This window comes from Streptomyces sp. NPDC048297 (assembly GCF_043201585.1).
GTDB lineage: Bacteria > Actinomycetota > Actinomycetes > Streptomycetales > Streptomycetaceae > Streptomyces.
Map to the genome: position 1 here is coordinate 1 of NZ_JBICZA010000017.1, position 57671 is coordinate 57671.

Below are 57671 nucleotides of genomic sequence, written 5' to 3' on the forward strand. Positions count from 1 at the left end.
GCCCTACCAGCCCGACCGGCACGGCGGACTTCAACGTCTCACAACCCCACAACCGCTCGCTCAAGCGGTGTGAGGTTGACACAGGGGGTGTCATGCGCCTACCGTGGCCCGCGCGCGGGGACTCGGCAACCCCTCGACCCTTCTGCCCAACGTCACATGGCGCGCGGTAAGTTCACCGTTTCGGCGGCCTTTCACGCGATGGTGTGATCATGTCCCGCCGGGCGGATGGCGGTCCCGGGCCACGGGTAGGGCCGGGCCATGACGCAGCCGTTCGAACTCCCGCACTTCTACATGCCGTATCCCGCGCGGCTCAACCCCCACGTCGACGAGGCCCGTGCCCACTCGACCGCGTGGGCACGCGAGATGGGCATGCTCGAGGGCTCCGGGATCTGGGACCAGGCCGACCTGGAGGCGCACGACTACGGGCTCCTGTGCGCCTACACCCACCCCGACTGCGACGGCCCCGCCCTCTCGCTCATCACCGACTGGTACGTCTGGGTGTTCTTCTTCGACGACCACTTCCTCGACATGTTCAAACGCACCCAGGACCGCGCCGCCGGCAAGGCCCACCTGGACCGCCTGCCGCTCTTCATGCCGCTGGACCCCACCGCGCCGATGCCCGAGCCGGAGAACCCGGTGGAGGCGGGCCTCGCCGACCTCTGGCGGCGCACGGTCCCGTCGATGTCCGCAGACTGGCGCCGGCGCTTCTCCGTGGCGACCGAGCACCTGCTCAACGAGTCGCTGTGGGAGCTGTCCAACATCAACGAAGGGCGCATCGCCAACCCGGTCGAGTACATCGAGATGCGCCGCAAGGTGGGCGGCGCCCCCTGGTCGGCGGGGCTCGTGGAGTACGCGACCGCCGAGGTGCCCGCCGCCGTCTCCGGGAGCCGGCCGCTCAGGGTCCTCATGGAGACCTTCTCCGACGCCGTCCACCTGCGCAACGACCTCTTCTCCTACCAGCGGGAGGTGGAGGAGGAGGGCGAGAACAGCAACGGCGTGCTCGTCCTGGAGACCTTCTTCGGCTGCACCACCCAGGAGGCCGCCGACACGGTCAACGACGTCCTCACCTCGCGCCTGCACCAATTCGAGCACACCGCGCTCACCGAAGTCCCGGCCCTCGCCCTGGACAAGGGGCTCAGGCCCGACGAGGTCGCCGCGGTCGCCGCCTACACCAAGGGACTCCAGGACTGGCAGTCCGGTGGCCACGAATGGCATCTGCGCTCCAGCCGCTACATGAACAAGGGGGCCCGGTCCGACTCGCCCTGGCAACTCGGCAACGGCCCCGGCATGTCGGCCGCCGACGTCGGCGCGCTGCTGGCCTCGGCGGCGAACGAAAGGCTGCGCGCCTACTCCCACGTGCCGTTCCAGAAGGTCGGGCCCTCACTTCTGCCCGACTTCCACATGCCGTTCCCGCTCACCCTGAGCCCGCACCTCGACGCCGCCCGCCACCACCTCGTCGAGTGGTCATGGCGCACGGGCATCCTCCAGGAGGGCGTCTGGGACGAGGACAAGCTCGCGGCCGGCGACCTCGCCCTCTGCGCCGCCGGTATCGATCCGGACGCCACCCCCGAGGCCCTCGACCTCAGCGCGCAGTGGCTCGCCTGGGGGACGTACGGCGACGACTACTACCCGCTGGTGTTCGGCCACCGCCGCGACCTGGTCGCCGCCCGGCTGACCACGGTCCGGCTCTCCGCGTGCATGCCGCTGGAGGGCGCGCCCACCGTGGCCCCGGTCAACGCCATGGAGCGCGGGCTGATCGACCTGTGGGCGCGTACGACGGCGGAGATGACCGCCGACCAGCGGCGCACCCTGAAGACGGCCGTGGACAGCATGACCGAGAGCTGGGTCTGGGAGCTGTCCAACCAGTTGCAGAACCGCGTCCCCGACCCCGTCGACTACCTGGAGATGCGCCGCGCCACCTTCGGCTCGGACCTCACCCTGAGCCTGTGCCGGATGGGCCACGGCCCCGCGATCCCGCCCGAGGTGTACCGCAGCGGCCCCGTGCGCTCCCTGGAGAACGCGGCCGTCGACTACGCCTGCCTGATCAACGACGTCTTCTCCTACCAGAAGGAGATCGAGCATGAGGGCGAGATCCACAACGCGATCCTCGTCGTGCAGAACTTCTTCGGCGTCGACTACCCCGCCGCGCTCGCCGTGGTCCACGACCTGATGACCCAGCGCATGGAGCAGTTCGAGCACGTCGTCGCACACGAACTGCCCGTCCTCCACGAGGACTTCCAGCTCTCCGGGCAGGCGCGCACGGCGATGGACGCCTACGTCCTGGACCTGCGGAACTGGCTCGCGGGCATCCTGCACTGGCACCGGAGCGTGGACCGCTACAAGGCGGAGTGGCTCGGCCGCCGCACCCACGGCTTCCTGCCCGACCGGGCCCCGGCCCCCGTCCAACTGGTCGGCTGACGGCGGGTCGGCTCACGTCGGGTCGGCTGACGCCGGGCTCGGCTGAGGTCGGGCTCGGCCGGCGTCGGGTCGGCTCAGCTCACGTCCGGTCGGCTGACGTCGCCGATCCGCTCCGCCACCTCCGCCGCGAGGCCGTCCAGCCCCTGGGCGGCGGCTCCGCGCAGCTCGGCGCGGATCGCGTCCGCTCCCGCCAGGACGGCGCGGGCCTCCTCGACGAGGTCCGCGCCGGCCAGGGCACGGGCCAGCGCGTAGTGCTCCCGCGCGACGAACCGGCCGAGGTTCACCTCCCGCCAGTGCGCCAGGGAAGTGTCCCCGGGGACATCCAGGCCGGGTATTTCCAGGGTGCCGTCGTCCGGGACGCCCAGGATGCCGCGGAGCGCGGCGAGGGTGCGCGAGGCCGGGACGAGCCGGCCCGTCTCCCGCTCCAGACGGGCCAGGTCCCGCCGGGCCGACACGCGGTCCCAGGCGGTCTCCTGGAGCGCGCTGTACAGACGCTGTACGCGCAGGGCCTGCTCAAAGTCGCCCAGGCGCTCCAGGTCGTAGGCCAGCCCGTGCAACTGGGCCGGATCGAGCCGGGTGGGGTCGTCGGGGCGCCGCAGCAGGGACTGGTTCACGGTGAGGGCGTCCAGCCGGCGGATCAGCGTGACCCGGGCGAGTTCGGTCAGGCCCTGGGCCTCGGCCAGGTCGGTCCACGTCGACTCCGGCTCGTCGGCCGGATCCGCGCCGAACAGGGACGCGTCCAGGTCCCTTGCCCAGCGGCGCAGTTCCGCCCCGTCCGCGCCGGGCTCCGGTATCCCGCCCAGGCCGCAGTGGGTGTCGAAGTCCGTGTCCCGCACCTCGTGCAGCAGCGGCAGGTCCGCCGGGTCCCCGTGCAGGCCCACCAGGACGGCGGCCAGACGCAGTTCGTCGGTCATCGACGACTCCGCCTCCCGGGGCAGCAGCTCCCGGAGCAGGGCGAGATCGCCGTCCGAGCGGTCGAACTGGGCGGCGCGCAGCACCAGTCGGCGCCGTACCGGATCACCGGCCACCTCCGCGCGCGCCGCCGCGTCCCCGGCACGCAGCAGCGCGAGGTCGGCACGGCCGCGCTCCAGCACCGGCTCCCACAGCGGCGGGCGGGGATGCCCGTCGAGCAGGCGGTAGGCCATGCCCTCCTCGTCGTTGAGCAGCACGTGGTCCGGTTCCGTGCGCAGCAGGGCGCAGTGGAGCAGGCCGATCAGCTCGACCGGGGACCGCTCGGGCAGGCCCAGCGCGGCGCGCAGTTCCGCACGCTCGGCGTCGATGTCGTAGGACTCCCGGATCTCCTCCTCGGTCTCGGCCACGCACGCGAGGACCGCCTCCTCGCCGTCCGCCGGCGGCAGACCCAGGTAGTCGTGCCAGCCGGGCAGACCGATCAGGATCTCCAGCGCCGCGTCGACACTCGTCCCTATGATCCCGGCCGAACCCTCCGAGTCGGCGTACAACACCGAACCGTCCGCACACCGGAAGTACGTGCCTCCCGTGTCGTCCCCCGCGAGCACCTCCAGCGGGCCACCGGAGGCCAGCCGTACGTCTTCGACGTGGCCGTGGGCGGCACGGTCCAGGTCGAAATCGAAGGGGAACGCGGCCAGTACGGCGAGGTCCCGGTGCTGTCGCAGCGTCCGCAGCGCGTGATCCGTCATGTCACCGAACGTAACAGCCGCCACTGACAGCGAGGATGGCGCCGGGGGCTGAGGGGCCCGCCTGAGCCTGAGGAGGTCCGCCCGAGTCTGAGGGGATCGCCCGAGTCTGAGGGGCCCGCCTGAGTCTGAGGGGATCGCCCGAGTCTGAGGGGCCCGCCTGAGTCTGAGGGGGTCCGCCCTGAGGGAGCCCTCTGTGCGGACCTTGCATGGCTACCCTCCGCCACCCTCTCGTCAGTCTCACTCGTTCGTGTCTCGTCGCGGCCCGGTGCCCCGGGTAGAGCACAGCCGGAGGCGAGCGAACCATGGAACAGACTGTGTTGCGTCCCAAGCCGATGCCCGGTCAGGAGCGGAGGGACAGGGGGACGGGCGAGGGCACGGCCGCTCCCGTCAGGCACCCGCATGCGGCGCGGCGTCGCGGCCGGCGGATCAGGGCTCTGCTGTTCTGCCTGTTCGTCGGCACCGCCCTGGTGCTCTGCGGGGTCGGACTCGGCACCGTCGGTGCCACGGTGATCGGCATGAGCAAGCTGGCCGAGCTGCAGCGGCAGGTGCCACCGGGCGCCGTCCCGCCCGATTCGGCGCACCCCGGGCCCGGCACACCCGCGGTGTCCACGGCTCCCACGGCTTCCGCCACGCCCGGGAGCCCCGCCGAAGCCCGGCCCGGCGCCACCCTGGGCGTGGAGGTCGTCGACGCCGAGAAGCCGGGGGCGCTGGTGACGGCCGTGCACGTCCCCGGCCCCGGCTACACGGCGGGCCTGGTCCGCGGTGACGTGCTGCTCCAGTTCGGCGGCACCCGTGTCGACACCGCCGCCGACCTCGCCCGAGCCGTCACCAGGGCCCGTCCGGGCACGCAGGTGACCCTCACCGTGCGCCACCACAGCGGGGGCTTCCAGCAGTTGACGGTGCTCCCGGGCGTGGTGACCTGACCGACGCGGGGCCGACCGCCGCCCGGACACCGGAGCATCCGGCCGACCGCGGGGCCGTGTATCCGGCGAGATCGCCCACATTCCCGGTCGTCGGGCGCCTTGCCCGAACGCACTCCGGTATTCGCGGGTGTCTTCCGCAGTCCGCGACCACCCCCCGGTCTCTCCGACCGGACCGACCTGCCCGCCCGCGCCCTGACCTGCCCACGCCCCGACCGGACCGACACGCCCGCGCCCCGACCGGACCGACATCCGCGGGCCCCGACCGGACGCCCCCGGAAACCCGCTGGTCACCCCACGCCCCGCGCGTCATCATGGCCCCATGGCGATCGCAGGCCCCACGGACCCTGGCCGCGGAACCTCGCGATCCGCTCGCGGCGCCCTGTCCGGCCGGGCAGGATGCTGCCCGGGACCGCTTCGTTCCCGTCAGCTCGACCGCGCTCGGAGGCCCGGATGACCAGTACGACGCCCGCGCCCTTCACCGCCGGCGACTACCGGGCCCGCATGGAACGCGCCGCGCGTGCCGCGGCCGACGCCGGTCTCGCGGGACTCCTGGTGGCGCCGGGACCGGACATGGTGTGGCTGACCGGGTACACGCCCACCGCGATCACCGAACGGCTCACCTTGCTGGTCCTCGCCCCCGGCCACGACCCCGTGCTCGTCGTGCCCACGCTGGAGGCCCCGGACGCGGAGGCGGCGGCCGGCGCGACCGCACTGACCCTGCGTGACTGGACCGACGGCAAGGACCCCTACGCGGTCACCGCCGGCCTCCTCGACGAGCGAGGACGCTTCGGCATCAGCGACAACACCTGGGCGATGCACCTGCTCGGCCTGCAGCGCACGCTGCCCGACAGCTCCTACGCCTCCCTCACCGACGCCCTGCCCATGCTGCGCGCGGTCAAGGACGCGGCCGAACTGGACCTCCTGGCAGCCGCGGGAGCGGCTGCCGACGCGACGTTCGAGGAGATCCGGAAGGTTCCCTTCGCCGGCCGCCGCGAGTCCGACGTCGGCCGTGACCTCGCCGACCTGCTGCGCCGCTTCGGCCATTCCCAGGTCGACTTCACCATCGTCGGCTCCGGCCCCAACGGCGCCAACCCGCACCACGAGGTGGGCGACCGCGTCATCCAGCACGGGGACATGGTGGTCCTCGACTTCGGCGGCCTCAAGGACGGCTACGGATCCGACACCACGCGCACGGTCCACGTCGGCGAGCCGACGCAGGAGGAGCGCCGGGTCCACGACATCGTGCGCGCCGCCCAGGAAGCGGGCTTCAGGGCCGTGCGTCCCGGGGTGGCCTGCCAGGAGGTCGACCGCGCCGCGCGCGCGGTGATCACCGACGCCGGGTACGGCGAGTACTTCATCCACCGCACCGGGCACGGTATCGGCGTCACCACGCACGAGCCGCCGTACATGATCGAGGGCGAGGAGCAGGCCCTCGTGCCCGGCATGTGCTTCTCCGTCGAGCCCGGCATCTACCTGCCCGGCCGCTTCGGGGTACGCATCGAGGACATCGTCACGGTGACGCAGGACGGCGGCCGGCGTCTCAACGACACCACCCGTGAGATGGTCATAGTGGATTGAGTGGACTGACAGACCCAGGAGAGACACCAGGACGACATCCCGGGACGGCGACGACGCGACCATGACCCAGGCACCGACACCCACCGCGGACACCGTGCGCAGACTGGTCCGTTCGCTGCTCAAGGAGAGCGACGGGAGCAAGGGGAGCGCGAACGGCGCCGCGGGCCCCGACGTCCGCCCGGTCATGGAGAGCCGGGAGCACACCTGGTGGGTCGGCACCCGCCATGTGCTGCGGCTCGCACCCGACCAGGAGGCCTCCGCGCGCCGCCGCCGCGAACTGCGGCTGCGCGACCTGGTGCGCCCGCACGTGCCGGTCGCCGTGCCGACGAGCGTCGCGCACGGCGACTGGGCGCCCGGCCTCGCCTACACGCTCGACACCAAGCTGCCCGGCGGCACCGCCGACGAGCACGACGTCTCCGCCGTCGGCGAGGCCGACCTCGCGGGGCTGCTCACCGGCCTGCGCGCGGTGCCCGTACGGCAGGCCGAGACGCTCGGCGTGCCGCGGGTCGCCCCGCGCTCCCTGGAGGCGCTGCGCCGCATGGCCGTGCACGCGGCGCAGCGGCTCGCCGCCGCCGAGGAGTTCGACGCCGCGCGGTTGCACCAGCTGACCCCGCCCGGCGCCGCGCAGCTCGCCGCACAGCAGGCGGTCGCCGTGCTCACCCATCACGGACTGATCGGCGAGCACGTGGTGGTCAGCGCCGACGGGCGGGTCCGCGGCATCCTGGACTGGACCGAGGCGGCGGTCGGCGATCCGGCCGAGGACATCGCCGGGCTGGCCGTCGCCGTCGGCTCCCCGGCGGCCGTCCGCGCCGCCACCCTCGCCGGCTACGGCGCGCGCCCCTGCCTGCGCGGTCTGTGGCTCGCCCGCTGCGACACCGTCATCCACCTGACCGACCACATCGAGGGCCGCGCCCCGGGCGACCTGCCGCTGCTCAGGACCCGGCTGCGCCGCGCCTGGGAGCCGATCATGCTGGAGTGGGTCAGCGACCTCAAGGACGACGAGGCGGAACCCTAGAGAGCGCATGGAGTGCACGGAGCGCACGCAGTCCACGGAGTTCACGCGGTCCATGGACTCCACGCGGTCCACTTCCGGGCGCCCCGCCCGCTCGTCCGGGGCGCCCGGCACACCCGCTCAGGGCTGTTTCAGCACCACGCAGGACTCGCCCGGCACCTGGAGCAGCCCGTCCGGGCCCGGGGCCTCCACCGGGTCCCAGGCCGCGAGGACCCGCACGCGGCCGGTGCCCAGGGGGATCGCCGCCGGGTCCTTGCCGAGGTTCACCGCGACCCGGACGTCGCCGCGGCGGAACGCCAGCCAGCGCCGCTCCTCGTCGTACGCGACCTTCGTGTCCGCGAGGTCGGGGTCGGTGAGGTCCGGCTCGTCGTGGCGCAGCGCGATCAGCCGCCGGTACCAGGACAGCACGCGCGCGTGGGGCTCACGTGCGGGCTCCGACCAGTCGAGGCAGGACCGTTCCCGGGTCTCCGGGTCCTGCGGGTCGGGCACGTCCTCCTCGGCCCAGCCGTGCGCCGCGAACTCGCGCCGCCTGCCCCGCCGTACCGCCTCTGCCAGCTCGGGGTCCGTGTGGTCGGTGAAGAACTGCCAGGGCGTGCCCGCCGCCCATTCCTCGCCCATGAACAGCATCGGGGTGAACGGCGCGGTCAGCGTGAGCGTGGCCGCGCAGGCCAGCAGGCCGGGGGAGAGGTGGGCCGAGAGCCGGTCCCCCTGGGCGCGGTTGCCGATCTGGTCGTGGGTCTGGCTGTAGCCCAGCAGCCGGTGGGCGGCCACGCGCGCGCGGTCCAGCGGCCGGCCGTGGCCGCGGCCCCGGAAGGCGGAGTAGGTGCCGTCGTGGAAGTAGCCGCCGGTGAGCGTCTTGGTCAGCGCGGCGAGCGGGGCGCGCGCGAAGTCCGCGTAGTAGCCCTGGGACTCGCCGGTCAGCGCGGTGTGCAGACAGTGGTGGAAGTCGTCGTTCCACTGCGCGTGCACCCCGAGGCCGTGCTCCGCGCGCGCGGTGATGACCCGCGGGTCGTTCAGGTCGGACTCGGCGATCAGGAACAGCGGCCGGCCCACCTCGTCGGCGAGGCCGTCGACCGCCGCCGACAGGTCCTCCAGGAAGTGGCACGCGCGCGTGTCGTGCAGCGCGTGCACGGCGTCCAGGCGCAGCCCGTCGAGCCGGTAGTCCCTGAGCCAGGCCAGCGCGCTGCCCAGGAAGTACGCGCGCACCTCGTCGGAGCCGGGCGCGTCCAGGTTCACCGCCGAGCCCCAGGGGGTGTGGTGCGTGTCCGTGAAGTACGGGCCGAACGCGGGCAGATGGTTGCCGGAGGGGCCCAAGTGGTTGTGGACGACGTCCAGGACGACTCCGAGGCCCAGCTCGTGCGCCCGGTCCACGAACCGTTTCAGCGCCTCGGGACCGCCGTACGGCTCGTGCACCGCCCACGGCGACACCCCCTCGTACCCCCAGCCGTGCCGCCCGGGGAAGGGACACAGCGGCATCAACTCGACGTGCGTGATCCCGAGTTCCGCGAGGTGTTCGAGACGGCCGGCGGCGGCGTCGAGCGTGCCCTCGGGGGTGTACGTCCCCACGTGCAGCTCGTACAGCACCGCGCCCGGCAGCCCGCGCCCCGTCCACGGGGCACGCCACGCGTACCGCCCGTGGTCCACGACGGCGCTCGGTCCGTCCGGTCCGTCCGGCTGGCGGCGCGAGCGCGGATCGGGCAGTACGGGGCCGTCGTCCAGCGCGAAGCCGTAGCGCGTGCCGTCCTCGGCCGCCGCCTGTCCGGCCCACCATCCCGCCCGTTCGGGATCGCGTTCCAACGCGTGCGTGGCGTCGCCGCAGTGGAGCGTCACGCGGTCTGCTTTCGGTGCCCACACCTCGAACTGCACGGACGGTCCCCTTCGTCTGCTCACCGTGATGTAGCGAGTCCATCGTGCCGCGAAAACGATCAATCCGCCCTCGAAACCGGCCTTTCCGGGCGGGTGTCGCGGAAGTACCCGCGCGTGGCCGCCGTTTCCCCCTTTCCTGGACACCCGGGGTTCACTGGCCGACAATCACGAACGTGACGTCGTCCTCCTTCGAGTTCCCCACATACGCGGCCCGGCTCTCCGACGCGGAGCGCGACAAGGTGCTGCAGGTGCTGCGAGACGGCGTCGCGATGGGCCGGCTGTCGCAGGACACGTTCATCCGCCGCATGGAGCTGGCCCTGGCCGCGCGCCGCGCCGACGAACTCGCCGTGCTCACCGCCGACCTGCCCCGCGAGAACCGTTTCACCCGCGCGGTGCTCGGCACCGTCGCGGCCGTCTCCGGTTTCGGCGTACGGCTGCGCCGCGCGTGGCAGGCCGAGCGGCTGCCCAAGCTGCTGCTGCCGCATCCGGAGCAGGGATACCCGCTGCGCATCGGCCGCGACCCCGCGAACGGGCTGCGCCTCAACCACGACACGGTCTCCCGGGTGCACGCCGAGCTGCGCCGCCAGGGCGGCATGTGGGTCCTCAGGGACCTCGGCTCCACCAACGGCACCACGGTCAACGGCCGCCGCGTGGTCGGTGCCGTCGTCGTGTCCGAGGGCGACATGGTCGGCTTCGGACAGATGGCCTTCCGGCTGTCGACCCACTGACACCTTGTCGCTGTCGCTGTCGCTGCGGCTGCCCCGCCACGTGCGCGTGGGATCCCGTTCGGGTGAGCCGGGGTGGGGAAGGCGGGCGACCGTGCCGATGCATCGGGGATGACGTACCTCACCCGAGCGACAGCGGCCGTCGGCGCCCTGCTGGCCGCGACCGGCCTCTTCACCGCGGGCCCCGCCCAGGCGGCGTCCCACCACGCGCGCGCCGGTAACTGGCTCCACCTGACCGTCACCCGCGGCGAGGCGCCGGCCGGCGGCACCCAGGGAACCCCGCAGGGCACCCTGCTGCTGTGCGACCCGCCCCTGGGCCACGCGCACGCGGCCGAGGCGTGCGCCGAACTCGCCGTAGCCGACGGCGACATCGCGCGTATTCCGCCGAAGAAGGTCTTCTGCACGATGATCTACGCCCCCGTGACCGCCCACGCGCGCGGGCAGTGGAACGGGCGGCCGGTCGACTTCCAGCAGACGTACACGAGCCGGTGCGTCATGAACGCGCGGACGGGATCGGTGTTCGACCTGGACGACTGAGCGCCGCCGACCGAGCGAGAGCGGGTGGCGTACGACCCCCGCGCCCCCCTCACGGGCCTCACGCCACCCGCTCACGCACGCGTCGCCTGCTCACGCACGCGTCGCCTGCTCACGCACGCGTCGCCTGCTCACGCACGCGTCGCCTGCTCACGCACGCGTCGCCTGCTCACGGCCCTCACGCCACCCCCTCACGGGCCTGCTGTGCCGCCACCAGCACCGTCCTGGCCTGATGCTCCACCTGGTGCTCCAACGGCACCCAGCGGGCCCGGAAGCGCACCGCGAAGGCCTCGCACCAGGAGGCGACGAGATTTTCGAGCCGGGGCGCCGTACGGTCGTCCGTCTCCCGCAGCACCCGCAGCAGCATCGCCGCCGCCCGCAGCGGCAGCCGTCGTCCGAAGGCGTCCACGCTGCCGACGTACGCCATCGTCGTCCCGGCCGGCTGGGTCTGGATCCAGTCCTGCGCCAGGCCCGGGATCAGCTCCAGCGCCCAGCGGGCGGCCCGCAGCAGCGGCCCGTCCGCGCCGTCGAGGCGGGGCAGCGCCTCGGTCAGCACACCCTCCACCTCCACGGCGTCCCGCAGCAGGCGCGCGGCCAGCCGCCGCAGCGCCGCCTCAGGCGCCGGGTGCGGCGCCGGGTCGTCCACCAGGTCGCTGGCCCACATCGGCACCTCCACCACCGCGGTCAGACCGCCGTAGCGGTGCACGTGGTACCAGGTGCTGTGCCGTGCGTCGTCGGGCATGCTCGGGTAGGCGGTGCGCGAGTCGGGGCTCGGCATGACGTGCACGCCAGGCCCGGAGGCCGGCCAGCCCGCCGCGTCCGCGGCGCCCGTCTCCACCGGAATGTGCAGCTGCGCCGCCGACTTGGCGAACGGCTCGGCGAGCCCCGGCACGTCCTTCGTCAACTGCACCCAGCTGCCGCCCAGATCGGTGCCGTGCAGGGTCACCTGGAGGTAGGGGCGCAGCTCGTCGATCACGCCGGTCAGCGCGCGGGTCTCGGGCGGCAACCGGTCCGGTGGCAGCACCGACGGCGCCCACTCGGGCTGTTCGGCGCCGGTCGGCCGGTAGAAGCCGAGGTGGTAGTCGAGCAGGCTGCTCGGCGCCGGCGTCACATGCAGACTCGCGCCGTCCGGATCGGCGCACAGCAGGAAGTGCCAGGACGTACCGGTCCGCAACTCCCGCTCCGCCAGCACCTGTTCGGCCAGCTTGCGCAGGGTGGATCCCCCGGTCGGCTCGTTGGCGTGGGCACCCGCCACGACCAGCACCGACCGGCGGGCGTGGCCAACCGACAGCAGGTGCAGGGGCCGGCCGGCCCGCGAGAGGCCCACCTGTCGCAGCGCGCACAGCCCGGGCTCCTGAGCCGCCAACGCTGCTGCGAAGGCGACCAGTTCGGGAACGCTGGGGTAGCGCAGCACCGGCAGGAGACTCACCCCCGACTCGTTTCCGCCCGGCTTCGCCCTCCCAGTGCCGCACGGCGTGGGTGAACTGTCAAGGACACGGTGGGGGAGGCTCCAGGGGGCGCCCGGATACGTGGCTCACCGCCGGCGCCGGCCGCTGCCCGCGATCGTCGGGGACGCTTCACCCACCCCCATGGGCACCCCCTTCGGCACCCCCTTCGGCCCCCCATCGGCACCGCCACCGACAGCGCCCCCGACCGCGCCGAGCGATGCCCACGAAGCGGAACCCCGCGCCCGCCTGCACGCCCGCCGGGAGCACCACGTGGCCCGCCCCCGGGCGTCACCGTCGAGCCCGCCCCCCCCGGGCGTCACCGTCGATCCTCCCCGCGCGAACGCCACCGTCGCGCCTGCCCGTGCCAACGCCGATCGTGAGCCGCGCACGGAGCGGGAGGGCCGCCCCCGCTCAGCCGGCCGGGCGGGCCCCGCCGTCCTCCCCGACCCGGGTCAGTCGTCCTCCCCGGCCCGCTCAAGCAGTGCCACCGGAACCCCCTCGAAAAGGTCCGCCACGCGCGCGTGCCCCGTGAACTCCCGTCCTGGTGTCAGCAGGTCCGCCCACCGTCCCGGCGGCAGCGCCAGCCTCGTCTCCCGCCAGCCGCCCGCCTCCGCCAGCCGCAGCGACAGCCGGGTCACCGCCGTCACCACCTCACCGGAGCGCGCGAAGGCCAGGCAGTGACCGGCGGCCGGGCCCTCGGCGGTCAGGGGGGCGTACGACGCCGTCGCACCGAAGGCGCCGGGCCGCCGGGCCCGCAGCCGCAGCGCCGCTGCCGTCAGCGCGTCCTTCTCGCCCGGCGCCGCCGCCGGGAACGGCACCGGCCGCCGGTTGTCGGGGTCCACCAGCGCCCGGTACTCGCTCTCCGTGCCCTGGTACACGTCCGGCACGCCCGGCATCGTCAGATGGACCAGGGCGGTGCCGAGCACGTTGGCCCGGATGTGCGGCTCCAGGGTCTTGCGGAAGGCGGCCACGCGCTCGCCGGGCGGCCCGCACGGTCCGGCCGCGACGAAGGCGGCCACCGTCTCCTCGTACGGCGGTTCCTGCTCGGTCCAGCTGGTGTACAGGCCCGCCTCGCGCACGTGCTTGAGCAGTGCCCGCTGGACCCGTTCCTCCTCGGCGGGCCCCAGCCCGAACACCGTCTGCCAGGCCGCCCAGGCCAGTTGCCCGTCCGGGACGGCCTCCTCGTCGCGGGACACCTCGGCGAGCAGCCTGGCCCAGCGGCCGGGGCACTCGGTGAGCACGGCCAGCGCCGCCCGTACGTCCGCGCTGCGCTTGGTGTCGTGCGTCGTGACGACCGTGCCGGTGAGCGGCCAGTCGTGCTGCACGCGCGCGCAGTACGCGTGGAACTCCTCCGGGGACACACCTGGACGGCCCGGATCGCCGCCCACCTCGGTCGCCGACAGCAGCGGCACGTACCGGTAGAACGCCGTGTCCTCCACGGACTTGGCGCGCAGCGCCGACGCGGTCTGCGCGAACCGCGCGTACAGCTCCGCCCGGCCGGCGCGGTCTTCGGCGGGCCCGTCGCCGAGGGGCTCGACCAGCAGCCGCCGTACGACGTCGACGGCTCCGGCCTCCTCGGGCATCAGGAAGGCCGGGCGCGCCTCCCCGGCGGCCCGCTCGGTGACCACGGAGGCCGCGTCCCCGGAGGCGTACGGCCGGTACACCCGCATCCGCACCAGCAGTTCCTCCAGGGCGGTGCGCAGCGCCCAGGGAGCCCGGTCGCGCAGCGAGAGGTCCGGCGAGGAGGCGCACAGCCGGGCGGCCACCCGGGTGAGCCGGTCGGTCTCGGCGGCCAGCTCGTGCGTGAGCACCAGGTAGGCCGCCCGCCGCACCGTGGCGGCCCAGTCGCCGCCCCGGTCCGTCTGGGGGGCGGCGAACGCCCGGTAGCGGTCGAGGAGTTCACCGGCCCCGGACCGGTCCGTGAACAGGCCGTCGACGTGGCGCAGGGCGTCGTAGCCGGTGGTGCCGGCGACGGGCCAGGAGGCCGGCAGGTGCTCGCCGTCGGCGAGGATCTTCTCCACCACCGTCCAGCGGCCGCCGGTCGCCTCGTGCAGCCGCTCCAGGTAGCCGTCGGGGTCGGCGAGCCCGTCCGGGTGATCGACGCGCAGTCCGTCGATCACGCCCTCCGCCAGCAGCTGGAGGATCTTGCCGTGGGTGGCCTCGAACACCTCCGGGTCCTCCACGCGGACCCCGATCAGCTCCGAGATGCTGAAGAACCGCCGGTAGTTCAGCTCGGTACGGGCCAGCCGCCACCACACCGGCCGGTACCACTGCGCGTCCAGCAACTGGGGCAGCGGCAGCCCCTCGGTGCCCGCGCGCAGCGGCAGGACGTGGTCGTGGTAGCGCAGGACGCCGCCGTCGGCCACCAGGTGCTCCCGTTCACCCCCGACCGGCCCGCCGAGCACAGGCAGCAGTACCTGCCCGCCCTGCGCCTCCCAGTCGATGTCGAACCAGCGCGCGTACGGCGAGCCGGGGCCCTCGCGCAGCATCTCCCACAGGGCGTGGTTGTGCCGGGGCGCCATCGCCATGTGGTTCGGGACGATGTCCACGACCAGGCCGAGGCCGTGCTCCCGCGCGGTGCGCGCCAGCGCGCGCAGGCCGTCCTCGCCGCCGAGTTCCTCGCGCACGCGCGCGTGGTCCACGACGTCGTACCCGTGCGTGGAGCCCGGTACGGCCTCCAGGACGGGGGACAGGTGCAGGTGCGAGACGCCGAGGGACGCCAGGTACGGGACGGCCGCCGCGGCGGCGGCGAACGGGAACGCGGGCTGGAGCTGCAGCCGGTAGGTGGCCGTGGGCACCGCCGGACCGGGTCGCAGAGAAGTCATGCAACCCTACGTACCCAGCCCGGCCCCTTTCGTGTCATCGTCCTCGCACGACTCCCTGAACGAGGGCGCGCGCAGCGAGTGCAGGGGCCGCCCGCCGTCCCTCCCGTACCCGCCGAGCGAGATCCCGTACCCCCTGAACGGGATCCCGCACCCCCTGAACTCGATCCCGCACCCCCTGAACGGGATCCCGCGCCCGCCGAGCGGGATCCCGTATCCGCCCCTTGAACGGGCCGGTCACGCGGGCCGTTGCAACACCGTCAGGCTGCGGTCCGGCAGGGTGATGCGGTCGCCGGCCGCGACCTTCGCGCCCGCTCCCGACGGCACCCCGTCCGGGTCGGCCGTGTCGACGACCACCTGCCACTGCCGGCCGTGGTCGACGGGCACGACGAAGTCCAGCGGGCCCGGCGAGGCGTTGAACATCAGCAGGAAGGAGTCGTCGGCGATGCGCTCCCCGCGCGGTCCGGGCTCGGAGATGGCGTTGCCGTTCAGGAAGACCGTCAGCGCGGACGCCTGCGCCGAGTTCCAGTCCCGCTGGGTCATCTCCTCGCCCTCCGGTGTGAACCACGCGATGTCGGACAGGTCGTCGTGCGTGCCCTCCACCGGGCGTCCGTGGAAGAAGCGCCGGCGCCGGAGCACCGGGTGGTCCCGGCGCAGCCACACCATCGCGCGCGTGAACTCCAGCAGGTCGCCGCTCTCCTCGGACCAGTCCAGCCAGGTCAGTTCGTTGTCCTGGCAGTAGGCGTTGTTGTTGCCGCGCTGGGTGCGGGCGAACTCGTCGCCGTGACTGATCATCGGCACGCCCTGGGACAGCATCAGCGTGGCGACGAAGTTGCGCATCTGACGGGCGCGCAGCCCGAGCACGTCCGGGTCCTCGGTCTCGCCCTCGGCGCCGCAGTTCCAGGACCGGTTGTGGCTCTCGCCGTCGCGGCCGTCCTCGCCGTTGGCCTCGTTGTGCTTCTGGTCGTACGACACCAGGTCGTGCAGCGTGAAACCGTCGTGGCAGGTCACGAAGTTGATGGAGGCCAGCGGGCGGCGCCCGTCGTCCTGGTAGAGGTCGGAGGAGCCGGTCAGCCGGGAGGCGAACTCGGCGAGCGCCCGCGGCTCGCCCCGCCACAGGTCGCGCACGGTGTCGCGGTACTTGCCGTTCCACTCGGTCCACAGCGGCGGGAAGTTGCCCACCTGATAGCCGCCCTCGCCCACGTCCCACGGTTCCGCGATCAGCTTCACCTGCGAGACGACCGGGTCCTGCTGCACCAGGTCGAAGAACGACGACAGCCGGTCCACCTCGTGGAACTGCCGGGCCAGGGTCGCCGCGAGGTCGAAGCGGAACCCGTCGACATGCATCTCGGTCACCCAGTACCGCAGCGAGTCCATGATCATCTGGAGGACGTGCGGGGACCGCATGAGCAGCGAGTTGCCGGTGCCCGTGGTGTCCGTGTAGTAGCGGCGGTCCTCCGCCAGCCGGTAGTACGACGGGTTGTCGATGCCCTTGAAGGAGAGCGTCGGACCCAGATGGTTGCCCTCGGCGGTGTGGTTGTAGACGACGTCGAGGATGACCTCGATCCCGGCCTCGTGCAGCGCCCGGACCGCCGACTTGAACTCCAGGACCTGCTGGCCGCGGTCGCCCCAGGAGGCGTACGCGTTGTGCGGGGCGAAGAAGCCGATGGTGTTGTAGCCCCAGTAGTTGTTCAGGCCCATGTCGACGAGCCGGTGGTCGTTCACGAACTGGTGCACGGGCATCAGTTCGAGCGCCGTCACGCCGAGCTTGGTCAGGTGGTCGATGACCGCCGGGTGGGCGAGCGCCGCATACGTGCCGCGCAGTTCCTCCGGCAGCCCCGGATGGCGCATGGTCAGGCCCTTGACGTGCGCCTCGTAGATCACCGTGTGGTGGTACTCGGTGCGCGGGAGCCGGTCGTCGCCCCAGTCGAAGTACGGGTTGATCACGACCGACGTCATGGTGTGCGGCGCCGAGTCCAGGTCGTTGCGCCGCTCGGGCGCGCCGAAGTGGTAGCCGTACACCTCCTCGCCCCACCGGACGGCGCCGCTGACCGCCTTCGCGTACGGGTCGAGCAGCAGCTTCGCGGAGTTGCAGCGCAGCCCGCGACCGGGGTCGTACGGGCCGTGCACCCGGAACCCGTACCGCTGTCCCGGCATCACGCCCGGCACGTACGCGTGCCGGACGAACGCGTCGCTCTCGCGCAGTTCCACCGCCGTCTCCGAGCCGTCGTCGTGCAGCAGACACAGCTCTACTCGGTCCGCGGCCTCTGTGAAGACCGCGAAATTGGTTCCCGCGCCGTCGTACGTGGCGCCGAGCGGATATGCCTCTCCAGGCCAGACCTGCATGGGGACGACTCTTCCAGGTGTGCCGCCCGCCGGTGCGGCCTTCGGCACCGAGTCCGCCCGAATTCTTCGGCCCCGAGACTGTCCGAAAGTGACGGAACCTCCCATCACTTGCATTCCTCTTACCGGCCGACCCGTGCGCACGGCGGCCTGACTACCCGCCCGTGCGCCGAACCAGTGGGGCAGACACGTACTCCCGGGACGTCCGGGGAGCAGGGGGAAGATGTGCGTGAGACAGTGCACCGCCATCTGGGCAAGGTGGTGGCGGGGGCGGCCCTGGCGTTGGCCGGGACCGCGGTGATGGTCGGGATCACCCTGCCGGGCACGGCGGGGGCGGACGAGGCCGGCGGCGGACGCGGCGGAACCCGGGCCGTGCAGCAGGCCGGAGAGGGTGTGCAGGCCGCGGACGGTGCGCGGTCCGGAGACGGTGCGCAGGCGGTACGGCCGGGCGTGGTGGAGCGGGCGCCCGCCGAGGGGAAGAACGGCACCGGCCGCGACCCGCTGACCGACGACGAGATCCGGCGGGTCGAGAAGATCGCCCTGGACCGGCAGATGCTGGGCGCGGCCGAGAACGTCGACGGCCGACGCGGGCCCGAGCGCCTCACCGTCGACCTCGCCGACCCGGCCACGGCGGACGAACTGGACGACCCGGACGCGCCGCGCCGGGCCGACGTGACCTTCTACGACTACCGGAACGACGAGCTGGTCACCCGGACGGTGAACCTCCGGACCGGCAAGGTCGAGCAGACCACCCGCAGGCACGGCGTCCAGCCGCCGCTGAGCCGGGCCGAGAACACCGAGGCGGCGAAGCTGCTGATCGCCGACCCGCTGGGCGCGGGTCTCAGGGCCGACTACAAGGATGCCACCGGCCGCGAGTTGACGTCACCGGACCAGCTGCTGCTGAACGGCGCGGTCTACCGGGCCGTTCCGGGCGGCCGGCCCGCCGCGCTCGACACGTGCGGTGAACACCGTTGCGTCCGGCTGTTCCCGAAGGTCGTGAACGGCCCTTGGATCGACGCCCGGTGGTTCGTCGTCGACCTGAGCGCGCGCAAGGTCGCAAGGCTCGACCACCACTGAGCCGGCAGCCCGTCCACTCATCCGACTTGCGTCTTGTGCAAGGGAGCTACTTCGCCATGCGTGACCACACGATCCGCCGTGCCCGCACGCGCGCGGGCGTCGGCCTCACCGTCGCCGCCCTGGCCGTCGGCGCGACCGCCGGCGCCGGCCCGGCCGTCGCCCGGACCGCCACCGCCACCACATCCGCTACCACCTCCACATCCACATCCGCCACGTCGGCCGTGGCCGCCACCTCCACGGCGGCAGCCGACTGCAGCTCCGCCTACCGCATCGAGCAGAAGCTCTCCAGCGGCACCACCTGGCGGATGTGCTGGCGCTACGACAGCAAGGCCGGACTCGTCCTGGAGAACATCTCCTACCAGCCCAAGGGCGAGCCCAAGCCGATCAAGGTCCTCAACAGCGCCCGCCTCGCCCAGATCGACGTCCCCTACGACGACGGCAGCGTCGAGTACGACGACCTCACCGGATTCGGCTTCGCCCAGGGCCTGGTGAACCTGGCGCCCGGCGAGTGCCCCGGCGGCACCATCAAGACCGTCAAGGTCCCGGACGCCTGGGACCCGCGGCACCCGGACGTCAACGGCCTGTGCACGACCACGCGTTCGCGCGGCCACGCCTACCGCATGCAGGGCGACAGCGCGAACAAGGTCTTCCAGGCGCAGGGCAAGGACCTGCTCGTCTACACCGTCAACCAGGTCGGCTGGTACGAGTACATGACCGAGTGGCGCTTCCAGGACGACGGCACGGTCACCATGAACGTCGGCGCCACCGGTAGCCTCTCCTACGACGACTACGACGCCGGCGACGGCCGCGGCTGGCCCCTCGGCAAGGGCGCCGAGGCCTACGCCACCAGCCACAGCCACAACGTGTTCTGGCGGCTGGACTTCGGCCTCGACGGCTCGTCGAAGTCGAGGGTCGAGCAGTACGACTCGGCCGTCACCCCGCCCGCCCGCGGCGGCCAGGCGCCCACCAACAAGACCACCCGCACCAAGGTCACCAGGGAACTCGCCGGGGACTACAAGACCTACCGCTGGTGGCGGGTCGTCAGCGAGACCGGCAAGAACAAGGACGGGCACGCCCGTTCGTACGAGATCGTCCCCGGGGCCACCACCAAGTACCCGGGCCGCAGCTTCACCAGGCACGACCTGTACGTCACCGAGTACAACAAGTGCGAGCAGTTCGCCAGCAACAACCCGGGCGCCTGCCCGGCCGGGGCGGGCAAGTCCGTCGACACATGGGTCAACGGGCAGAGCCTCACCCACCCCGTCGTCTGGATGAACGTCGGCTTCCACCACATCGCCCGGGACGAGGACCAGCAGCCCATGCCGATCCACTGGCAGGGCTTCGCCATCGCTCCCAGGGACGTCACCGCTATGAATCCGCTCACTCCCGACGAGCTCGGCTGGCAGAACGGCCATTGGCGACCGCGCAGTTGAGAAACCGACCTGCCCATCCGGCTGCACCGCCTACCGCTCCCGGAGTACCCTTCCTTGATCGTCGGGACGGGGAACGAACGGGGACGGAAGGCGGTAGGCGGTGGGGTCGGGAGGGCTGGAGCTGCCCCCTGGTGACGAGGGTCACGAGGGGAACTCCACAGACGTCCCGCCCGGCGCGGTGTCCCTCGCCCGTCCGATGGACGCGGGCTCCATCGGGCCGGAACTGGACTGGGGCGCCGACGCATGGCGTGAGGTGCGCACCCGCGCCCAGCGGGCCGGCCGGGCCTACATCTGGCTGAACCTCGTCGAACAGCGGCTGCGCGCGGTCGTGGCCGCTGTCCTGCGGCCCATCTACGAGCCCGTGCACGGCGACGAGTGGGTGGTGGCCGCGGCCGGTCCGGCCGGGCAGGAGTGGGTGCAGCGGGCGGTCGCCGTCCGTGAAGTCAGCCGCCGCAAGGGCTACTTGCTCGACCCGGCCGACGACAACGTGCTCAGCTTCCTCACGCTGCCCCAGTTGCGCGAGCTGGTGGTGCAGCACTGGCCCTGCTTCGAGCCGTACTTCGACGAGCGCCGGGACCTCGAACTCGCCCTGGACGAGCTGGAGGTGACCCGTAACGTCGTCTCCCGCAACCGTGCCCTGTCCGAGGCCGTGCTCGGGCAGGCCGAACGGGCCTCGGCCCGGCTGCTGGAGCTGCTCGGCGCGGGCGGCGACGTGCCCTCCGCGCGCCGGCTGCCCGTCGACGCGGTCGAGGACCTGGTCGGCGAGCGGTACGCGGACGTCGTGGCGGTCCATCCGGACCGAGTGCGGCTCATGCGGCAGTTCCCGGCCGAGGACCTCTTCGGCGGTGCCCGCCGCCTCGACGCCATCGGCATCGGCCTCAACCTGCTGGTGCAGAACTTCTCCGGCCGCCGGCTGGTCCGGCTCGCCGAGACCGGCTGCCGGGTGCGGCTGCTCTTCCTCAATCCGGCCTCCAGCGCGGTCAAGCGCCGCGAGCGCGAGCTCGGCATGAAGAGGGGCGAACTGAGCCGCTCCGTCGAGATGAACATCCTGCACATGCGCCGGGTGCGGTCCCGGCTGCGCGACCCGGACGCCTTCCAGATCCAGGTGTACGACGAGACGCCCCGGTTCACCGCCTACCTCGTGGACGGCGACGGCACGGACGGCATCGGCGTCGTGCAGTCCTATCTGCGCGGGGCGCGCGGGATGGAGTCGCCGGTGCTGGTGCTGCGGGGCGGCAGCCGTGTGGTCAAGTCCGACGAGGTGGGAGAATCCGGACTCTTCCCGATATACCGCGAGGAATTCGAGCTGGCCTGGGCGGATTCGCGCCCGGTGTCCTGAACTGTCCATCCGGTAAGCGGAACGCGCCCCTCGGATTGTCAGTGCCCCGTGCGAAGGTGGAGATCACTGGGGGAACGCACCATCGAGAAGGGGGGCCTGCCCATGGGCCGGCACCAGGAGCTGCTGATCGGCTTCGACCTGGAGACGACCGGGACCGATCCGCACGAGGCGCGCATCGTCACCGGCTCGGTGATCGAGGTCAGGGCCGAAGAACCCGTGGGGCGCCGGGAACGGCTGGCGGATCCGGGCATGGAGATCCCGGCCGACGCGATGGCGGTGCACGGCATCGGTAACGAACGCGCGGCGGCCGAGGGCCGCCCGGCCGACGAGGTGGCCGACACCATCGCGGAATCGCCGGCCTCCTACTGGCAGACGGGCGTGCCGGTCGCCGCCCGCGACGCGGCCTTTTATCCGCTCACTTCAGTGGCGTCTCAGGCGTCCCAGGCGTCTCATCCGGTAGCAGAGTGCCGGGTTCCGGCTCACGTCGGAGCGGGGGACGAGCGATGAGCTGGATCACGGAGGCCTTGGTGGCCTTCGACCTGGAGACCACGGGTACGGACGTCGAGACCGATCGCATCGTCACCGCGGCGGTCGTGCGACTGGAGCCGGACGGGGCTGTCTCGGCGGAGCGGACCTGGCTGCTCGATCCCGGGGTGGTGATACCCGAACAGGCTTCGGCGATCCATGGCATCTCGACGGGCCATGCCCGCGCGCACGGGGTCTCGGCTTCGTCCGCGATCGAGGAAATCGCCGAGTCTGTCGCCGAAGTCCTGCGCTCAGGGACCCCTCTGGTCGTGATGAACGCGCGCTACGACCTGTCGCTGCTGGACCGTGAGTGCCGGCGGTACGGGCTGGAGTCGATCAGTGAGCGATTGGGCGTCGTGCCTTCGCCGGTCATCGATCCCTTGGTGATCGACAAGCATGTCGACAAGTATCGAAAGGGGACGCGCGCCTTGCACGCGTTGTGCGCGCACTACGGTGTGTCGCTCGAAGACGCGCATGATGCGAGGGCGGACGCGGTGGCTGCCGCCCGTGTGGTGCGACGCATGGCGGAGAAGCATCAGCCCGTCGGGGCCATGTCCTTGGCGAACCTGCACGACCTCCAGGTTCGTGCGGCGGCCGAGCAGTCCGCCTCGCTGCAGGCTTACCTGCGGCGGACGTCGAACCCGACGGCGGTCGTCGAGGCGGCTTGGCCGGTCATCCCGCGCAGCCGATGACCGACCCGGTCGGCCAGTTCCTGACGCGTGAACTGCTCTTGGCTCCGATGGTGCGGATCGCTTGTCAGTGTCGCCCGTGGGGACGAGTTGTCAGTGGGGGCTGAGATCGTGCATCCGTGAGCGAACTGGTTGAGCATGTCGATGAGTACGACCGCGTGCTGGGGGTCGTCGAGCGGGATGAGGCGGTGCGTGAGAACTGGCTGCATCGCATTGCGGCGACGATCTGTCGTGATCGCGAAGGCCGGATCTTGGTGCTGCGGCGGGCCGAGACGTTGTCCCGGTTTCCGGGCCACTACGACGCGATGGTCGGCGGGGCCGTGGACGTGGGCGAGTCGTATGAGGAGGCGGCAGTCCGCGAGCTGGCTGAAGAACTGGGCATTCGTGTGCCCGTGCGTTTCCTGTTCAAGTTCCTTTTCCGAAAGGGGATCAGCCCCATCTGGCTCGGCGTGCACGAGGCCGTCGTGTCGGAGAACCTGGTCCCGGATTCGGGCGAGATCGACTGGTGCGACTGGCTGACGGTGGCCGAACTGCGCGAAGTCCTTGATGAACGGTGCTTCGTTCCGGGAGGGCGGGAAGCTCTGCGCCAGTATTTGGGGTCCGGATCCGGCGGCGGCGGTGCGAGCGAGCCGGCAGCCGGGTGACCGGCGATGTGCGTTCCCTCGGTGCAGGGGGCATTTCAGCCGCAGGACCCGATGACGGTGGTTCGCGCGGTGCTGGGAGGCGGATGACTCTGGCTTTTCCGGAGGCGGCTTTGCGGAGCCGGACGATGTGAGCCTCGCGTGGGTCGGGTTCTCACCTCGAAGAAGCCGGTCCGCCGCGTCGGCACCCGTCATCGACGGGACGTGGCCGGTGCGGGAGTTGTCCGAGGGGCAGCCGGCGTAGTTCTTCGTCTGCGGTCCGGTGGGGGTTGGTCGCGCAGTTCCTCGCCCCCCAACGGTGCTGCGGGGCGGCCCGCCGGAATGGTGCCGTACGCAGGTGCGGGCCGTCGTCAGCGCTCCGGCTCTCTCAGAGCGGATACCATCGCACCGTCTCGTCACCGTTGCGCAGTGACGCCACGCGGCGCTCGAACTCGGCCTGTGCCTTCGGGTTGGTCGGTGCGTGCTGGGCGACCCATGCGCAGCTGGCCGTCTCGCGGGCCCCGCGGAGCACCCCGCAGCCCTCCCACTCGCGCACGTCCCAGCCGTAGGCCTCGGTGAAGGAGCCGTACGCCTCGGCGGGCAGGCCGTAGCGGTCGCGGGAGAGGGCCATGACCACCAGGTCGTGCTCGCGCAGGTCGGCGGAGAAGGTCTCCAGATCGACCAGGACCGGACCCTCGGGGCCGACGTGCACATTGCGGGGCAGCGCGTCGCCGTGGATGGGGCCCGGCGTCAGACGGGGTGTCAGCGCGGCCGAGGCGCTCGCGAAGCCGTCCCGGCGTTCGCGCAGATATGTCGCGTCCGCTGGGTCGATCGCGTCGCCCGCGAGCCGCAGCCAGCGCTCCACGCCGCCCAGCAGGTCGCGGGGCGGCAGGGCGAAGGGGGGAGCGGGGAGCGCGTGCACGATCCGGAGGAGCCGGGCGAGGTCCCCGGGCCCGGCGGGACGCACCGGCTCGGGCAGCCGGTGCCACACGGTCACCGGGTGTCCGTCGACCAGCAGCGGCTTCGGCTCCGCGGCCCGCACCGCCGGTACGTCCGCCCGCTCCAGCCAGCCGGCGATCTCCAGCTCCCGGCGGGCCCGGTCCAGCAGCTCGGCGTCGCGGCCCACCTTGACGACGAGGTCGCCCGAGGCGAACACCGCGTTCTCGCCGAGGGTGAGGAGCCGCGCGTCCCGTGCCGTGCCCGGCAGCACCTGTGCCGCGGCCAGTACGTCCCGCGCCCGTGCCTCGTCCATCGTCCGCCTCCGTGCCGTTCTTGCCGTTCGTCCCGTGCCGTGCGTGCCCGGTTCCCGGCCAGTCTCGCATTCGCACAGGTGGGGCCCCGTGTGCGGGCCCTTGACGAGGTCCCGCGCCTTTACGACCATGACCATGCCAACCAGATCTGGCAAAGGGGCTGATTCCGTGGCATCAGTGGCCGAAGCGAGAGGGACGACCGGGCGTGCCGGTCCCGGTACCTGGTTCCTGGTCCTGCCCGCGCTCGTCCCGATCCTCGTCCTCAGCGTGGGCCCGCTGCTGTACGGCATCCTGCTGGCGTTCACCGACTCCCAGTCCGGCCGGACATCGGCGACCCGGTGGATCGGCGGCCTCAACTTCCAGGACCTGCTGCACGACACCCTGTTCTGGGAGTCGTTCCGCATCGGCCTGCTGTGGGCGATCGGGGTGACGGTGCCCCAGTTGCTGCTGGCCCTCGGCCTCGCCCTGCTGCTGAACCAGGACGTACGGCTGCGCGGGCTCGCCCGCGCCCTCGCCATCGTGCCGTGGGCCATGCCCGAGGTCGTCGTCGGCATCATGTGGCGCCTCGTCTACAACCCCGACGCGGGCGTCCTCAACGAGACCCTGCGCGACCTCGGCCTCGGCGACGGCCGGGACTGGCTGAGCGGACTGGGCACCGCGCTGCCCGCCGTCGTCGTCGTCGGCGTCTGGGCGGGCATGCCGCAGACCACGGTCGCCCTGCTCGCCGGACTGCAGAACACCCCGCGCGAACTGCACGAGGCGGCGGCCGTGGACGGCGCCGGAGCCTGGCGCCGCTTTCGCACGGTCACCTGGCCCGCGCTCAGACCGGTGGCCCTCGCGATCACCGCGCTCAACCTCATCTGGAACGTCAACTCCTTCGCCCTGGTGTACGTGCTCACGAACGGCGGGCCCGGCGGCAAGACCCGGCTGCCCATGCTGTTCGCCTACGAAGAGGCCTTCCGCTACGGCCAGTTCGGCTATGCGGCGGCGATGGGATGCGTGATGGTCGCGGTGATCTCGATCCTGCTCGCGGTGTTCCTGGCCGGCCGGCTGCGGGGAGGTGAGGACGCGTGAGGATCCGGCCCGCGGCCCGGGCCGGCCAGTACGCGGCCCTGCTCGCCTACCTCCTCTTCCTGGCCTTCCCGCTCCTGTGGCTGCTGTCCATCGCGTTCAAGTCGCCGCGCGAGCTGGGCAGCCTCCACCCCACCTGGATCCCGCGCCACCCCACCCTGGCCAACTTCCGCCAGGCCTTCGACGAACAGCCGCTGCTGCACGCCGCCCTCAACTCCCTGCTGTCGGCGCTCGGTGCCGCCGTCGTCGCCGTGCTCGTCGCGACGCCGATGGCGTACGTCATGGCGCGGCGGCGCACCCCGCTCGCGCGGGTGGCGAGCGGCTGGGTGGTGGTCAGCCAGGCCTTCCCGTTCGTGCTGGTGATCATCCCGCTGTTCCTGGTGCTGAAGAACCTGCGGCTGATCGACTCGCTGACCGGACTGGTCCTGGTCTACGTGGTGTGGGCGCTGCCGTTCGCGCTGTGGATGCTGGTCGGCCATGTACGGGCCGTGCCCGTCGAGTTGGAGGAGGCGGCCGCCGTCGACGGCGCCGGGCGGCTGCGGACCCTGGTGTCGGTGACCGCGCCGCTGCTCGCGCCCGGCATCGCGGCGACGGCGCTGTTCGCGTTCGTCACGGCGTGGAACGAGTTCTTCTTCGCGCTCGTGCTGCTCAAGAGCCCGGGGAAACAGACCCTCCCGGTCGTCCTCACCCACTTCATCGGCGCGGAGGGCGTCGCCGACCTCGGCCCGCTGGCCGCCGCCGCGTTCCTCGCCACACTGCCCTCCCTGCTCGTGTTCGCCCTCATCCAGCGCCGGATCACTCGCGGCCTGATCGCCGGGGCGGTGAAGGCCTGATGCGGACCAGGATCACGACCGCCGTCCTCGCCCTCCTGCTGCTCCTCGCCGGTTGCTCCAGCGGCGGGCACGGCAAGGGCGGCCCCATCACCCTGCGCTTCCAGTCCCTGGCCTGGCAGCAGGAGTCCGTCGCCGCCAACAAGCACCTCGTACGGGAGTGGAACGCGAGCCATCCGGACGTCAAGGTCGAGTACGTCCAGGGAAGTTGGGACAGCGTGCACGACCAGCTGCTCACCTCCTTCGAGGGCGGCGAGGCCCCGGACATCATCCACGACGCCTCCGACGACCTCGCCGACTTCGCCTACGGCGGCTACCTCGCAGACCTGACCCGGCTCCTTCCCGCCCGTCTCAGGTCCGACATCCCGCGCAGCGGCTGGGACACCGCCACCTTCGGGAACGGCGTCTACGGCGTGCCCTTCCTCCATGAACCCCGGGTGCTGATCGCCAACACCCGGTGGCTGCGCACGGCCGGGGTGCGCATACCGACCCCGGAACACCCGTGGAGCTGGGACGAGTTCAGGGAGGTCGCCAAGAAGCTCAGCGGGGACGGGAAGTACGGCGTGGCCTGGCCGCTGAAGGAACCCGTCTCCGCCACCCTCAACCTCTCCCTCTCGGCGGGCGGGGACCTCTTCCACCGGGGCGCAGACGGCAAGGTGACCGTGCGCTTCGGGGACGGCGACGCCGTCGTGCCGCGCACCGTCCACGACCAGGTCGCCGTCGACCACAGCGCCCCCGCCTCGACGCTCGGCAGCGGCGGCTCGGACACGCTGCCCGGCCTCTTCGGCGGCCGGTACGCGATGGTCCCGCTGGGCTTCTCCTACCGGCAGCAGATCGTCCAGCAGGCCCCGAAGGGCTTCGGCTGGGAGGTGCTGCCCGCGCCCGCGGGCGCCGACGGACTCACCCAGGGCGTCAGCCCGCAGACCCTGTCCATCGCGGCGGACTGCCCGTACAAGAAGGAGGCCGCCGCGTTCGTCGACTTCCTGCTGCGGCCGGGGAACATGGTCCGCCTCGCCCTCGGCGACTGGATGCTGCCCACCGGCACCCAGGCCCTGAAGGACCCCGCCCTGCACACCGCGAAGTACGGGTGGGCCACCGGCACCGCCCTCGCGGCGCACCTGCGCCCCGCGCCCGCCCAGTCCGTGCGCGGCTATCCCGAATGGAAGGACAAGGTCGCGACCCCCGCCTTCCAGGAGTACTACAGCGGTGCCATCGGCCTCGACGGCCTGCGCGGACGCCTGGAGAAAGACGGCAACCTGGTCCTGGCCCGGTATCAGCGCTGAGCGCCCGGCGGTCACGGCGGAACGCGGCCACGGGCAACGCGGCGATGGGTGACGCGGTCGCGGGCAACACGCGGTCGCGGCGGCCGTCGTACGCGCTTATTCAATTGAACGAGACGTCTCGTCTCGCATAACCTCGCCACCATGAACGCCACGACCACCCCCGCCCCCACCCCCGCCCACATCGCCATGTTCTCCGTCGCCGCCCACGGCCATGTGAACCCCAGCCTGGAGGTGATCCGCGAACTCGTCGCCCGGGGGCACCGGGTCACGTACGCCATCCCGCCGGTCTTCGCCGACAAGGTCGCCGCGACCGGCGCCCACCCCGTGCCGTACACGTCGATCCTGCCCGGCCCCGACGCCGACCCCGAGGCATGGGGGAGCACCCTGCTCGACAACGTGGAGCCCTTCCTGAACGACGCGATCCAGGCGCTGCCGCAGCTGATCGAGGCGTATGACGGCGACGAACCCGACCTCGTCCTGCACGACATCACCTCCTACCCCGCCCGCGTCCTCGCCCACCGCTGGGGCGTACCCGCGATCTCCCTCTCGCCGAACCTCGTCGCCTGGGAGGGGTACGAGAAGGAGGTCGCCGAGCCGCTGTGGGCGGAGCCGAAGAAGACCGAGCGCGGGCAGGCCTACTACGCCCGGTTCGAGGCCTGGCTGCGGGAGAACGGCATCACCCAGGACCCCGACTCCTTCGCCGGCCACCCCGCGCGCTCCCTCGTCCTGATCCCGAAGGCCCTGCAGCCGAACGCCGACCGGGTCGACTGGGGGTCCCCCCTCCGGGGGAGGGTGTACACCTTCGTCGGCGCCTGCCAGGGCGACCGCGGCGAGCAGGGTGACTGGCGGCGGCCCGCCGGCGCCGAGAAGGTGGTCCTCGTCTCTCTCGGCTCCGCCTTCACCAAGCAGCCCGGCTTCTACCGCGAATGCGTGCGCGCCTTCGGGGACCTGCCCGGCTGGCACCTGGTGCTCCAGATCGGCCGGCACGTGGACCCGGCCGACCTGGGCGACGTACCGGACAACGTCGAAGTGCACGACTGTGTACCGCAGTTGGCGGTCCTGCGGCAGGCCGACCTGTTCGTCACGCACGCCGGTGCGGGCGGCAGCCAGGAGGGGCTGGCCACCGCGACGCCGATGATCGCCGTACCGCAGGCCGTCGACCAGTTCGGCAACGCGGACATGCTCCAGTCCCTCGGCGTGGCACGGCAGCTGTCCACCGAGGAGGCCACCGCGGACCGGCTGCGCGAGACGGCCCTCGCCCTCGTCGACGACCCCGAAGTCGCCCGGAAGCTCAAGGACATCCAGGCCGGGATGGCCGAGGAGGGCGGCACGCGGCGCGCGGCCGACCTGATCGAGGCGGCACTGCCCGGACGGCACCAGGGGTGACCACCCCGTCGGTTCTCCTTGGCCCGGCACGGCGATCGGGCCGGCACGGCGAAGGGCCGGTCTCGGGCCGGCACGGCGAAGGGCCCGTGTCCCGGGCCGGCACGCTGAAGGGCCCGTCGGCTCCCTCCCGGGAACCGGCGGGCCCCTCTCGCGGGCGTCCGGGATCAGACCCCGAGCCGCTCGCTCTCACCGTGCGCCGGGGCCGGCGCCGCGACCGGTTCCGGGGACTCGTCGTGGGTGAGGTCGGGCAGGCGGTGCAGCCACTTCGGCAGGTACCAGTTGCGCTCGCCGAGCAGGGCCATCACGGCCGGCAGCAGCACGCCGCGGATGACCGTCGCGTCGATGAGGACGGCCGCGGCCAGGCCGACGCCCATCTGCTTCATGGACTGCATGGACAGCGTGCCGAAGATCGCGAACACGGCGACCATGATGACGGCGGCGCTGGTGACGACGCCGGCCGTGGTGACCACGCCGTGCCGGATCGCGTCCTTCGTGCTGCGGCCACGCATCCGCGCCTCGCGGATCCGGGAGACCACGAACACGTGGTAGTCCATCGACAGGCCGAACAGGATCACGAAGAGGAACAGCGGCAGCCAGGTGACGATCGCGCCCACGCCCTCGGCGCCCACCAGCGAGGCGCCCCAGCCGTGCTGGAAGACCGCGACGAGGACGCCGTAGGCCGCGCCCACCGACAGCAGGTTGAGCACGATCGACGTGATGGCGACGGTCAGCGAGCGGAACGACAGCAGCATCAGCAGGAAGGCGAACGCCACCACGAACACGAAGACCGGGACGACCGAGCCGAGCAGCTGGTCGTTGAAGTCGTGGTTGCCCGCGACCTGCCCGGTGACGGGCGCCTGGACGCCGTCGACCGTGCCGAGCGTGGCCGGCCGGACCTCGTCGCGCAGCGTGCCCAGGCTCCTGACCGCCCGGTCCATGTCGGAGCCGCCGACCAGCGGTACCGAGACCAGGGCCACGTTCTGCGCCTCGTGCAGCCTGATCTCGACCGGGCCGCGCGAGGCGCCCGAGGAGATCGCCCGCTTCTTGAAGTCCGCCAGCGCCCTCTGCACCTCGGGCGCCTTGATGTCGTCGGCCTTGACGACCACCTGGGCCGGCTCGGAGCCGCCCGGGAACGCGTCGTTGACGCGGTTGTACGTCTGCACGATCGGCAGCGAGTCGCCGAACTCCTGGTCCAGCGTGAGCTGCTGGGTCTTCATGCCCAGCGCGGGCGCCGCCACCGCGAGCAGCGCGCCGGCCGCCACCAGGACGGACACCAGGGGCCTGGCCAGCACACCGCGCAGCACCGCGGTCCAGAACCGGCTGCCCTGGCCCGGGCCCGGCCGGCGCCGCCGGCGCAGGAACGGGATCCTGCCCTTCTCCACCCGCTCGCCCAGCAGCGACAGCAGCGCGGGCAGCACGGTGACCGAGCCGACCATGGCGACCGCCACCACCATCAGGGAGGCCAGGCCCATCGCCTCGAACTCGGCGAGCCCGGTGAAGAGCATGCCCGCCATCGCCACGCACACCGTGACACCGGAGACGATGATCGCCCGGCCGCTGGTGGCGGCGGCGATCCGCAGCGCGGTGCCCGCGTCCCGTCCGGCGTCCCGCTCCTCGCGCTCGCGGCGCAGGTAGAAGAGGCAGTAGTCGACGCCGACGGCCATGCCGACCAGCAGCATCACGGAGTTGGCGGTGTCGCTCATCGGCTGCAGATGGCTGACGAGGCCCATCAGACCCATCGTCGCCATGATCGCGGTGATCGCCAGACCCACCGGCAGCAGTGCCGCCACCAGCGCGCCGAACGCGATCAGCAGGATGCCGAGCGCCACCGGCACCGCCGAGTACTCCGCCTTCTGGAAGTCGTCCCCGAAGGCGTCCTGGTACTGCTTCTGCATGCTGGCGCCGCCGATCTCCTCGATCCGCAGCGAGCCGTGCTCCTTCTGCACCCCGGCCACGGCGTCCAGCACCGGCTGGACCCGGTCGGCGGCGGTGTCCGCGTCGCCGCGCATGTCGAACTGCACCAGCGCGCTGCGCCCGTCCCCGGAGATCGTCCCGGCGTCGTACGGCGACGTCACGGACGTGACCTTGCCGGTGCCGTCGACGGCCTTCACGACGTCCGCGACGGCGGCCTTGAACGAGGCGTCCGTCGCCTTGGCGGAACCGCCCTTCGCCTGGACCAGGACCGTCTCACCGGCGGGCTGCTCGATCCCCGCGTCACTGATGATCTTCGCAGCGGTGTGCGTCTCGCCCTTGAGCTGGTCGGCCTCGTCGACGTCGACCCGGCCCGCCGCCGACCCGAGCCCCATCGCCAGCACCACGAACAGCACCCAGATGCCGAGCGCGGCCCAGCGGTGCCGTGCGCTCCAGCCGCCGGCCCGAGCGGCGAGCCCCCGCACCCGCACCCGCGAATCTCCGTTCCCCATGACGGAATTGCCCCCTCGTATGCGGTGGCGGCCCCCAGCCGCCACGCCGTCTTCGCTTCGTTCGCTTCGTTCGACTGGTTCGTCTCGTTCGCTTCTTCCACTACGACGGTATGGGCCGGACAAGAACGTCTCGTCGTGCTGCCCGGTGACCTGTGCGGGGCGCGGGTCACCGCTGGGGAGTACGTCGGCCCCTTACATCTATCGGTGAGTCTCGGGGGTGCCTCTCGGGGTGCCGCGGTGTCCGATCCGCCGACAGAGAGACGCTTTGTTATTAAGAAAGCCTGTTGAACAAGTCACAGCTACGTGTAGGTGTTGATCCGCGCCCGCCCGATCGGACAGAGTTTCGCGCAGCCCGGGGTACGCCCCCGGCGCGGCCGTCGCGCTCGCCCCCACGGAGCGCGACGGCCGCCTTGGGGTGGACGGGCGACGACCGGTGGTGGCCGGGTGAAGCCCCAGGGCGGCCGGGTGGCGCCCCATGGTGGCCGGGCGACGACCTATGGTGGCCGGATGACGACCTATGCGGCGCTGCTGCGCGGAATCAACGTCGGCGGCAACAAGAAGCTCCCCATGGCCGATCTGCGCACCCTCATGACCGGTCTCGGGTACGACGCCGTACGCACGCATCTGCAGAGCGGCCAGGCCGTCTTCACCACCGGTCACGGCGACGAGGAGTCCCTGGCGGCCGAGCTGAGCCGGGCCGTCGAGGGGCGGTTCGGGTTCCCGGTCGACGTGATCGTGCGCGATCACGCCTATCTGAAGGCGGTCGCCGACGCCTGCCCCTTCCCGGCCGCCGAACTGGAGCCCCGGCAGCTGCACCTCACGTACTACTCCGCCCCGGTCGCCCCGGAGCGCTACGCGGAGATCGATCCTGCCGCCCACCTCCCCGAGGAGTTCCGCCTCGGCGACCGCTGCCTGTACCTGTACGCCCCGGACGGCATCGGCCGTTCCAAGCTCGCCGAGGCGCTGTCCCGCACCAGGGTCACCAAGGGGCTGACCGGCACCGCGCGGAACTGGAACACCGTGCTCAAGCTCGTGGAGATGACGGAGAACTGACGATCCGTCGGGTCCGCTCGCGCCGCCGACGCGGCCGGTCGTCACGTTTGCTGACGGCACGTAAGATCGGAAGGGACTGTCTGGTGGGGGCCGGGGGACCGGTCCGAGGAGCGCAGGGGGAGCCGGTGGCCGAGGTCGGAGTGGCGGCGGCGATCGCCGAGCTGCGGCAGGAGCTGTACGACGCCCAGAGCGAGGGCGCGGGAGAGCAGTTCGCGTTCGAGATCGAGGAAGCCCAGCTGGAACTCACGCTGGAACTGCGCGAACAGGGCCAGATCGGCGGGAAGCTGGGCTTCGGCGTGGTGACCGTCGACGCGAACGGCAACCAGAGTTCGGCCCGCACGCACCGACTCGTCCTCAAGCTGAAGGTCAAGGACCGTGCCACCGGGGGCCGGTTGGCGGAGGTGAGCGACGAGGGCGAGGGCGAGCCGTGGGACGAGGATGACTGAGACCCACCCGCAACGCCTGGCGTACATCCGCTGCGGCAGAGACGGCCGGGCCGAGTGTTCGGGCTCGGGCTATCTGATCGCGCCGGGACTCGTCCTGACGGCACGTCATGTCGTCATGTCCCGGGAGGCCGCAGGGCCGTACCCGAAGATCAGGGTCAGGGTCGGACACCCCCGGCTGGACGCGAGCGTGCACCGCTGCGACGCCGCCGTGCGCTGGGTCGGTCCGGGCGGTCTGGACGTGGCTCTGCTGGAGCTGTCCCAGCGCGTCGAGGTGCCGGGCACGGTGCTGTGGGGCCGTCCCGCCGGCAGCGAGCCGATCGCCTGCACGGGCAGCGGTTTCCCCTGGCACGGCAGGGCCGCGAACGGCGAGCGGACGGTGGAGGCGTTCAGCGGCCGGCTGGAGCCCATGACGGGCGGCTCGGGCGTGAACGACCTGTACGCACTGGACCTGGGCGCCGGCCCCGACGTGCCCGGCGACGGGTCGCAGGCCTGGCGCGGGGTCTCGGGCGCCGCGGTGTTCTGCCGGGACCGCCTGGTCGGCGTGACCCTCTACAACGACGACCGCCACGGGAACCGGCGGCTGCGGGCCGTCCCCGCCCACACCTTCGCCGCCGGCCCGGCGTTCACCGACCACTTGCGCCGCCACGGTGTGGGCGCGCCGGGGCTCGTCCCGGTCGACGGCCGCCCGCCCGTGCCCGCGTCGGGATACCGGCTGGAGGTGCGCCAGCAGTTCGCCGCCGAGCCCTTTGAGGGCCGGCGCGGGGAACTGGCGCGGATGACGGCCTTCTGCACCGCCGACGCCCCCGCGGCAGCCGACGACTCCGCGGCAGCCGACGACTCCGCGGCAGCCGACGCCCCCGCGGCCCCCCGGTACTGGCGCTGGCTCGCCCCCGCATGGTCCGGCAAGACCGCCCTGATGGCCCAGTTCGTCGTCGACCCGCCGCAGGGCGTGGACGTCCTGGCGTTCTTCGTCACCCGCCGCCAGCTCGGCCGCTCCGACCAGACCGCCTTCCTCGCCGCCATGGAGAACCAGCTGCGCGAGTACCTGCACGACCCCTCCCTGGTGTGCGCCTGCGAGGGGCAGTTCCTGCTCGGCCTGGAGCGGGCCGCCGAACAGGCGCGGGCGGCCGGGCGGCGGCTGGTCCTGCTGGTCGACGGCCTCGACGAGGACACCGGCGTGCCCGACGGCGGCAGCGGACACAGCATCGCCGCGCTGCTGCCGCGCCGGCCGGCGGCCGGGCTGCGCGTCCTCGTCGCCGGGCGGCCCGATCCGCCCGTCCCCAGCGACGTCGTCGACGGACACCCGCTGCACGACCGCGCCGTCGACCACCCGCTCGACGTCTCCCCGGCCGCCCGGGTCGCCCGGCAGGCGGCCGACCGCGCCATGACCGAGCTGTGGGCGGGACCGCCCCTGGGCCACGAGGTGGCCTGTGTCACCGCGGCCGCGGGAGGCGGACTCGGCGCCGCCGACCTGGCGCACATGGCCCGCGAACCGGGCGGTGACCGTGCCCGCTGGGCGGCGTGGGAGGTCAGGCAGACCCTCGACGGCGAGGCCGGACGCTCCTTCCGCCGGCGGCAGGCCGAGTGGACGGCCGACGGCACGGCACCGCAGCCGCTGTTCTCCCTCGGCCACGACGAACTCGAACAGGCCGTCCTCGGCCGGATGTCCGCCTCCCTGGACACCTACCGGGCCCGCGTGCACGCCTACGCCGACACCTGGCGCGCCGCGGGCTGGCCCGCCGACACGCCCGAGTACGTGCTCGTCGGCTACCCCGTGCTGTTACGCCGGCTCGGCGATGTCGCACGCCTGACCGGCCTCGCCACCGACCCCGTACGCCACGAACGCCTGTGGCAGACCACGGGAGCGGACGCCCAGGCACTGTCCGAGATCGCCGACGCCTTCCGCCTCCATGTGCGCGCCCCCGAACCCGACCTGCACGCCTGCCTGCGGCTGGCCCTGCACCGGGAGGCCCTGCGCGGGCGGGGCAGCCGGGTCACCGACGACGTGATCCTGACCTGGGCCGAACTGGGCCTCGTACGCCGGGCCGTCGCCCTGGCGCGGTCCGCGAACGAACCCACCCGGCTCGCGGGCCTGCTGCCGAAGATCCTGCGCCTCGACGCCGGGCCGGACACCGTCGCCCAGGCGACCGAGGCCGCCCGCGCCGTCAGCGACCCCGTCCGGCGCACACAGGCCCTGCTCGTGCCGGTACGGACACTCGCGCGCGCGGGCCGCGCGGAGGCCGCCGTCGAACTCGTCCGCGAGGCCGCCGCGGTGGCCCTGACACCGGCCGGACCGGGACCGCCGCCGCACCCGTTCGTGCACGTCGTCGAGGCGCTCGTCGAATCCGGGCTCGCGGACGACGCCCTCGCCCTCCTCGCCGACCCGCCCCCGCGGGGCCTGCCCGCCCACGCCTACGAGCGCATCGCGGGCATCCTGGCCGGGGCGGGCCGGCCCGACGCCGCCGAGGCGCTCGCGCGCACCATGGACGACCCCGCGCACCGCGCCGTCGCCCTGCTCCACGTCGTACGGGCCCACGCCGATGCGGGCGACCCGGACACCGCCGACGAACACGCCCGCGGCATCGACGAACCGCGCCGCCGGGCCGAGGCCCACACCTGCGTCCTGCGCGGCCTGGCCCGCGCCGGCCGCACCGCGGAAGCACTCGCCCTGGCCCGCCGGACGGGACGCCTCGTCCAGGCCGGCGTACCGTCCGCGACGCGGATGCACGTCCTGCACGGCGTCGTCGTCGGGCTGACCGAGGGCGGCCTGTTCGCCGAGGCCCACGCCTACGCGCGCACCCTCGCCCCGGCTCGGCGAGCCGCCGCCCTGAAGAACGTCGCGCAGGCGCTGATCGGCGCCGGGCGCGTGGACGAGGCCGTCGGCGTCGCCGAGGAACTGGCCGAACTCGCCGGACCGTCCGGACCAACTGGACTGTCCCGACCAACTGGACTGTCCGGACCAACTGGACTGTCCGGACCGGCTGGACCGGCCGGACTCGCCGTCGAGCGCGCCGGCCCGGCCCACCGCACCCCCCGCACCCGCCGTCCGCGCCAGGTGGCCGGGCCCCTGGTGGACGTCGTCCGGCTCCTTGTCGAGGCCGGCCGTCCGGACGACGCCCTCGCCCGCGCGTACACGATCACCGACCCGGAACCCCGGCTCCAGGCCCTGGTCGTCGTCGCCCAGGCGCTGGCCGGAGCGGGCCGCACCGCGCGGGCCGTCGCACTCGCCGGCGAGATCGTGCGCGACGCCCGCGCGCCCGGCGACCACGACGGCCGGGCCGCACCGCTGCTGACCGCCCTGCACCTGGTGGTCGACGCCGGCCACCTGGACGAGGCCCTCGCGTTCGCCCGCGGCATCACCCAGCCCGGCCTGCGGGCACAGGTACTGGAGGGTGTGGTCCGCGTGACGGCCAAGGACCCCGAACGGGCGGACGCCGTGGCGGCCCTGGCCCGCGCGACCGGCACCGCCGACCGGCAGGCCGAGGTCCTGGCAGCCGCCGCACGCGCCCTCGCCCGCTCCGGAGCGACGGCCGCAGCCGCCGAACTGGCCGAGGAGGCCGTCGGCCTGATCCCGGCCCTGACCAATCCGGACCGCCGGGCCGCCACGCTGTCCGCCGCCGCGTGGGCGCTCGCCCGCGCCGGCCGCGAGCGGGCGGCCACCGACCGGGCCCGCGAGGCCATGGCCGTGGCCCGGTCCGCAGGCGACCACGACCGGCGCTCCGAGACCCAGGCGGCCGTCGTCCGCTCCCTCGCCGAGGCCGGCCGCACCCGCATCGCCGCGGTCGCCGCCCGGCTGATCGCCGATCCCGCCGGGTCCGACGCCCAGTTGGTGGTCGTCGTGGGCGCCCTGGCACGCGCGGGCAGGGTGACCGAGGCCGAGGAACTGGCGCGGACGATCACCCGGCCCGACCGCCGGGCCGACGCGCTGACGGTCCTCGCCCGGACCCTGCTCGAGACCGACCGGCCCGACGACGCCCACGCCGTGGCCCGCACGGTCGGCGACCTCGGCAAGGATGCCTCCGCCCTGGTGGTCGCCGTCCGCGCGCTGGCCCGCACCGGCCGGGTCACGGAGGCCGGCGAACTGGCCCGGACCATCGTCCAGCCCGACCGGCGGGCCGACGCCATGGGCGCCGTCGCCCAGGCACTCGTGGAGGCCGGCCGCGTCGACGAGGCGTGCGCCCTCGCCGACGCCGTCGGCGGACCCGAGCCGCGCGCCCGGGTGCTGGCCGCCGTGGTCCGGGCCCTGGCCGCGACCGGCCGGGCCGACCGGGCGGGCGACCTCGCCCGCACCATGGAGCACCCCGGACACCGGGCCCAGGCGACCCAGACCGTGGTCCGGGCCCTGGCCGCGGCCGGGCGGTTCGAGCGCGCCCTCGACGTCGCCCGGACCGTCCAGGGGGCCCAGCCGCGCGCCCACGCCCATGCCGTCGTCGTCCGGGCACTGGCCCGCAGCCGTGGCGCGGACGAGGCCCTGGCACACGTCGCGCGCGTCGGCGACGGCAAGGCGCGGGCCCAGGCCATGTCCGACGTGGTGCGCGCCCTGGCGGAGGAGGGCCGTACGGACGAGGCCGTGGAGCTGGCCCGCGGCATCGCCTACACCGACCGGCAGGCACAGGCGTTCGTGTCCGTGGTGGCCGCCCTGACCGACCAGGGCCGCCTCCCGGACGCGCTGGAACTGATCGCGGCGATGCCCCACACGGACCGCCAGGAGCACGAACTCGTCGACGTGGTCAGGTTCCTGGCGGCCGGGGGCCGTGGCGGCGAGGCGCTGGAAGTGGCCCGCACGCTCACCCGCACCGACCACCGGGTGCGGGCTCTCCTGTGCGTCGCCCGCGTCCTGGGCGAGAAGGGGGACACCGACGACGCCATCGCCCTCACCCGGGAGGCCGTCGACCTCGGCCGCGCCGCCCCCGATCCCGAGGTCACGGCGCGCGCGCTCGCCGGGGCGGCCCTCACCCTCGCCGGAGTGGACCGCGCCGACGGGGACGAGGGGCCCGCGTCGAAGATCGGCGCCGAGGCCCGCGCCCTGGTGGCCGAGGCCCTGAGCGCCGGGAACTGGGTGCCGACCGTCGAGGCACTCGCGCACCTCGCCCCCGACGTCCTGGCGGACCTGATCGCTCTCGTCATGGAGTCGGCCGGGGCGGCGTGACCTTCCGCCGCGCGTGGAACCGGGGGTGTCGTGGCCGAGCCGGCCATCGCCGTGCCGTTGCCGCGCACCGCCGTCGCACACCGCCGTCGCCCGGTCATCTCGGTTGATCTCCTCGCGCAGTTGGCGCTTCGACGGACCACGGGCCGGTCGCGGGGGATCGCCCGCCCGGCGAGTGAACGGAGGGGACGAGGGGCGGTGGACGAGGTCACGGGGGACGAGGTCACCGGGGACGAGATCACGGGGGACCGACGACGCCCTGCGGGAGGCCTGACTGCGCGCCCGGCGCAACCGGCGCGAGGCCGTCGAGGCGTTCGTGGCCGCGACCCGCGGTGGCGACTTCGTGGCCCGGGACGAGAAGCCCGACAGGGACCCGGAGGCCGAAGTGGACCAGTGACAGTGAGGGTGATTGGACCAGGATCCTGTGCCATTCCCGTACTAGCGTCGTCGTCATGACGCACTCCGAACACGGCCGTACGACCACCCCGACCAGGGTCGACTTCTACTTCGACCCCGCCTGCCCGTTCGCCTGGATCACCTCCCGCTGGATGCTGGAGGTCGAGCACGCCCGCCCCCTCGACCTCCGCTTCCACGTCATGAGCCTGTACCTGCACAACACCGGCAACGAACTCCCCGACTGGTACCGGGACCTGGTCGACCGCTCGATCGGCCCGGTGCGGGTGGCCGTGGCCGCCGCCGAACGGCACGGTGAGAAGGTGCTGCGCGACCTGTACACCGCGTTCGGCACCCGCATCCACGAACAGGGCGTCAAGGACTTCGACGTGGTGATCGCCGAGTCCCTGGCCGAACTCGGGCTGCCGGCCGAGCTGGCGGAGGCGGCGCACGAGACGTCGTACGACGACGCGGTGCGCCGCAGCCACGAGGCGGGGTTCGAGCCGGAGTCGGGCGGCTACGTCGGCACGCCCACCATCCACGTCGACGGCACGGTGTGGTTCGGGCCCGTCCTGCGGGCCGTTCCGCGCGGCGCCGACGCGGCGGAACTCTTCGACAGCTTCCGGGTGCTGGCCCGCCACCCCGACCTCTTCGAACTCAAGCGCACCCGCACCGGAGCGCTCCGCTTCGACTGACGCGCGAGCACGGCGGCGGCCCGGGTGTCAACACCACGGCCCCTTCGCGAGCTTGGCCGATAACCGTCCATAAGCGCCGGTCACGGGCCCGTCCCGTGTGACACGCAGGCCCGATGTGACGCAGAACGTATAGCCGGTCACGGTCCGACGTCACAGGGGAGCGCCGGACCGTGACCGGCCCCTGATTCCGGCCGCCCGCGGCGGATCCGCCCCGGGCGGACCCCGTCCCGCGCCCGCCGTGCCGCCCCTGGCGTGCCACGCGCCCGCAGCGGCGTGAGGGTGGTGCGCAGGCAAGGGGCAGGGCCCGGTCAACGGATGTCCTTCACCCGTATGGGTGACGATTTTCAGCCTCTGCCCACACGCCCGGCCGTCAGGTCCACGGTAAGGAGTCGGTAGGGCGATGCGCGATCTCGGTAACGTCGGCGGCACCAGCGAACTCGGTGGTGCGCCCTCACCGTAGCCCGCACCCGACCGCCCCTCGGATCAGGAGTGAGGACAGGACTTGAGCACCTACAACTTCCATGGCAGCAGCCCCGGCCAGTACGAGGCGGGGTACGACCTGGAGCTTCTGACCCGGCTCGCGGCCCTGCTCGTCGAGGCGCTGAGCGTGGAGTACCCCCACCTCGTGCCGCACGGACAGGTGGTCCAGGACGCCGTGGCCGAGGCCGTCGGCGACGGCCTGCCGCCCAACCGGGGCCGGATCCGCATCAACCTGGAGAACGTCATGATCGGGGCCCGCGCCGGCACCGCCAGCCTCGGCTGCTGCCAGCAGCTCCTGCACGAACTGGACCTGTGACCGCCGGACGGCCCCGCCCCCACGGGGCCGTCCGCCCGGCACCGGCAACCGCTCAGAAAGCCTCACGGAACCCCGGGGACCTTCACGGAACTCACGGATCCGGGTCAGGCGCCCAGCGCCAGCGGGACCGCCCTGGCCGTCTCGTCGTACCGCTCCAGCAGCACCCGCGCCACCTCCGGCGCCGGGCCCAGCACGTCCGCCAGCACATCGGCGTCGGCCGCCCCGCGTGCGATGCGGTCGGGGAGGAAGCCGGGGGCCAGGACGTACGGGGCGACGGCCACCCGCTCGCAGCCGGCGGCGCGCAGTTCGCGTACGGCGTCCTCGGTGCGCGAGAACCCCGCGGGAGAACCGGCGGAGGCGAACGCGGGTCGCACGGCGCACCAACCGGTGTGCCACCACTCCCGCGCGATATCGGCGATCACCGCGATCGCCTCCGGGTCGGAGGACCCCGCCGAGGCCAGCACGACCCCGGTCGAGGACTTGTCGGCGGACGTCAGTCCCGCCTCGTACAGCCGCCGTTCCAGCGCCGACAGCAGCAGCGGGGACGGGCCGAGCACGTCCGTCTGCCGGATCCGCAGCCGCGCCGGCGCCTCGCGCAGCACGGCGGGGATGTCGGCCTTCGCGTGGAACGCGCGGGTCAGCAGCAGCGGCAGCGCCACCACGTCCCGCACCCCCTGCGCCGCCAGCGACTCCAGCACGCCCCCCACGGAGGGGACGTTGAAGTCCAGGAAGCCGGTCTCCACGCGCAGCCCCGGCCGCAGCGACCGCACCCGCCGCACGAGGGCGTGCACGGTCGCGGCGTGCCGCGGATCGCGGCTGCCGTGGGCGATCACCACGAGGACGGGGCGGGCCGGCGTGCGCATGGGGTGCCTCAGCCCTTCACCAGCAGGCCGCGGGTGCGCAGCACCCACCGCTCCAGCGGGCTGAAGATCAGCAGGTCGATCGCGATGCCGACGAACAGGATCAGGAAGATCGCCTCGAACACCATGGCCATGGAGCTGGCGTTGCGGCCGTTCTCCAGCAGCGCGCCCAGGCCGATGCCCAGGTCCGGCGAGGAGGCGATGATCTCCGCGGCCATCAGCGAGCGCCAGGAGAAGGCCCAGCCCTGCTTCAGACCGGCCAGATAGCCCGGCAGCGCGGCCGGCAGCACGATGTGCCAGGCGCCCTTCAGGCCGGTCGCGCCCATCGTGCGGCCCGCCCGCAGGAACAGCGGCGGAACCTGGTCGATGCCGGAGACCAGGCCGTTGGCGATGGACGGCACCGCGCCGAGCAGGATCACCGCGTACATCATCGAGTTGTTCAGACCCAGCCAGATCACCGCGGGCGGCACCCATGCCACCGACGGCAGCGACTGGAGGCCGGACAGCACCGGGCCGATCGCGGCGCGCAGAAACTTGACCCGGGCCACCAGCAGGCCCAGCGGGGTGCCGATGGCCAGCGCGAACAGGAAGCCCAGCAGACCGCGCGAGACGCTGGTCCATATGTAGCCGAGCAGCGTGCCCTCGAGCCAGGCCTTCTTGAACTCGGCGCCCACGTCGGCGGGGGAGGGCAGCTTCGTCGGATCATCGACGATCTTGAACGAGATCAGGGCCTGCCACACGAGCAGGACCAGCACGGTCGCGACGAGCGGCGGCAGGATCTTGTCGACGAAGGTCTTGCGCAGCGGAGTCCGGCCGGTGACGGCCGTCTCCAGGGCGTCCAGGCCCGCCTCGACACTTCCGGCGTCGGCAGTTCCCGCCCGGACATCTCCCGCGTCGGCGCCTGCCGCCTCGACATCTCCCGCGTCGGCACTTTCCGCGTCGGCGCGGGATTCGTCGGCGTCTGCCCCGTCGGCGTTCTTCGCGTCCGCGGGGTTCTTCGTCTCAGTGCTGGCCATGTCGGCGGATCTCCCCACGCAGTACATCGGTGATCTCGAGGGACAGTTCGGCCACCGGCGCGTCCTCGATGCGCCGGGGCTGCGGGAGGTCCACCCGCCACTCGCGGGCCACCCGGCCCGGCCGGGACGACAGCAGCACGACCCGCTGGGCGAGCCGCACCGCCTCACGCACGTTGTGCGTGACGAACAGGACGGACACCCCCGTCTCCGTCCAGATCCGGGTCAGTTCGTCGTGCAGCAGGTCGCGGGTGATCGCGTCCAGAGCCGCGAACGGCTCGTCCATCAGCAGCAGCTGGCTGTCCTGCGCGAGCGCACGGGCCATGGCCACGCGCTGGCGCATACCGCCGGACAGCTCGTGCACCCGCTTGCCGTACGAGCCGCCCAGCCGGACCAGTTCGAGCAGCTCCTCGGCCCGCTCGCGCCGCAGGTTCTTCGGAACTCCCCGCAGTTTCAGGGCGAGTTCGATGTTCTTGCCCGCGGTCAGCCACGGGAACAGGGCGTGCTCCTGGAACATCAGGGCGGGCCGCCCATGGGTCGCGATGCCGCCGGCGGAGGGCTCGTCGAGCCCCGCCACCAGGTTCAGCAGCGTCGACTTGCCGCAGCCCGAGGCCCCCAGGAGGGTGACGAACTCGCCCGGTGCGACATCCAGCGTGATGTCGTCGAGAACGAGCTGCTGCCCGGTGGGCCCGGCGAAGGACTTCGAGACGTGTTCGATGCGGGCCGCGTAGTCGACTGCCTCGACCTCGGCGGCCTTGGCGAGAGCGGTTGCCATGGTCGTCACCTCCTGGGAACGGGGATCCGGACTTACTTCGCGCCGAGACCGGCGTCGCTGACGGAGCGCTCACCCGCGGCCACGAGGACCTTGTTCAGGAGAGTGAGGTCGTAGATGCCATCCAGCTTCGGGTGCTCCAGCAGGCCCGCGTCGACCGCGTGCCGCGCCTCGGTGCCGAGGGTCGCGGCCAGGGGGTCGTCGGTGATCCGGATGGACTTCCAGGCCGGGTCCAGGACGTCGGCGGGCAGTGCCTTGCCGGAGTCGATCCCCAGCTGCCTGTTCGCCGCCGCCTTCGCCGCGTCCGGATGGGCGTTGATCCACTTGTTGGTCCCGACCGAGGCCCTCAGCACCGCCTCGACGGCCTTCGGGTGGGCCTTGAGGAAGCTCTGCGACACGATGACGTTCGTGATCACGAACTTCTCGTCCGGCCAGAGAGAGGACTCGTCCAGCAGCACCTTGCCGCCCTCGGCGACCAGCTTCGACGCGGTCGGCTCCGGCACCCACGCGCCGTCGACGGAACCGGACATGAAGGCGTCCGGGGTCACCTTGTTGTCCGTGCGGACGACCGAGACGTCACCCTTGCCGCTCTGCGCGTCGACCTTCCAGCCCTGCTGGGCCGCCCAGTCGAGGAACGCCACGTCCTGGGTGTTGCCGAGCTGGGGCGTCGCGATCCTCTTGCCCTTGACGTCCTTCAGCGACGTGATCCTCTTCGGGTTCACGACCAGCTTCACCCCGCCGGACGCCGAACCGCCGATGATCCTCAGGCTCTTGCCCTGGGACGCGGTGTAACCGTTGACCGCAGGGGACGGGCCGATCCAGCCGATGTCGATGGAGCCCGAGTTCAGCGCCTCGATCTCGGACGGACCGGCGTTGAACACCTGGTACCCGGCCCTGGTGGCACCCAGCTCCTTCTGGAAGAAGCCCTTCTGCCTGCCGACCAGAGCGGTGGCGTGCGTCAGGTTGCCGAAGTAGCCGATCCTCACGGAGTCGAGGCCGTCGGTCTTCTTCGCCCCGGCGGCGATCCGGGCGCCGGCGGTGTCGTTCCTGCTCTGCGAGCCGTAACCGCACGCGGCCAGGGTGAGCAGGGGGAGCGCGGCGGCCACCGCGAGGGTGCGTCGGAGGGCTGAGTTGGCAGGCACGGGAGGTGTTCCTCTCGTTGTCCCGGCGGGCACGGTCTCTCAGGTCGTGGCCGGGAGGTCGGCAGGTCTGCGTCTACGGCGGTGCGGGGTGAGGGCGCGCATGCGGTGCGCGTACGTCAGCACACACATCGCGCCATCCCGCCCTGTCCTCCCTCGAACTCCGTTCGGGGGGAGCCCCAGCCCACGGCTCGGCCGCCGACGCGGCCGGCCTCCTTCGCGAACGTGGAGCAGACGTCGTTCCGGCTCATGTCAGAAGTCCCACCCGTCGTCCTCGGCCTCGTCCTTGACGGGCTCCGGGGACGCGAACGACTCGCCGACCATGCCCGCGGTGAGCGTGGTGCCGTCGTTCGGGTCGATCAGGATGAACGAGCCCGTGCGCCGGGAGTCGGCGTAGGAGTCGAGCGGAAGGGGCTCCGCGGTGCGGATCTTCACGCGGCCGATGTCGTTGGCGACGAGCAGCCCCGGGTGCGGGTGCAAGGACAGGTCGTCCAGGGTGAGCCGCGACGGGATGTCCTTCACGATCGCCTTGACCGTGCGGGTGCCGTGCTTGAGCAGCACCCGGTGGCCGACGGTCAGCGGCTGGTCCGCGACATGGCAGACGGTCGCCTCCACGTCCTGCGTGGTGGCCGGCGCGTCCTTCGTCGGCACGATCAGGTCGCCGCGCGAGACGTCGATGTCGTCCGCGAGGAGCACGGTCACCGACTGCGTCGTCCAGGCCGTGTCGACCGGCTCGCCGAGCAGATCGATGCCGGAGATCGTCGTCGTACGGCCGGACGGCAGGACGGTGACCCGCTCGCCGACCCTGAAGCTGCCGGCGGCGATCTGGCCCGCGTAGCCGCGGTAGTCGGGGTGCTCGGCACTCTGCGGCCGGATCACGTACTGCACGGGCAGCCGGGCGTGGCAGTGCGCCAGGTCGTGGCTGACCGGGACGGTCTCCAGGTGCTCCAGGACGGTGGGGCCGCCGTACCAGTCCATGTGCGCGGACGGCTCCACCACGTTGTCACCGGCGAGCGCCGAGATCGGGATCGCGGTGACCTCGGGGACGCCCAGTTCGAGCGCGTACGCCGTGAACTCCTCGGCGATCGCCGCGAACACGGACTCCTGGTAGTCGACCAGGTCCATCTTGTTCACGGCCAGCACCACGTGCGGCACGCGCAGCAGCGCGGCGATCGCCGCGTGCCGGCGGGTCTGCTCGACCACACCGTTGCGGGCGTCGACCAGGATCACCGTCAGCTCGGCGGTCGAGGCACCGGTGACCATGTTGCGGGTGTACTGCACATGGCCCGGGGTGTCGGCCAGGATGAACCGGCGCCGGGGGGTGGCGAAGTAACGGTACGCCACGTCGATCGTGATGCCCTGCTCCCGCTCGGCCCGCAGACCGTCGGTGAGCAGCGCCAGGTCGGGGACGTCCTGGCCGCGGCTCGCGGACGCCCGCTCCACCGCCTCCAGTTGATCGACGAGCACCGACTTGGAGTCGTGCAGCAGCCGGCCCACGAGGGTGGACTTGCCGTCGTCGACAGAGCCGGCGGTGGCGAACCGCAGCAGCGTGGTGGCCGGGAGCGCCTCGGTCGTGGTCGTGGTCATGGCTAGAAGTACCCCTCGCGCTTGCGGTCTTCCATCGCGGCCTCGGAGAGCTTGTCGTCGGCACGGGTCGCGCCGCGCTCGGTGAGCCGGGAGGCGGCGATCTCGGCGATCACGGCGTCCAGCGTGGTCGCGTCGGAGTCGACGGCGCCCGTGCAGGACATGTCACCGACGGTCCGGTAGCGCACCAGGCGCTTCTCGACCGTCTCGGTGTCCTTCGGGCCGCCCCACTCACCGGCGGTCAGCCACATCCCGTGGCGCTGGAACACCTCGCGCTCGTGCGCGAAGTAGATCTCCGGCAGCTCGATGCCCTCGCGGTCGATGTACTGCCACACGTCCAGCTCGGTCCAGTTGGACAGCGGGAACACGCGCACGTGCTCACCGGGTGCGTGCCGGCCGTTGTAGAGGTTCCACAGCTCGGGGCGCTGGCGGCGCGGGTCCCACTGGGAGAACTCGTCGCGCAGCGAGAACACCCGCTCCTTGGCGCGGGCCTTCTCCTCGTCACGACGGCCGCCGCCGAAGACCGCGTCGAACCTCTCGCTCTGGATCTTCTCCGTCAGCGGGAGGGTCTGCAGCGGGTTACGGGTGCCGTCGGGACGCTCCTTGAGCACACCGCGGTCGATGTAGTCCTGCACGGACGCCACATGCAGGCGCAGCGAATGCCGGGCGACCGCGCGGTCGCGGTACTCCAGCACCTCCGGGAAGTTGTGCCCGGTGTCCACGTGCAGCAGCGAGAACGGCACCGCCGCCGGCGCGAACGCCTTCAGCGCCAGGTGCAGCATGACGATGGAGTCCTTGCCGCCGGAGAACAGGATCACCGGGTTCTCGAACTCCCCCGCCACCTCGCGGAAGATGTGCACCGCCTCGGACTCCAGCGCGTCCAGGTGCGAGACGGCGTACGGAGTGCCCGTACCGCCCTCGGTCTTCGCCACGGTCGTCATGCCGCGCCCCCTTCGTTCGCTTCTTTGCCCGCGCGGCGCACAGGCGCGGCCGTCGTCGTCGTCCGCGGCCGCGTGGCCGCGCGTGCGTCGCTCACAGGAGTCCCTTCTCACCGAGCAGGGCGTACACGGACGCCGCGGATTCCCGCACGCTCTGGTGCTGCGACTCGATGCGCAGGTCGGGCGACTCGGGTTCCTCGTAGGGGTCGTCGACCCCCGTGAGCCCGGTCAGCTCGCCCGCGGCCTGCTTGGCGTACAGGCCCTTCACGTCCCGCACCGAGCACACGTCGACCGGGGTCGCCACATGGATCTCCAGGTACGGCGTGGTGTTCTCGTCGTGCCGCTCGCGCACCGCCTCGCGGCTGTCCGCGTACGGAGCGATCACCGGGACGAGCGCCTTGACGCCGTTGCGGGCCAGCAGTTCGGCGACGAAGCCGATGCGCTGCACGTTGGTGTGCCGGTCCTCGCGGGAGAAGCCGAGGCCCGCCGAGATGAACTCGCGGATCTCGTCGCCGTCGAGCACCTCGACACGGTGCCCCTCCTCGCGCAGCCGGCCGGCCAGCTCGTGGGCGATGGTGGTCTTGCCGGCGCTCGGCAGACCGGTGAGCCAGACGGTGGCTCCGGTGGTCACGTCGTTCTCCTGAATCTGATCGTCTGTCATCCGTGCAGCCCGCATTCGGTCTTGGCCCGGCCGGCCCAGCGGCCGGCGCGCGCGTCCTCGCCCTCCAGAACCCGCCGGGTGCACGGGGCGCAGCCGACGGACGCGTAGCCGTCCATCAGCAACGGGTTGGTCAGTACGCCGTGTTCGGCGACGTAGGCGTCCACGTCGTCCTGGGTCCAGCGGGCGATCGGGGAGATCTTGACCTTCTGCCGCTTCTCGTCCCAGCCGACGACCGGGGTGTTCGCCCGGGTCGGGGACTCGTCACGGCGCAGCCCGGTCGCCCAGGCCGCGTAGCCCTGCAGCCCCTCCTCCAGCGGACGCACCTTGCGCAGCTTGCAGCACAGGTCGGGGTCGCGGTCGTGCAGCTTCGGACCGTACTCGGCGTCCTGCTCGGCGACCGTCTGCCGCGGCGTGAGCGTGATGACGTTGACGTCCATCACGGCCTCCACCGCGTCGCGGGTGCCGATGGTCTCCGGGAAGTGGTAGCCGGTGTCCAGGAAGACGACGTCCACCCCCTTCAGCACCCGGGAGGCGAGATGCGCGACCACCGCGTCCTCCATGGAGGAGGTGACGCAGAACCGCTCGCCGAAGGTGTCCACCGCCCACTGGAGGATGTCCAGCGCGGACGCGTCCTCCAGGTCACGGCCCGCCTGCTCGGCGAGCGCCTTCAACTCGTCCGCCGTGGACTCCTGCTGAGTCGTCGTCATGTCTGTTCGTCCCCTCCGCCGTCGGCGTGCTTCAGCCCCCGGGCGAGCAGCCCGAGGAACTTCAGCTGGAAGGCGCGGTTGCACGCCCCGCATTCCCAGGCGCCGTGGCCCTGCTCGCTGGGACGCAGGTCCTCGTCACCGCAGTAGGGGCAGTAGAACGGCGCCGCCCGCTCGCTCACGAGAGGGCCTCCTCGCCGGCGCGCGCCGCCCAGGCCGCGAACCGCTCGCCGTCCTCGCGCTCCGCCTGGTACCGCCCCAGCACGCGCTCGATGTAGTCGGGCAGTTCGTCCGAGGTGACCTTCAGGCCGCGCACCTTGCGGCCGAAGCCCGCCTCCAGGCCGAGGGCGCCGCCGAGGTGCACCTGGTAGCCCTCGACCTGGTTGCCCTCGTCGTCGAGGACCAGTTGGCCCTTGAGACCGATGTCCGCGACCTGGATACGGGCGCAGGCGTTGGGGCAGCCGTTGAGGTTGATGGTGAGCGGCTCGTCGAAGTCCGGGATGCGGCGCTCCAGTTCGTCGATCAGCGAGGCGCCGCGCGCCTTCGTCTCGACGATCGCGAGCTTGCAGAACTCGATGCCGGTGCAGGCCATGGTGCCGCGCCGGAACGGCGACGGGTGCACCGTGAGGTCCAGCGCCTGAAGTCCCTCGACCAGGGAGTCGACCTGGCCCTCCTCGACGTCCAGCACGAGCATCTTCTGCTCGGCGGTCGTCCGGACCCGGCCCGAGCCGTGGGTCTCGGCGAGGTCGGCGATCTTCGCCAGGGTCGCGCCGTCCACGCGGCCGACGCGCGGCGCGAAGCCGACGTAGAAGCGGCCGTCCTTCTGGCGGTGCACGCCGACGTGGTCGCGCCAGCGCTCCACGGGCTGGGCCGGCGCCGGACCGTCGACCAGCTCGCGCTTGAGGTACTCGTCCTCCAGAACCTGCCGGAACTTCTCCACACCCCAGTCGGCGAGCAGGAACTTCAGGCGGGCCCGCGTGCGCAGCCGCCGGTAGCCGTAGTCACGGAAGATCGAGATGACGCCCTCGTAGACCTCCGGGACCTCGTCCAGCGGGACCCAGGCGCCCAGGCGCTGGCCGATCTTCGGGTTGGTGGACAGGCCGCCGCCGACCCATACGTCGAAGCCGGGGCCGTGCTCGGGGTGGTGCACGCCGACGAAGGCGATGTCGTTGATCTCGTGCGCCACGTCGAGCAGCGGCGAGCCGGAGATCGCGGACTTGAACTTGCGGGGCAGGTTCGAGAACGCCTTGTTGCCGATGATCCGGCGCTGGATCTCCTCGATGGCCGGGGTGCCGTCGATGATCTCGTCCTCGGCGATGCCGGCGACCGGGGAGCCGAGGATCACGCGGGGCGTGTCACCGCAGGCCTCGGTCGTGGACAGGCCCACGCCCTCCAGCCGGTTCCAGATCTCGGGCACGTCCTCGATCCGGATCCAGTGGTACTGGATGTTCTGCCGGTCGGTGATGTCCGCGGTGCCCCGGGCGAACTCCTGGGAGATCTCGCCGATGACGCGCAGCTGCTCCGTGGTCAGCCGCCCGCCGTCGATGCGCACCCGCAGCATGAAGTACTCGTCGTCCAGCTCCTCCGGCTCCAGGATCGCGGTCTTGCCGCCGTCGATCCCGGGCTTGCGCTGGGTGTACAGCCCCCACCAGCGCATACGGCCGCGCAGATCGTTCGGGTCGATCGAGTCGAAACCGCGCTTGGAGTAGATCGTCTCAATGCGTGTCCGCACATTGAGACCGTCGTCGTCCTTCTTGAACTGCTCGTTGCCGTTGAGCGGGGTGAGGTGACCCACGGCCCACTGACCCTCGCCGCGGTGACGGCTCACCTTGCGTCGGGGCGCGGAGGCGTCAGGGTTCTGTGGGGTGGCGGCCATGGTTCTACGTCCTTCGGGACAGGTGGAAAGAGGCTCTGACCTGCGCACACGGGCGCATGCGGGCATAGGCGCGCGGCATCGCGCGGGCAGGCGAGGAGGTACGGGGGATCGGCGGTGCTGGAAAGATCAGCTCGCCGGACAGATGGCGCTGGACATGCGGCCCAGGTCGACGTGCCGCCGACTCACCAAGGCAATTCCAGTTCCAGACATGACGGAAGCGTGTCACGGCGTTCTGGACACAGTCCAGCTTTATCCAACATGCGGACACCCTTGTCCCGAAATGTGGGACAAGGGTGTCGTCGGTCACACGTGCGGCGGAACGGCTCGTCCCGCCAGGGTCGGGCGGGGCAGGCGCCAGGTCAGGCAGGGCAGGCGCCAGGTCGGGCGGGGTCGCCGCCAGGTCAGGCGGGGTAGGCGCCGGGCCAGGGGCCGGGCGTGGACACCACGGCCTCCTCCTCGACCTTGGTGTCGAACAGCGTGAACCCGCGCCGCAGGTAGTTGGCCATCGCGAACTCGCCGTCCTTGCTGCAGGTGTGCAGCCACACCCGCTTGGTCGGCGTCCGGTCCGGCCACCGCTCGGCCAGGTCCCAGGCGCGCGCGATGCCGTACGACAGCAGATGGCCACCGATACGGCGTCCGCGGAAGGCCGGGAGCAGACCGAAGTAGACGATCTCGACCACGCCCTCGTCCTGCGCCTCCAGTTCGACGTAACCGGCGGGCGTCCCCCGGTCGTACGCCACCCACGTCTCCACACCCGGCCGGTCCAGGAACCCCTGCCACCGGGCGTAGTCCCAGCCGAGCCGGTCCGTCCAGTGGATGTCGCCGCCGACCGACGCGTACAGGAACCGGCTGAACTCGGGGGAGGGGACCTCGGCGCGCACGATCCGCAGGTCGTCGCCCTCGGGCGCGGCGGCCGGCAGAAGATCGCTCGCGGAGGTCTGTTCCAGGGACCAGATGGTGACAGGGACGCTGCTCATGCGGGCCAGGGAATCATCCCGTCCGGCTGTCTGTCGATCGACCGCGTCACGCCGCCCGCTGTTCCGTGGCCGGCGCGCTCACCCCAGCGAGCGGTCGAGCGCCGCCAGCGGGACCGAGAACAGCATCCGGTCCGACAGGGACCACACCTCGCCGGTCTCCTGCCAATAGGAGAGGGAGCCGGTGGACTGGGCCCAGCAGTGGCGGGAGTCGTCCGAGCCGCAGTGCGCGGTCCGCGCGCCACCGGTGTCCTGCCGCCACAGCGCACCGTGACGGTCCGCGGATCCGGACAGCTGTCCCACATACCAGGACGAGCGCGCCACCCCGGCCTTCCGGTACGCCAGCACGCCCCGGATGCCGCCCGCCCGCGTCCGGTACGCCTCGACCGGTTTCGCCACCCCGGCGGCGTCGGTGGCCAGCAGCCCGCCGCGCTCGGGGGCGTCGCTGAACGTGTACCGCCACAGCCGGGTGCGGCGGTCGTCGCCCGGGGCGGTCCACTCGCCGGCGACGAGACTCTCGGGCGCCGTCGTACGGTCCAGGGAGAGCGTGCCGGGGCAGGGCCGCGCGCCGGACGCCGTGCAGTGGCCGGCGGGCAGCCGGTAGGACCCCACGGCGGGCATCACGTACCCGTGGCCGTCGGCGGACCAGCCGCCCGGCACCCGGCCGATCGCGGGGCCGTCCACGGTGGTGCGCTGGATACGGTCCAGGTCGTAGACGTAGAGCGCGTCGGCGCTACCGGTGCGGGTGGTTACCAGCAGCTTGTCCTGGTGCCAGACCATGCCGGAGACACGGGAGGACAGGCCGCGGTAGTCCCGGCCGCCGTCGACCGGCACCACCAGGAGCACCCAGCGGTAGACGGGCCGGGCCGGGTCGTCCGCGTCGACGAACGCGACCCGCGCGAGGCCCCGCTCGGCGGCGGGCCCGGTGGTGGTGCTGTGGGTCCAGCCGGTGAGGATCACCCGGTGGGTGCCCCAGACGCCGTCGTCGTCGGCGTCCCCGGAGGTCGTCACCGAGGCCGGCCGCCAGGCGGTGTCCGCACCCTCGGCCCGGTCCCAGCAGTAGGCGCGGGTGACGGCCGGGGAGAGGGGAAGGGAGTCACGGTCCCCGGAGGAACACTGGGCGCCCGCGCGCATCCGGTGATCGGCGGTGCGCAGCACGGCGTCCACACCGACCGGGCGGCCCATGGACGCGGCGAGCCGGTTCAGCGTGCGGGCGGGCACCAGGTTCTCCTGGAGACGCAGCGCGCCGGTGTCCGACGGGGAGGTCAGCGGCTTGAGCGCGCCGGGGTCCCCGGCGGTCGTGGCCTGAGAGGCGCTGATGACCGTGGCCGCCGCGGTGAGCGCCAGCGCGGTACCGGCCAGGACCGCACGCAGGGCCGCGCCCCGCCTGCGCCTGCGGTGTCTGCCGCGATGCTTCATGTCTCCTCCCGAGGCGGACCAACTGCGCCTGATGGTCCGTACGTTGACCGAGGAGCAGAAGAGAAGGCCCGTCACAGGATGCTACGGCAGTGGGGCGTGCCGCCGGGCGAAGACGCAGCAAATATGCGGTAAGAGTGCTGGGGGCTCGTCGCCTCTCGGTGGACGGACGGCTCGTCCCCCTTCAGGCCTCCCCGGACACCACCCGTCTGCGTGCCACCCCCGGTGCCGTCGACTGGGGCAGCAGGTCGCGGAGGTCGTCGGGGGTGAGCACCTCGACCTCGACGTCCTCGCAGAGACGATACGGCCGGTGCTGCAGAAGGTCCCCCAGATACCGCCGGATCCGCGACATCTCGGCCCGGACGGTGACCGTCCGTGACGGATCGCCGAAGAGGTCGTCCGCCAGCCCCGACGCCCCGCGCCCGGAGCGGTGTTCGGTCAGCAGGTACAGCAACTCGGCGTGCCGGGGGCTGAGTTCGTGCGACCACGAGCCCGCCGTGGCCGTCACCGTCATCGAGCGGCGGGCCGGCCGGGTCAGGTCCAGCACGATCCGCGTGGCCGGGGCCGACTGCGGCTCCTCGGCCGCCCGCAGCAACCACCCCCCGGCCATCGGCTCCACCGCGCACGGGCCCAGCGCGGCCAGCCACCGGCGGCCCGGCCGCAGGGACTTGGGCAGCGCCACCCGCCGTACGTACGGCATCCCGGTCACCGCCGCCGTCCAGCCGTCCCGGTCCACCACCAGCGCCCGCCCGTCCAGCCGGGCCAGCACCGGCGCCGCCACCGCCCGCAGCCGCTCCAGCGAGGCCAGATGCAGTTCGCGCAGGCGCGCCTCGGCGAGCTTGGCCACCGAGTCCACCCAGGCGAGGGTCGCCGGGTGCATGGTCTCCAGCGGACCGCTGACGTCCACCACGCCGATCAGCCGGCCGTCCCTGGGGTCGGTGATCGGGGCGCCCGAGCAGGTCCAGGTGCCGTGCGAGCGTACGAAGTGCTCGGAGGCGAACACCTGGACGGGCCGCCGTACGACCGCCGGGGTGCCCACGCCGTTGGTGCCGACGACGTCCTCCCGCCAGTCCGCGCCGAGTTCGAAGCCGAGCCCGTCGGCCTTGCGCAGCACCTGCGAGGAGCCCTCGCGCCACAGCACCCGCCCCTCCGCGTCGGCGACGACCATGATGTGGTGGGCGACGTCCGCGACCGAGAGCAGTCCCTCGCGCAGCACCGGCATGACGTGCCGCAGCGGCGACTCCTCCCGCCGGCGCCGCACCTCCTCCTCGGGTAACAGCCCCGATCTGAAGTCGCGCTCGGGGTCGACCCCGCTGCGCAGCATCCGTCCCCAGGACTGCTCGATCACCGGCCGGGGCGCGATCCGGGCACGCTGTCCGGCGAGCGTGGCGTCGCGCACCTCGCTCAGCACCCGTGCCGCCTGCGCCGCGTCCACCGCGGCCAGACGCGTCACGTTCATCGGCGGGTTGACCACGGGGACCCTCCCGGAAGGGCGTCGAACACATCGGTCCAGCGGTCCGGGTGGCGCTTCCGGTCCGGCTGCTGCCGACATACTGCCGTTCGGCGCATGCCGGAGGCACACAGTCCGGGCACACTCGCCAACATGTTGCAACCCCTTGCAACCCTGGTGAACGGATGGGGACTGGCTGAGACTTGACCGCGGCGCCGCCCCAGGGTGGCGCTCGTGGCCTTCAACTGGCCCATGAGGTGGGGGTGGTGCCGTGTCGGCGCAGCATCACCCTCGCCGGGGGCTTGGCGGATTCGCGTCCGAGGGTGGGGCTGGCTGAGGGGTGGCGGGTGCGGGTTCGTTGTGGCTGGTCGTGCAGTTCCCCGCGCCTCTTCAGGTTGGGGTGCCTGGTCGGTGATTCATTGCGCGGGGCGGGTGCGTGTTCGTTGTGGCTGGTCGTGCAGTTGCCCGCGCCTCTTCAGGTTGGTGTGCCTGGTCGGTGATTCACCGTACGTCGTGCAGTTGCCCGCGCTCCTTCAGGTTGGGGTGCCTGGTCGGTGATTCATTGGACAGGGCGGGCGCGGTTTACCACTGAGGTGAGGTCGAGGCCGGTCGGTAGGGTGCCGAAGCTTGCGCCGCGGTCGCCTCCCAGGCGTGAGGCGCAGAAGGCGTCGGCCACTTCCGGTGGGGCGTGGCGGACCAGGAGGGAGCCCTGGAGGACGAGGGCGAGGCGTTCGGCCAGGCGGCGGGCGCGGCCCTCGATGCCGTCCAGGTCGGCGAGTTCGCTGAAGAGGTCCTTGACGGCGCGGTCCAGGCGGTGGTCGGCGCCGTGGGCCCGGCCGATCTCCGCGAGGCAGGCGTCGAGGGCGCCCGGTTCGCGCTGGAGCGCGCGCAGGACGTCCAGCGCCTGAACGTTGCCGGCGCCCTCCCAGACCGAGTTCAGGGGGGACTCACGGACCAGCCGGGGCAGGCCGGACTCCTCGACGTAGCCGTTGCCGCCCAGGCACTCCGCGGCCTCGACCGCCACCGGGGCGCACCGCTTGGTGATCCAGAACTTCGCGGCCGGCACCGCGAGCCGCAGGAAGGCGCGCTCCTGTTCGGAGTCGTCGTCGTAGGCGGCGGCGAGGCGCAGGGCGAGCGCGGTCGCGGCCTCGGACTCCAGCGCGAGGTCGGCCAGCACGTTGCGCATCAGCGGCTTGTCGATCAGCGGGCCGCCGAAGGCCTCCCGGTGGGCGCAGTGGTGGATCGCCTGTGCCACCGCCTGCCGCATCAGGCCGGCCGAGCCGAGCGCGCAGTCGAGACGGGTCGCGGCGACCATCTCGATGATCGTGCGCACCCCGCGCCCCTCCTCACCGACCCGGCGGGCCCAGGTGCCGTCGAACTCGACCTCGGCGGACGCGTTGGACCGGTTGCCCAGCTTGTCCTTGAGCCGCTGGATGAGGAAGACGTTGCGGGTGCCGTCCGCGAGGACACGCGGGACGAGGAAGCAGGTCAGCCCCCCTTGTCCCCGGGCGGTGGAGGCCTGGGCCAGCACGAGGAAGCCGTCCGACATCGGCGCCGAGCAGAACCACTTGTGCCCGGTGAGGGTGTACGTCCCCTCCTCGGCGAGCGGCCGGGCCTCGGTCGTGTTCGCCCGTACGTCGCTGCCGCCCTGCTTCTCCGTCATGCCCATGCCGAAGATGGCGCCGGGTTTGGCGCCGGCGGGCCGCAGCTCGCGCTCGTAGATCGTGGAGGTCAGCCGGGGTTCCCACTCGGCGGCCAGCTCCGGGTCGGTCCGCAGCGCGGGCACCGCCGCGTGGGTCATCGACAGCGGGCAGCAGTTGCCCGCCTCCACCTGCGTCCACACCAGGAACCCGGCCGCCCTGCGCACATGCCCGGCCGGCCGCGTCCATGCGCCGGTCAGCCCCGCCGAGACACCCTTGCCGAGCAGCCGGTGCCAGGCCGGATGGAAGTCGACCTCGTCGACGCGACGGCCGTAGCGGTCGTGCGTGCGCAGCCGCGGCGGATGCTCGTTCGCCTGCACCCCCCACTCCTGCAACTGCGCGGAACCCGCGGCCCGCCCCAGCTCGGACAGCTCGCTCAGCACGCCCTCCCGCGACCCGGGACCGGTGTACCGGCGCACCGCCTCGACGAGGGCGCGGTCGGCGCTGAAGACGTCGTATCCGACCAGCGGGGGCGGCTGGTTCGTCACGGTGTGGGTGGGGATGCCTGCCATGGTGGTGAACCTATCCGGGACGGCGGCCACGATGGACTCAGAGTGACACAGCGCGGCCCGTCGGCGCGTCCGGACCCGCCACCGGCCCCGGGGGGTGAGGGCGGCCCCGTTCGGCGGATACCGTTAGGTCGTGCAGCCAGCAAGTGAAACCCCCGAACGGCCGCCCGGCCGCCTCCATCGCGCCAGAGCCCTCTACCGGAACGTCTCCAAGCGCAGGACGACCTGGCTGCTGCTCAAGGACACCGTCAACTCCTGCATGGAGTACCGGATCCTGGGTCTGGCCGCCGAGGCCGCGTTCTTCACGCTCCTGTCGGTGCCGCCCCTCCTGCTGAGCCTCATCGGCCTGCTCGCCTACGTCGACACCTGGACCGGCACGGACACCATCCAGAGCCTGCAGACCAACATCCTCGACGCCGCCCGCACGATCCTGTCGGACAAGGGCGTCAAGGAGATCGCCGAGCCGATCCTGCACGACGTGATCAAGGGCGGCAGACCCGACGTCATCTCCATCGGCTTCCTGTTCGCCCTCTGGTCGGGCTCCCGCGCGGTGAACGTCTTCATCGACACCATCACCGTCATGTACGGCCTCGACGGCGTCCGCGGCATCGTCAAGACCCGGGTGATGTCCTTCCTGCTGTTCATCGTGGCCCTGCTGATCGGCTCGGTCGCGCTGCCGCTGATGGTGGCCGGGCCGGACGCGGTGGTCCGGGTCGTGCCCTGGTCGGAGACGGTCGTCCAGGTGCTGTACTGGCCGGTCGTCATCGTCCTGTCCATCGTCTTCCTGACGACCCTCTACCACGTCTCCGTGCCCGTCCGGTCCCCCTGGATCGAGGACGTGCCCGGCGCACTGGTCGCCCTCGCCATGTGGGTCCTCGGCAGCTTCCTGCTGCGCATCTACCTCACCCACACCATCGAGGGCGCCACCATCTACGGCTCCCTCGCCGCCGCCGTCGCCGTCCTGCTGTGGATCGGCGTGGGCGCCTTCGCCGTGCTCGTCGGGGCGGCCGTCAACGCCGCCATCGACCGGGTGTGGCCGGCCGCCGCCACCGCGGCCGCCCGCGCGGCCAACGACCGGCTGCGCGAGGCCGAGGTCGTCGAGTACGTCAGCCGCGTCGCCGCCGCCCGCGAGTCCGACCCCGAGGACCCGGACATGCCGTCCGAGTTCCCGGAACGCTGGTCCCGCTTCCTCCCCCCGGAGGACGTCACCGCCCGCCTGCGCACCCACGCCAAGAACCCCCACCACCACACCCACGCGGCCCACAAGGCCACGACGGACAGGGCACACCGGGACCAGTGAGGGCACGCCGTCCGCGACTGGCTCCCCCTCCGGCACTCACCGCGTCCGCGGTTGTCTCCCGTTCCTTCGTGCCCCGTTCTCCGTCCTGTCCGCGTGGACACACTCGCAGGCCGGCGGCGATTCCTGGGTGCCGCCGGACAGCGGCGGGCCCGTGCGCCTGCGGGCGGGTGACCTCGCCATCGTCCGCGGCCCGGAACCGTACACCTGGTCGCACTCGCGGCCGGGAGGATCAGCGCCTGGGCGTGGTGGCAGGGGCGTCGGCGCAGCCGGATCGGCGACGGCCCTGCGGCTTTCCGGCTCCGCGGTGATGCTGATCGGCCCCCACCCGATGCGGGACGGGCCCGGCCAGGAGGTGATCCTCGACCGGCTGCTCGACCTGCTCGTCACCTCCGCGCCGCGGGCCCGGCTCTCCCGCCCGGAAGCGGAGGCACCCGCCTGGTACCGGGCTCGCGCCGACCCGGTCGTCGGCCGCGCCCTGCGCCTGCCGCGGGACGACCCGGCGCACCCGTGGACGGTGTCCTCGCCCGCCGCCAGGACCGGCGCCTCCCGCGCCGCCCTCGTCCGCCGCGCCGCGACTTCCTCGCCTGCCGGGTCGGCTACGGCACCACGTTCGCTCTCTCCAGCACCTTCAAACGCGCCTACGGTGTCAGCCCCCAGGAACACCGCGCCCGCGGCACCTGACCGTCCCGGCGCCGTCCGCCGCCCCGCCCGGACGCCGTCCGCCCGGACGTACTCTGGCGTACGTGTACACGGAGCGGGCGTCCCGGCTGAGCGGCGCGGTCGTGTGGACGAACAGTCCCGACGGGGGCGCGGTACGGCCGGTGCTTCCCGACGGCTGCATGGACCTGCTGTTCAGTGAGGGCCGGCTGCTGGTCGCCGGCCCCGACACCCGCGCGCACGCCGTCGAGGGCCCGCCGCGCTCCTGGGCCGGCATCCGCTTCTTCCCCGGCACCGCGCCCGCCCTGCTCGGCGTACCCGCCCACGAACTGCGCG

43 protein-coding genes and 3 pseudogenes (1 of these 46 running past the window's edge) are annotated in these 57671 nt (G+C 72.6%); 24 read left to right on the forward strand and 22 right to left on the reverse strand.

Going from position 1 to position 57671, the window contains the following annotated elements:
• Window positions 1-258 precede the first annotated feature (258 nt).
• Window positions 259-2418 carry a germacradienol/geosmin synthase Cyc2 gene (cyc2, locus tag ACGFYV_RS19840; protein ID WP_393879696.1) on the forward strand — a complete coding sequence of 720 codons (2160 nt, stop codon included), beginning with the start codon at window positions 259-261 and terminating at the stop codon, window positions 2416-2418.
• Between the two features lie 74 nt (window positions 2419-2492).
• Here cyc2 and ACGFYV_RS19845 read toward each other — a convergent pair whose 3' ends face one another.
• Window positions 2493-4076, reverse strand: a complete 1584-nt coding sequence (locus ACGFYV_RS19845) for a hypothetical protein (RefSeq protein WP_393879697.1) — start codon at window positions 4074-4076, stop codon at window positions 2493-2495.
• A 302-nt stretch (window positions 4077-4378) separates the two neighbouring features.
• Between ACGFYV_RS19845 and ACGFYV_RS19850 the strand changes: the two genes are divergently transcribed.
• The 3 genes from ACGFYV_RS19850 to ACGFYV_RS19860 all read left to right on the forward strand — a co-directional run bounded on the left by ACGFYV_RS19850 (window position 4379) and on the right by ACGFYV_RS19860 (window position 7592).
• A complete protein-coding gene (locus ACGFYV_RS19850) occupies window positions 4379-4999 on the forward strand; it encodes a PDZ domain-containing protein (RefSeq protein ID WP_393879698.1) in 621 nt (206 codons plus the stop codon).
• A gap of 450 nt (window positions 5000-5449) precedes the next feature.
• Complete coding sequence (locus ACGFYV_RS19855; RefSeq protein ID WP_393879699.1) at window positions 5450-6577, forward strand: M24 family metallopeptidase; 1128 nt, start codon at window positions 5450-5452, stop codon at window positions 6575-6577.
• A 61-nt stretch (window positions 6578-6638) separates the two neighbouring features.
• Complete coding sequence (locus ACGFYV_RS19860; protein WP_393879700.1) at window positions 6639-7592, forward strand: aminoglycoside phosphotransferase family protein; 954 nt, start codon at window positions 6639-6641, stop codon at window positions 7590-7592.
• Window positions 7593-7709: 117 nt separating this feature from the next.
• Here the strand turns inward: ACGFYV_RS19860 and treZ are convergent, their stop codons facing one another.
• Entirely contained in the window at window positions 7710-9455 is a 1746-nt protein-coding gene (gene treZ, locus ACGFYV_RS19865) for a malto-oligosyltrehalose trehalohydrolase (protein ID WP_393879701.1), read from the reverse strand.
• Between the two features lie 173 nt (window positions 9456-9628).
• Between treZ and ACGFYV_RS19870 the strand changes: the two genes are divergently transcribed.
• Both ACGFYV_RS19870 and ACGFYV_RS19875 read left to right on the forward strand, forming a co-directional pair.
• Entirely contained in the window at window positions 9629-10183 is a 555-nt protein-coding gene (locus tag ACGFYV_RS19870) for an FHA domain-containing protein (RefSeq protein ID WP_393879702.1), read from the forward strand.
• A 108-nt stretch (window positions 10184-10291) separates the two neighbouring features.
• Window positions 10292-10717: an SSI family serine proteinase inhibitor gene (locus ACGFYV_RS19875; protein ID WP_393879703.1), complete on the forward strand. Its 426-nt coding sequence runs from the start codon at window positions 10292-10294 to the stop codon at window positions 10715-10717.
• A gap of 175 nt (window positions 10718-10892) precedes the next feature.
• Here ACGFYV_RS19875 and ACGFYV_RS19880 read toward each other — a convergent pair whose 3' ends face one another.
• The 3 genes from ACGFYV_RS19880 to glgX all read right to left on the reverse strand — a co-directional run bounded on the left by ACGFYV_RS19880 (window position 10893) and on the right by glgX (window position 17330).
• Window positions 10893-12143 carry a M14 family zinc carboxypeptidase gene (locus tag ACGFYV_RS19880; protein ID WP_393879704.1) on the reverse strand — a complete coding sequence of 417 codons (1251 nt, stop codon included), beginning with the start codon at window positions 12141-12143 and terminating at the stop codon, window positions 10893-10895.
• Window positions 12144-12614: 471 nt separating this feature from the next.
• Window positions 12615-14987, reverse strand: a complete 2373-nt coding sequence (treY, locus tag ACGFYV_RS19885; protein WP_393879705.1) for a malto-oligosyltrehalose synthase — start codon at window positions 14985-14987, stop codon at window positions 12615-12617.
• 234 nt (window positions 14988-15221) lie between these two features.
• Window positions 15222-17330 carry a glycogen debranching protein GlgX gene (glgX, locus tag ACGFYV_RS19890; protein ID WP_393879706.1) on the reverse strand — a complete coding sequence of 703 codons (2109 nt, stop codon included), beginning with the start codon at window positions 17328-17330 and terminating at the stop codon, window positions 15222-15224.
• Window positions 17331-17552: 222 nt separating this feature from the next.
• Between glgX and ACGFYV_RS19895 the strand changes: the two genes are divergently transcribed.
• From ACGFYV_RS19895 to ACGFYV_RS19920, 6 genes and pseudogenes are all read left to right on the forward strand, one after another.
• Window positions 17553-18404 carry a Tat pathway signal sequence domain protein gene (locus tag ACGFYV_RS19895; RefSeq protein WP_393879707.1) on the forward strand — a complete coding sequence of 284 codons (852 nt, stop codon included), beginning with the start codon at window positions 17553-17555 and terminating at the stop codon, window positions 18402-18404.
• Between the two features lie 56 nt (window positions 18405-18460).
• Complete coding sequence (locus ACGFYV_RS19900) at window positions 18461-19837, forward strand: copper amine oxidase (protein WP_393879708.1); 1377 nt, start codon at window positions 18461-18463, stop codon at window positions 19835-19837.
• A 100-nt stretch (window positions 19838-19937) separates the two neighbouring features.
• Window positions 19938-21176 carry an SAV2148 family HEPN domain-containing protein gene (locus tag ACGFYV_RS19905; protein ID WP_393879709.1) on the forward strand — a complete coding sequence of 413 codons (1239 nt, stop codon included), beginning with the start codon at window positions 19938-19940 and terminating at the stop codon, window positions 21174-21176.
• Between the two features lie 102 nt (window positions 21177-21278).
• A pseudogene (locus tag ACGFYV_RS19910) lies at window positions 21279-21584 on the forward strand (3'-5' exonuclease); the annotation flags it as partial.
• A gap of 95 nt (window positions 21585-21679) precedes the next feature.
• Window positions 21680-22393, forward strand: coding sequence for an exonuclease domain-containing protein (locus tag ACGFYV_RS19915; protein WP_393879710.1), 714 nt, complete (start codon window positions 21680-21682; stop codon window positions 22391-22393).
• 116 nt (window positions 22394-22509) lie between these two features.
• Window positions 22510-23034 (forward strand): NUDIX hydrolase, encoded by a 525-nt coding sequence (locus ACGFYV_RS19920; RefSeq protein ID WP_393879711.1) that lies wholly within the window; start codon window positions 22510-22512, stop codon window positions 23032-23034.
• Between the two features lie 364 nt (window positions 23035-23398).
• On the opposite strand, the gene ACGFYV_RS19925 is transcribed toward ACGFYV_RS19920, so the two are convergent.
• Window positions 23399-24262, reverse strand: coding sequence for a phosphotransferase enzyme family protein (locus ACGFYV_RS19925; protein WP_393879712.1), 864 nt, complete (start codon window positions 24260-24262; stop codon window positions 23399-23401).
• A gap of 133 nt (window positions 24263-24395) precedes the next feature.
• Between ACGFYV_RS19925 and ACGFYV_RS19930 the strand changes: the two genes are divergently transcribed.
• The 4 genes from ACGFYV_RS19930 to mgt all read left to right on the forward strand — a co-directional run bounded on the left by ACGFYV_RS19930 (window position 24396) and on the right by mgt (window position 28830).
• Entirely contained in the window at window positions 24396-25334 is a 939-nt protein-coding gene (locus ACGFYV_RS19930; protein ID WP_393879713.1) for a carbohydrate ABC transporter permease, read from the forward strand.
• Entirely contained in the window at window positions 25331-26164 is an 834-nt protein-coding gene (locus ACGFYV_RS19935) for a carbohydrate ABC transporter permease (RefSeq protein ID WP_393879714.1), read from the forward strand. Before ACGFYV_RS19930 ends, ACGFYV_RS19935 begins: the two co-directional genes overlap by 4 nt.
• Complete coding sequence (locus ACGFYV_RS19940; protein WP_393879715.1) at window positions 26164-27444, forward strand: ABC transporter substrate-binding protein; 1281 nt, start codon at window positions 26164-26166, stop codon at window positions 27442-27444. Before ACGFYV_RS19935 ends, ACGFYV_RS19940 begins: the two co-directional genes overlap by 1 nt.
• Before the next feature lie 141 nt (window positions 27445-27585).
• Window positions 27586-28830: a macrolide-inactivating glycosyltransferase gene (mgt, locus tag ACGFYV_RS19945; RefSeq protein WP_393879716.1), complete on the forward strand. Its 1245-nt coding sequence runs from the start codon at window positions 27586-27588 to the stop codon at window positions 28828-28830.
• Between the two features lie 164 nt (window positions 28831-28994).
• Here mgt and ACGFYV_RS19950 read toward each other — a convergent pair whose 3' ends face one another.
• Window positions 28995-31253 carry an MMPL family transporter gene (locus ACGFYV_RS19950; RefSeq protein ID WP_393879717.1) on the reverse strand — a complete coding sequence of 753 codons (2259 nt, stop codon included), beginning with the start codon at window positions 31251-31253 and terminating at the stop codon, window positions 28995-28997.
• Between the two features lie 507 nt (window positions 31254-31760).
• On the opposite strand from ACGFYV_RS19950, the gene ACGFYV_RS19955 reads away from it, so the two are divergent.
• The 5 genes from ACGFYV_RS19955 to ACGFYV_RS19975 all read left to right on the forward strand — a co-directional run bounded on the left by ACGFYV_RS19955 (window position 31761) and on the right by ACGFYV_RS19975 (window position 39782).
• Window positions 31761-32306 (forward strand): DUF1697 domain-containing protein, encoded by a 546-nt coding sequence (locus ACGFYV_RS19955; RefSeq protein ID WP_393879718.1) that lies wholly within the window; start codon window positions 31761-31763, stop codon window positions 32304-32306.
• A gap of 125 nt (window positions 32307-32431) precedes the next feature.
• Entirely contained in the window at window positions 32432-32752 is a 321-nt protein-coding gene (locus ACGFYV_RS19960) for a trypco2 family protein (RefSeq protein WP_393879719.1), read from the forward strand.
• Window positions 32745-37901: a trypsin-like serine protease gene (locus ACGFYV_RS19965; RefSeq protein ID WP_393879720.1), complete on the forward strand. Its 5157-nt coding sequence runs from the start codon at window positions 32745-32747 to the stop codon at window positions 37899-37901. The genes ACGFYV_RS19960 and ACGFYV_RS19965 overlap by 8 nt, the downstream gene beginning before the upstream one ends.
• Window positions 37902-38350: 449 nt before the next feature.
• Window positions 38351-38986 (forward strand): DsbA family protein, encoded by a 636-nt coding sequence (locus tag ACGFYV_RS19970; RefSeq protein WP_393879721.1) that lies wholly within the window; start codon window positions 38351-38353, stop codon window positions 38984-38986.
• Window positions 38987-39488: 502 nt separating this feature from the next.
• Window positions 39489-39782, forward strand: a complete 294-nt coding sequence (locus tag ACGFYV_RS19975; RefSeq protein ID WP_393879722.1) for a hypothetical protein — start codon at window positions 39489-39491, stop codon at window positions 39780-39782.
• A gap of 104 nt (window positions 39783-39886) precedes the next feature.
• Here ACGFYV_RS19975 and ACGFYV_RS19980 read toward each other — a convergent pair whose 3' ends face one another.
• From ACGFYV_RS19980 to ACGFYV_RS20050, 15 genes are all read right to left on the reverse strand, one after another.
• Entirely contained in the window at window positions 39887-40645 is a 759-nt protein-coding gene (locus ACGFYV_RS19980; RefSeq protein ID WP_393879723.1) for a sirohydrochlorin chelatase, read from the reverse strand.
• Between the two features lie 8 nt (window positions 40646-40653).
• Window positions 40654-41658 (reverse strand): ABC transporter permease, encoded by a 1005-nt coding sequence (locus ACGFYV_RS19985; protein ID WP_393879724.1) that lies wholly within the window; start codon window positions 41656-41658, stop codon window positions 40654-40656.
• On the reverse strand, window positions 41645-42430 hold the full coding sequence (locus ACGFYV_RS19990; RefSeq protein ID WP_393879725.1) for an ABC transporter ATP-binding protein: 786 nt from the start codon (window positions 42428-42430) through the stop codon (window positions 41645-41647). Before ACGFYV_RS19990 ends, ACGFYV_RS19985 begins: the two co-directional genes overlap by 14 nt.
• Window positions 42431-42462: 32 nt before the next feature.
• On the reverse strand, window positions 42463-43569 hold the full coding sequence (locus ACGFYV_RS19995) for an aliphatic sulfonate ABC transporter substrate-binding protein (protein WP_393879726.1): 1107 nt from the start codon (window positions 43567-43569) through the stop codon (window positions 42463-42465).
• 249 nt (window positions 43570-43818) lie between these two features.
• A complete protein-coding gene (locus ACGFYV_RS20000) occupies window positions 43819-45153 on the reverse strand; it encodes a sulfate adenylyltransferase subunit 1 (protein ID WP_393879727.1) in 1335 nt (444 codons plus the stop codon).
• A 2-nt stretch (window positions 45154-45155) separates the two neighbouring features.
• Window positions 45156-46091, reverse strand: coding sequence for a sulfate adenylyltransferase subunit CysD (gene cysD, locus ACGFYV_RS20005; RefSeq protein ID WP_393879728.1), 936 nt, complete (start codon window positions 46089-46091; stop codon window positions 45156-45158).
• A 91-nt stretch (window positions 46092-46182) separates the two neighbouring features.
• Complete coding sequence (gene cysC, locus ACGFYV_RS20010; protein WP_393879729.1) at window positions 46183-46719, reverse strand: adenylyl-sulfate kinase; 537 nt, start codon at window positions 46717-46719, stop codon at window positions 46183-46185.
• A gap of 26 nt (window positions 46720-46745) precedes the next feature.
• The gene (locus ACGFYV_RS20015) at window positions 46746-47456 is read right to left on the reverse strand and encodes a phosphoadenylyl-sulfate reductase (protein ID WP_393879730.1); all 711 of its coding nucleotides are present in this window, start codon (window positions 47454-47456) and stop codon (window positions 46746-46748) included.
• Window positions 47453-47635 (reverse strand): hypothetical protein, encoded by a 183-nt coding sequence (locus ACGFYV_RS20020; protein WP_393879731.1) that lies wholly within the window; start codon window positions 47633-47635, stop codon window positions 47453-47455. Before ACGFYV_RS20020 ends, ACGFYV_RS20015 begins: the two co-directional genes overlap by 4 nt.
• Window positions 47632-49329: a nitrite/sulfite reductase gene (locus ACGFYV_RS20025; RefSeq protein WP_393879732.1), complete on the reverse strand. Its 1698-nt coding sequence runs from the start codon at window positions 49327-49329 to the stop codon at window positions 47632-47634. Before ACGFYV_RS20025 ends, ACGFYV_RS20020 begins: the two co-directional genes overlap by 4 nt.
• Window positions 49330-49455: 126 nt before the next feature.
• Window positions 49456-49539 carry a putative leader peptide gene (locus ACGFYV_RS20030; RefSeq protein WP_309486338.1) on the reverse strand — a complete coding sequence of 28 codons (84 nt, stop codon included), beginning with the start codon at window positions 49537-49539 and terminating at the stop codon, window positions 49456-49458.
• A gap of 191 nt (window positions 49540-49730) precedes the next feature.
• A complete protein-coding gene (locus tag ACGFYV_RS20035; protein WP_393879733.1) occupies window positions 49731-50306 on the reverse strand; it encodes a GNAT family N-acetyltransferase in 576 nt (191 codons plus the stop codon).
• Window positions 50307-50384: 78 nt separating this feature from the next.
• Window positions 50385-51722 (reverse strand): hypothetical protein, encoded by a 1338-nt coding sequence (locus ACGFYV_RS20040; RefSeq protein WP_393879734.1) that lies wholly within the window; start codon window positions 51720-51722, stop codon window positions 50385-50387.
• Window positions 51723-51903: 181 nt separating this feature from the next.
• Window positions 51904-53178: a GAF domain-containing protein gene (locus ACGFYV_RS20045; protein ID WP_393879852.1), complete on the reverse strand. Its 1275-nt coding sequence runs from the start codon at window positions 53176-53178 to the stop codon at window positions 51904-51906.
• A 550-nt stretch (window positions 53179-53728) separates the two neighbouring features.
• Window positions 53729-55381 carry an acyl-CoA dehydrogenase family protein gene (locus ACGFYV_RS20050; protein ID WP_393879735.1) on the reverse strand — a complete coding sequence of 551 codons (1653 nt, stop codon included), beginning with the start codon at window positions 55379-55381 and terminating at the stop codon, window positions 53729-53731.
• Window positions 55382-55511: 130 nt separating this feature from the next.
• On the opposite strand from ACGFYV_RS20050, the gene ACGFYV_RS20055 reads away from it, so the two are divergent.
• The 3 genes and pseudogenes from ACGFYV_RS20055 to ACGFYV_RS20065 form a co-directional block, all read left to right on the forward strand.
• Complete coding sequence (locus ACGFYV_RS20055) at window positions 55512-56678, forward strand: YihY/virulence factor BrkB family protein (protein ID WP_393879736.1); 1167 nt, start codon at window positions 55512-55514, stop codon at window positions 56676-56678.
• Window positions 56679-56763: 85 nt separating this feature from the next.
• Window positions 56764-57359: pseudogene (locus ACGFYV_RS20060) on the forward strand (hypothetical protein).
• Between the two features lie 62 nt (window positions 57360-57421).
• Window positions 57422-57671: pseudogene (locus ACGFYV_RS20065) on the forward strand (helix-turn-helix domain-containing protein); its annotated part runs 431 nt beyond the window's last position; the annotation flags it as partial.

What these genes read in the sequence shown, in the direction of transcription:
- cyc2 (WP_393879696.1), top strand. Translation starts at nt 259, where the DNA reads ATGACGCAGCCGTTCGAACTCCCGCACTTCTACATGCCGTATCCCGCG.
- ACGFYV_RS19845 (WP_393879697.1), bottom strand. Translation starts at nt 4,076, where the DNA reads ATGACGGATCACGCGCTGCGGACGCTGCGACAGCACCGGGACCTCGCC.
- ACGFYV_RS19850 (WP_393879698.1), top strand. Translation starts at nt 4,379, where the DNA reads ATGGAACAGACTGTGTTGCGTCCCAAGCCGATGCCCGGTCAGGAGCGG.
- ACGFYV_RS19855 (WP_393879699.1), top strand. Translation starts at nt 5,450, where the DNA reads ATGACCAGTACGACGCCCGCGCCCTTCACCGCCGGCGACTACCGGGCC.
- ACGFYV_RS19860 (WP_393879700.1), top strand. Translation starts at nt 6,639, where the DNA reads ATGACCCAGGCACCGACACCCACCGCGGACACCGTGCGCAGACTGGTC.
- ACGFYV_RS19875 (WP_393879703.1), top strand. Translation starts at nt 10,292, where the DNA reads ATGACGTACCTCACCCGAGCGACAGCGGCCGTCGGCGCCCTGCTGGCC.
- treY (WP_393879705.1), bottom strand. Translation starts at nt 14,987, where the DNA reads ATGACTTCTCTGCGACCCGGTCCGGCGGTGCCCACGGCCACCTACCGG.
- glgX (WP_393879706.1), bottom strand. Translation starts at nt 17,330, where the DNA reads ATGCAGGTCTGGCCTGGAGAGGCATATCCGCTCGGCGCCACGTACGAC.
- ACGFYV_RS19900 (WP_393879708.1), top strand. Translation starts at nt 18,461, where the DNA reads ATGCGTGACCACACGATCCGCCGTGCCCGCACGCGCGCGGGCGTCGGC.
- ACGFYV_RS19915 (WP_393879710.1), top strand. Translation starts at nt 21,680, where the DNA reads ATGAGCTGGATCACGGAGGCCTTGGTGGCCTTCGACCTGGAGACCACG.
- ACGFYV_RS19925 (WP_393879712.1), bottom strand. Translation starts at nt 24,262, where the DNA reads ATGGACGAGGCACGGGCGCGGGACGTACTGGCCGCGGCACAGGTGCTG.
- ACGFYV_RS19930 (WP_393879713.1), top strand. Translation starts at nt 24,396, where the DNA reads ATGCCAACCAGATCTGGCAAAGGGGCTGATTCCGTGGCATCAGTGGCC.
- ACGFYV_RS19940 (WP_393879715.1), top strand. Translation starts at nt 26,164, where the DNA reads ATGCGGACCAGGATCACGACCGCCGTCCTCGCCCTCCTGCTGCTCCTC.
- mgt (WP_393879716.1), top strand. Translation starts at nt 27,586, where the DNA reads ATGAACGCCACGACCACCCCCGCCCCCACCCCCGCCCACATCGCCATG.
- ACGFYV_RS19950 (WP_393879717.1), bottom strand. Translation starts at nt 31,253, where the DNA reads ATGGGGAACGGAGATTCGCGGGTGCGGGTGCGGGGGCTCGCCGCTCGG.
- ACGFYV_RS19955 (WP_393879718.1), top strand. Translation starts at nt 31,761, where the DNA reads ATGACGACCTATGCGGCGCTGCTGCGCGGAATCAACGTCGGCGGCAAC.
- ACGFYV_RS19965 (WP_393879720.1), top strand. Translation starts at nt 32,745, where the DNA reads ATGACTGAGACCCACCCGCAACGCCTGGCGTACATCCGCTGCGGCAGA.
- ACGFYV_RS19970 (WP_393879721.1), top strand. Translation starts at nt 38,351, where the DNA reads ATGACGCACTCCGAACACGGCCGTACGACCACCCCGACCAGGGTCGAC.
- ACGFYV_RS19980 (WP_393879723.1), bottom strand. Translation starts at nt 40,645, where the DNA reads ATGCGCACGCCGGCCCGCCCCGTCCTCGTGGTGATCGCCCACGGCAGC.
- ACGFYV_RS19985 (WP_393879724.1), bottom strand. Translation starts at nt 41,658, where the DNA reads ATGGCCAGCACTGAGACGAAGAACCCCGCGGACGCGAAGAACGCCGAC.
- ACGFYV_RS19990 (WP_393879725.1), bottom strand. Translation starts at nt 42,430, where the DNA reads ATGGCAACCGCTCTCGCCAAGGCCGCCGAGGTCGAGGCAGTCGACTAC.
- ACGFYV_RS20000 (WP_393879727.1), bottom strand. Translation starts at nt 45,153, where the DNA reads ATGACCACGACCACGACCGAGGCGCTCCCGGCCACCACGCTGCTGCGG.
- cysD (WP_393879728.1), bottom strand. Translation starts at nt 46,091, where the DNA reads ATGACGACCGTGGCGAAGACCGAGGGCGGTACGGGCACTCCGTACGCC.
- ACGFYV_RS20015 (WP_393879730.1), bottom strand. Translation starts at nt 47,456, where the DNA reads ATGACGACGACTCAGCAGGAGTCCACGGCGGACGAGTTGAAGGCGCTC.
- ACGFYV_RS20025 (WP_393879732.1), bottom strand. Translation starts at nt 49,329, where the DNA reads ATGGCCGCCACCCCACAGAACCCTGACGCCTCCGCGCCCCGACGCAAG.
- ACGFYV_RS20030 (WP_309486338.1), bottom strand. Translation starts at nt 49,539, where the DNA reads ATGTCTGGAACTGGAATTGCCTTGGTGAGTCGGCGGCACGTCGACCTG.
- ACGFYV_RS20035 (WP_393879733.1), bottom strand. Translation starts at nt 50,306, where the DNA reads ATGAGCAGCGTCCCTGTCACCATCTGGTCCCTGGAACAGACCTCCGCG.
- ACGFYV_RS20040 (WP_393879734.1), bottom strand. Translation starts at nt 51,722, where the DNA reads ATGAAGCATCGCGGCAGACACCGCAGGCGCAGGCGGGGCGCGGCCCTG.
- ACGFYV_RS20045 (WP_393879852.1), bottom strand. Translation starts at nt 53,178, where the DNA reads ATGAACGTGACGCGTCTGGCCGCGGTGGACGCGGCGCAGGCGGCACGG.
- ACGFYV_RS20050 (WP_393879735.1), bottom strand. Translation starts at nt 55,381, where the DNA reads ATGGCAGGCATCCCCACCCACACCGTGACGAACCAGCCGCCCCCGCTG.